General features: G+C 41.1%; 39 protein-coding genes and 1 pseudogene (1 of these 40 running past the window's edge). 16 read left to right on the top strand and 24 right to left on the bottom strand.

The window, feature by feature from the left end:
* The 4 genes and pseudogenes from M2273_RS16295 to M2273_RS16310 form a co-directional block, all read left to right on the top strand.
* Nucleotides 1-198 (top strand): annotated as a pseudogene (locus M2273_RS16295) (SDR family NAD-dependent epimerase/dehydratase); the annotation flags it as partial.
* Between the two features lie 15 nt (nucleotides 199-213).
* Entirely contained in the window at nucleotides 214-1,233 is a 1,020-nt protein-coding gene (gene galE, locus M2273_RS16300; protein WP_429398672.1) for a UDP-glucose 4-epimerase GalE, read from the top strand.
* A gap of 15 nt (nucleotides 1,234-1,248) precedes the next feature.
* Nucleotides 1,249-2,301 (top strand): dTDP-glucose 4,6-dehydratase, encoded by a 1,053-nt coding sequence (gene rfbB, locus M2273_RS16305; RefSeq protein WP_429398674.1) that lies wholly within the window; start codon nucleotides 1,249-1,251, stop codon nucleotides 2,299-2,301.
* Between the two features lie 2 nt (nucleotides 2,302-2,303).
* The gene (locus M2273_RS16310; RefSeq protein WP_429398676.1) at nucleotides 2,304-3,044 is read left to right on the top strand and encodes a tyrosine-protein phosphatase; all 741 of its coding nucleotides are present in this window, start codon (nucleotides 2,304-2,306) and stop codon (nucleotides 3,042-3,044) included.
* 174 nt (nucleotides 3,045-3,218) lie between these two features.
* Here the strand turns inward: M2273_RS16310 and M2273_RS16315 are convergent, their stop codons facing one another.
* From M2273_RS16315 to M2273_RS16325, 3 genes are all read right to left on the bottom strand, one after another.
* A complete protein-coding gene (locus tag M2273_RS16315) occupies nucleotides 3,219-4,457 on the bottom strand; it encodes an ABC transporter permease (protein ID WP_429398678.1) in 1,239 nt (412 codons plus the stop codon).
* Between the two features lie 157 nt (nucleotides 4,458-4,614).
* Nucleotides 4,615-5,391: a hypothetical protein gene (locus tag M2273_RS16320; protein ID WP_429398680.1), complete on the bottom strand. Its 777-nt coding sequence runs from the start codon at nucleotides 5,389-5,391 to the stop codon at nucleotides 4,615-4,617.
* 368 nt (nucleotides 5,392-5,759) lie between these two features.
* Entirely contained in the window at nucleotides 5,760-6,107 is a 348-nt protein-coding gene (locus tag M2273_RS16325) for a HesB/IscA family protein (protein WP_429398682.1), read from the bottom strand.
* 93 nt (nucleotides 6,108-6,200) lie between these two features.
* On the opposite strand from M2273_RS16325, the gene M2273_RS16330 reads away from it, so the two are divergent.
* From M2273_RS16330 to dnaA, 3 genes are all read left to right on the top strand, one after another.
* Nucleotides 6,201-6,731: a hypothetical protein gene (locus M2273_RS16330; RefSeq protein WP_429398684.1), complete on the top strand. Its 531-nt coding sequence runs from the start codon at nucleotides 6,201-6,203 to the stop codon at nucleotides 6,729-6,731.
* Between the two features lie 4 nt (nucleotides 6,732-6,735).
* Entirely contained in the window at nucleotides 6,736-8,283 is a 1,548-nt protein-coding gene (locus tag M2273_RS16335; protein ID WP_429398686.1) for an acyl-CoA mutase large subunit family protein, read from the top strand.
* Between the two features lie 435 nt (nucleotides 8,284-8,718).
* Nucleotides 8,719-10,143: a chromosomal replication initiator protein DnaA gene (gene dnaA / locus M2273_RS16340; RefSeq protein ID WP_429398688.1), complete on the top strand. Its 1,425-nt coding sequence runs from the start codon at nucleotides 8,719-8,721 to the stop codon at nucleotides 10,141-10,143.
* A gap of 332 nt (nucleotides 10,144-10,475) precedes the next feature.
* Here the strand turns inward: dnaA and M2273_RS16345 are convergent, their stop codons facing one another.
* The 4 genes from M2273_RS16345 to recJ all read right to left on the bottom strand — a co-directional run bounded on the left by M2273_RS16345 (nucleotide 10,476) and on the right by recJ (nucleotide 15,833).
* On the bottom strand, nucleotides 10,476-11,540 hold the full coding sequence (locus M2273_RS16345) for a type I restriction endonuclease (RefSeq protein WP_429398690.1): 1,065 nt from the start codon (nucleotides 11,538-11,540) through the stop codon (nucleotides 10,476-10,478).
* Between the two features lie 102 nt (nucleotides 11,541-11,642).
* Nucleotides 11,643-13,166, bottom strand: coding sequence for a GH3 auxin-responsive promoter family protein (locus tag M2273_RS16350; protein WP_429398692.1), 1,524 nt, complete (start codon nucleotides 13,164-13,166; stop codon nucleotides 11,643-11,645).
* 117 nt (nucleotides 13,167-13,283) lie between these two features.
* Nucleotides 13,284-14,024 (bottom strand): LPS export ABC transporter ATP-binding protein, encoded by a 741-nt coding sequence (gene lptB / locus M2273_RS16355; protein WP_429398694.1) that lies wholly within the window; start codon nucleotides 14,022-14,024, stop codon nucleotides 13,284-13,286.
* Nucleotides 14,025-14,129: 105 nt separating this feature from the next.
* Nucleotides 14,130-15,833, bottom strand: a complete 1,704-nt coding sequence (gene recJ, locus M2273_RS16360; RefSeq protein ID WP_429398696.1) for a single-stranded-DNA-specific exonuclease RecJ — start codon at nucleotides 15,831-15,833, stop codon at nucleotides 14,130-14,132.
* A 103-nt stretch (nucleotides 15,834-15,936) separates the two neighbouring features.
* Here recJ and M2273_RS16365 point away from each other — a divergent pair, with 103 nt between their 5' ends.
* A complete protein-coding gene (locus tag M2273_RS16365; protein WP_429398698.1) occupies nucleotides 15,937-16,743 on the top strand; it encodes an MBL fold metallo-hydrolase in 807 nt (268 codons plus the stop codon).
* Here the strand turns inward: M2273_RS16365 and M2273_RS16370 are convergent.
* Nucleotides 16,740-17,159, bottom strand: coding sequence for a response regulator (locus tag M2273_RS16370; protein WP_429398700.1), 420 nt, complete (start codon nucleotides 17,157-17,159; stop codon nucleotides 16,740-16,742). The two genes, M2273_RS16365 and M2273_RS16370, sit on opposite strands and share 4 nt — an antisense overlap.
* Before the next feature lie 500 nt (nucleotides 17,160-17,659).
* Nucleotides 17,660-20,551 (bottom strand): aminomethyl-transferring glycine dehydrogenase, encoded by a 2,892-nt coding sequence (gene gcvP, locus M2273_RS16375; protein ID WP_429398702.1) that lies wholly within the window; start codon nucleotides 20,549-20,551, stop codon nucleotides 17,660-17,662.
* A gap of 128 nt (nucleotides 20,552-20,679) precedes the next feature.
* Here gcvP and M2273_RS16380 point away from each other — a divergent pair, with 128 nt between their 5' ends.
* Nucleotides 20,680-24,147 carry a gliding motility-associated C-terminal domain-containing protein gene (locus M2273_RS16380; protein ID WP_429398704.1) on the top strand — a complete coding sequence of 1,156 codons (3,468 nt, stop codon included), beginning with the start codon at nucleotides 20,680-20,682 and terminating at the stop codon, nucleotides 24,145-24,147.
* On the opposite strand, the gene M2273_RS16385 is transcribed toward M2273_RS16380, so the two are convergent.
* Entirely contained in the window at nucleotides 24,130-24,861 is a 732-nt protein-coding gene (locus M2273_RS16385) for a pyridoxine 5'-phosphate synthase (protein WP_429398706.1), read from the bottom strand. The genes M2273_RS16380 and M2273_RS16385 overlap by 18 nt on opposite strands.
* A 69-nt stretch (nucleotides 24,862-24,930) precedes the next feature.
* On the opposite strand from M2273_RS16385, the gene M2273_RS16390 reads away from it, so the two are divergent.
* The 5 genes from M2273_RS16390 (at nucleotide 24,931) to M2273_RS16410 (ending at nucleotide 29,947) form a co-directional block, all read left to right on the top strand.
* Nucleotides 24,931-25,434, top strand: coding sequence for a hypothetical protein (locus tag M2273_RS16390; protein ID WP_429398708.1), 504 nt, complete (start codon nucleotides 24,931-24,933; stop codon nucleotides 25,432-25,434).
* Nucleotides 25,415-26,413 (top strand): polysaccharide deacetylase family protein, encoded by a 999-nt coding sequence (locus tag M2273_RS16395; protein ID WP_429398710.1) that lies wholly within the window; start codon nucleotides 25,415-25,417, stop codon nucleotides 26,411-26,413. The genes M2273_RS16390 and M2273_RS16395 overlap by 20 nt, the downstream gene beginning before the upstream one ends.
* A 210-nt stretch (nucleotides 26,414-26,623) precedes the next feature.
* Nucleotides 26,624-26,962, top strand: coding sequence for a hypothetical protein (locus M2273_RS16400; protein WP_429398712.1), 339 nt, complete (start codon nucleotides 26,624-26,626; stop codon nucleotides 26,960-26,962).
* A gap of 136 nt (nucleotides 26,963-27,098) precedes the next feature.
* Nucleotides 27,099-27,608, top strand: coding sequence for a hypothetical protein (locus M2273_RS16405; RefSeq protein WP_429398714.1), 510 nt, complete (start codon nucleotides 27,099-27,101; stop codon nucleotides 27,606-27,608).
* The gene (locus tag M2273_RS16410) at nucleotides 27,605-29,947 is read left to right on the top strand and encodes a hypothetical protein (protein ID WP_429398716.1); all 2,343 of its coding nucleotides are present in this window, start codon (nucleotides 27,605-27,607) and stop codon (nucleotides 29,945-29,947) included. Before M2273_RS16405 ends, M2273_RS16410 begins: the two co-directional genes overlap by 4 nt.
* Nucleotides 29,948-30,034: 87 nt before the next feature.
* Here the strand turns inward: M2273_RS16410 and ahcY are convergent, their stop codons facing one another.
* The 3 genes from ahcY to M2273_RS16425 form a co-directional block, all read right to left on the bottom strand.
* The gene (gene ahcY / locus M2273_RS16415) at nucleotides 30,035-31,351 is read right to left on the bottom strand and encodes an adenosylhomocysteinase (protein WP_429398718.1); all 1,317 of its coding nucleotides are present in this window, start codon (nucleotides 31,349-31,351) and stop codon (nucleotides 30,035-30,037) included.
* A gap of 124 nt (nucleotides 31,352-31,475) precedes the next feature.
* Nucleotides 31,476-31,841, bottom strand: a complete 366-nt coding sequence (locus M2273_RS16420) for a bactofilin family protein (RefSeq protein ID WP_429398720.1) — start codon at nucleotides 31,839-31,841, stop codon at nucleotides 31,476-31,478.
* Between the two features lie 115 nt (nucleotides 31,842-31,956).
* The gene (locus M2273_RS16425) at nucleotides 31,957-32,823 is read right to left on the bottom strand and encodes a peptidoglycan DD-metalloendopeptidase family protein (RefSeq protein ID WP_429398722.1); all 867 of its coding nucleotides are present in this window, start codon (nucleotides 32,821-32,823) and stop codon (nucleotides 31,957-31,959) included.
* Nucleotides 32,824-33,044: 221 nt separating this feature from the next.
* On the opposite strand from M2273_RS16425, the gene M2273_RS16430 reads away from it, so the two are divergent.
* Complete coding sequence (locus M2273_RS16430) at nucleotides 33,045-33,455, top strand: BrxA/BrxB family bacilliredoxin (RefSeq protein WP_429398724.1); 411 nt, start codon at nucleotides 33,045-33,047, stop codon at nucleotides 33,453-33,455.
* Between the two features lie 93 nt (nucleotides 33,456-33,548).
* Here the strand turns inward: M2273_RS16430 and M2273_RS16435 are convergent, their stop codons facing one another.
* From M2273_RS16435 to M2273_RS16465, 7 genes are all read right to left on the bottom strand, one after another.
* Nucleotides 33,549-35,948 carry an ABC transporter permease gene (locus M2273_RS16435; protein WP_429398726.1) on the bottom strand — a complete coding sequence of 800 codons (2,400 nt, stop codon included), beginning with the start codon at nucleotides 35,946-35,948 and terminating at the stop codon, nucleotides 33,549-33,551.
* 75 nt (nucleotides 35,949-36,023) lie between these two features.
* Nucleotides 36,024-38,384 (bottom strand): ABC transporter permease, encoded by a 2,361-nt coding sequence (locus M2273_RS16440; protein ID WP_429398728.1) that lies wholly within the window; start codon nucleotides 38,382-38,384, stop codon nucleotides 36,024-36,026.
* A gap of 102 nt (nucleotides 38,385-38,486) precedes the next feature.
* Nucleotides 38,487-40,853, bottom strand: coding sequence for an ABC transporter permease (locus M2273_RS16445; RefSeq protein WP_429398730.1), 2,367 nt, complete (start codon nucleotides 40,851-40,853; stop codon nucleotides 38,487-38,489).
* A 101-nt stretch (nucleotides 40,854-40,954) separates the two neighbouring features.
* Nucleotides 40,955-43,330, bottom strand: coding sequence for an ABC transporter permease (locus M2273_RS16450; protein ID WP_429398732.1), 2,376 nt, complete (start codon nucleotides 43,328-43,330; stop codon nucleotides 40,955-40,957).
* Nucleotides 43,331-43,405: 75 nt separating this feature from the next.
* Nucleotides 43,406-45,778, bottom strand: coding sequence for an ABC transporter permease (locus M2273_RS16455; RefSeq protein WP_429398734.1), 2,373 nt, complete (start codon nucleotides 45,776-45,778; stop codon nucleotides 43,406-43,408).
* Nucleotides 45,779-45,866: 88 nt separating this feature from the next.
* Nucleotides 45,867-48,296: an ABC transporter permease gene (locus tag M2273_RS16460; protein WP_429398736.1), complete on the bottom strand. Its 2,430-nt coding sequence runs from the start codon at nucleotides 48,294-48,296 to the stop codon at nucleotides 45,867-45,869.
* Nucleotides 48,297-48,389: 93 nt separating this feature from the next.
* Entirely contained in the window at nucleotides 48,390-51,149 is a 2,760-nt protein-coding gene (locus M2273_RS16465; protein WP_429398738.1) for an ABC transporter permease, read from the bottom strand.
* 270 nt (nucleotides 51,150-51,419) lie between these two features.
* Here M2273_RS16465 and M2273_RS16470 point away from each other — a divergent pair, with 270 nt between their 5' ends.
* A complete protein-coding gene (locus M2273_RS16470; RefSeq protein ID WP_429398740.1) occupies nucleotides 51,420-53,918 on the top strand; it encodes a M1 family aminopeptidase in 2,499 nt (832 codons plus the stop codon).
* Nucleotides 53,919-54,091: 173 nt separating this feature from the next.
* Here the strand turns inward: M2273_RS16470 and pyrH are convergent, their stop codons facing one another.
* The 4 genes from pyrH to rpsB form a co-directional block, all read right to left on the bottom strand.
* Nucleotides 54,092-54,796 (bottom strand): UMP kinase, encoded by a 705-nt coding sequence (gene pyrH / locus M2273_RS16475; RefSeq protein WP_429398742.1) that lies wholly within the window; start codon nucleotides 54,794-54,796, stop codon nucleotides 54,092-54,094.
* Between the two features lie 146 nt (nucleotides 54,797-54,942).
* Nucleotides 54,943-56,064: an N-acetylglucosamine-6-phosphate deacetylase gene (nagA, locus tag M2273_RS16480; RefSeq protein WP_429398744.1), complete on the bottom strand. Its 1,122-nt coding sequence runs from the start codon at nucleotides 56,062-56,064 to the stop codon at nucleotides 54,943-54,945.
* Between the two features lie 210 nt (nucleotides 56,065-56,274).
* Entirely contained in the window at nucleotides 56,275-57,126 is an 852-nt protein-coding gene (tsf, locus tag M2273_RS16485) for a translation elongation factor Ts (RefSeq protein ID WP_429398746.1), read from the bottom strand.
* A gap of 219 nt (nucleotides 57,127-57,345) precedes the next feature.
* On the bottom strand, nucleotides 57,346-57,671 hold the end of the coding sequence (rpsB, locus tag M2273_RS16490) for a 30S ribosomal protein S2 (protein WP_429398748.1). The gene runs 541 nt beyond the window's last position; the window shows 326 of its 867 coding nt (coding positions 542-867); the start codon falls outside the window, past its right edge; it ends in the stop codon at nucleotides 57,346-57,348.

The raw sequence follows: 57,671 nt of genomic DNA on the forward strand, positions 1-57,671 counted from the left end.
CAAAAGCTCATCAGCCTGCCGTTACCGGTAGATGACCCCAAACAGCGCCGCCCGGATATTACCAAGGCAAGGAGCATTTTAGGCTGGGAACCCAAAGTTGCCAGAAGCGAAGGGCTGAAGATCACCCTGGATTATTTTAAATCCCTGCCCCAAAAGGAAATAAACCACAAGGATTTTGCGTACTATAATAAACGATAACATACACTACTTAAAATGAAAATATTAGTTACCGGCGGCCTGGGTTTTATTGGCTCCCATACTGTTGTTGAATTAGTAAATGCAGGCTATGAACCTGTTATTGTTGATGATCTGTCAAATTCCGACCCTAAAATATTGGATCAGATAGCCAGAATTATAGGTTACAAACCCGTTTTTCATAAACTTGACCTAAGCGATGAGCATAGCGTAAAGGAGCTGGCTGTTAATGAGCCTGATATTGATGGCATTATTCATTTTGCCGCTTTTAAAGCAGTAGGCGAATCGGTACAAAAACCGCTTAAATATTATCGTAATAATTTTTACTCCTTAATTAATTTGTTGGAAACCTATTACGGTAAGCCATTGAATTTTGTTTTTTCGTCAAGCTGCACGGTTTATGGGCAGCCTGAGCATTTACCGGTTAATGAGTCTGCACCTGTACAACCCGCACAGTCACCTTATGGCAATACCAAGCAAATAGCCGAAGAGATATTACAGGATATGATCGCATCGGGCAGTAGCTATAAGGTAATATCGTTAAGATATTTTAATCCGGTAGGCGCGCATGAAACCGCGCTCATAGGCGAACTACCTATAGGTGTGCCGCAAAACCTGGTACCCTTCATTACCCAGACCGCCATAGGTAAGCGCCAAAAAATAACCGTGTTTGGCAATGATTATAATACGCCTGATGGTAGCTGTGTTCGTGATTATATACACGTGGTTGATTTAGCTAAAGCACACGTAGCAGCCCTTAAATTATTGGAAAAGGACGACTTTAAAGGATACGATGTGTTTAATATAGGTACTGGCCGTGGTAATACGGTATTAGATGTGATACATGCTTTTGAACGTGCCACCGGCGTAAAAGTAAACTACGAAATAGGTCCCCGCCGCAGCGGTGATGTGGAGCAGGTTTGGGGCGATGTAACTAAATCAACAAATAAATTAGGCTGGAAAGCTCAACTGGGTATTGATACCATGATGTCATCAGCCTGGGAATGGGAAAAATACATATCACAAAATCCTTTGTAAATTAATATTTGTCAAATGCAAAAGATCATTATTACGGGTGGTGCTGGTTTTATTGGGTCGCATGTAGTGCGCCGCTTTGTAAAAAACTACCCTGACTATACTATTATTAATTTAGATAAACTTACTTACGCGGGTAACCTGGCCAACTTACGCGATATTGAAGATGAGCCTAACTACAGGTTTATAAAAGGCGATATTGTTGATATACCGTTTGTTAATGAATTATTTGCTGACGAAAAGCCTGATGCGGTGATACACCTTGCGGCAGAATCACATGTTGACCGCTCAATTGTAAGTCCGTTGGAGTTTGTAATGACTAATGTGGTAGGTACAGTTAACCTGTTAAATGCAGCCCGCGAAAACTGGAAAGGCAGGTATGACCAAACGCGCTTTTACCACGTTTCAACTGACGAGGTATATGGAACCCTGGGCGATACAGGGATGTTTACCGAAGAAACCGCCTATGACCCCCATTCTCCATACTCGGCATCAAAAGCCAGCTCAGACCACTTTGTGAGGGCCTACCAGGATACTTATGGCTTAAACACTGTATTGTCTAACTGTTCAAATAATTATGGCTCTTATCACTTTCCTGAAAAGCTGATTCCGCTGGCCATTAATAATATTAAACAAGGCAAACCTGTGCCTGTGTATGGTAAAGGCGAAAACATACGCGACTGGCTTTGGGTTGAAGATCATGCACGCGCAATTGATCTTATTTTTCATAAAGCTAAAGCCGGATCAACTTATAACATAGGCGGCCATAATGAATGGAAGAACATTGACCTGATTAATTTGTTATGTAGTATACTTGACAAAAAACTGAACAGGGCGGCTGGCGAATCGGCCAAACTGATCACTTATGTAACAGACAGGGCAGGGCACGATCTGCGTTATGCAATTGATGCTTCTAAACTTAAAAATGATCTGGGATGGGTACCCGGTATAACCTTTGAAGAAGGACTTGAAAAAACTGTTGACTGGTACCTGGCTAATGAAGAGTGGCTTGAAAATGTTACATCGGGCCATTATCAGCAGTATTATAACGAACAGTATACTAATCGTTAACTATGTTTGGGTTATTTAAAAAGAAGCAGGAAAAAAAACATGTGAACTTTAACTATGAATCAATCATGGTTGATATGCACTCACATATATTGCCTGGGATTGATGACGGTGCAAAAACACCTCAGGACTCCATTATACTTATACGTAAGATGATGGAACTGGGGATAAAAAAGATTATTGCCACGCCACACGTTATGATCGACTTTTACAGAAACACCCCCGAAACCATAGCCGATTCTCTTGACTTATTAAGGGCCGAGCTGATAAAGGAAAACATTGACATACCTATTGAAACAGCTGCCGAACATTACTTTGACGAAACTTTTGAAGCAAGAGTTAATGAAGGCAGACTAATGACCATGGGCGACAATTATGCTTTGTTTGAGTTCTCGTTCATCAACCAACCGCCAAATGCAGTATCGGTTATACAAAAAATGAATGATAAAGGATATAAACCTATTTTGGCCCATCCGGAAAGATACCCATACATGGATCTGGAACAATTTAAAAACCTGCATCACTGGGGTTGCAACTTCCAGTTAAATACCATTTCGTTAACCGGTTATTATGGTAAGGATGCTAAAAGGCTGGCCGAAACTTTAATAGATAACGAACTGATAGATTTTATATCAAGCGATATGCACCACCCAAAACATGCAGCGGCATTTGGCGAAGCATTACGTACAACTTATATTGAAAAGCTGCTTTTTGATTATCCTTTAAAAAACAAACTATTGTTTTAAGAGAGAACGGACTTTTGGAGCAAGGAACAGGGGTTAAATCGCAAAATACAAGACTATAAGAATCAGGATACAAGAAAAACGTAATTGCGAGCGTAGCGCGGCAATCTCATCATGCAGATTAATTGCTCATTCCTGGTGTTTCATCTTTTGTCCAAAAATCTTTTATCCTAAGAATTACTCGTAACGTAAAGCTTCAACCGGGTCAAGTTTAGCCGCTTTTTTTGCTGGGTAATAGCCCGATATAAGGCCAATAAAGGTACATAGTAATACGGCAAAAATCAGCCATGCCCATGGCACAACAAATGCTCCGCTAATTTGAACAGCAATAAGGTTACCCGCTGCCATACCCAATATTATTCCCGCAACACCACCTATAAGGCATATTACAATAGCCTCAATTAAAAATTGTTTACGTATTACGGCAGGCGTTGCTCCAATAGCCTTACGCACACCAATTTCGCGGGTTCGTTCGGTAACTGATACCAGCATGATGTTCATAAGCCCTATGGCTGCTCCAATTAAGGTAATAATACCCACCGCAAACCCTGCAATGGTAATACCAAGCAACTGGCTTGAAAGCTCTTGTTGTATAGAGTCGCTCCGGGTTATCTCAAAATCATCAGCGTTGGCAATATTAAGGCCGCGAACATTTCTAAATAAGGAGGTAGCTTCGCCTATGGTGGCATCTAAAGCGCCCGGGCCGTTTACCTTAACCGTTAAGGTATATGATAGGTTACGTACCGTATCAATCTGTTTTGCCTTAAGTATCGGGATAACACAAAATTTATCGCCGCCAAAAGAGCTTGAACCCTTTGACGCAATTACTCCAACTATGCGGTATTTATTATCGCCTATAAAAAGTGATTTGTTAATTGGATCTTCGCTTTTAAAAAGTTTTGATTTTATTTCATCACCTATGATCACCACATTGGCCCCATGCTCTAACTCTGATGACGAAAAACTACGTCCAAAGGATAATTTTTTTCCACTGGTGATCAGGTAGTTTTCATTTGAGCCCGAAATAGAAATATTGGGATTTGTTTTTTGATTGCCGTATTTGGCTACCGCTGTACCGGTAACATCTAAATTAATAGCGGTTACTACTGGCAGTTTAAAGGTTTTTTTAAAGCGTTCGGCCTGGTCATAAGTAATTGACGGATAAGCCTTTCGGTGGCCTCCACTACCAAAGTTGAGCCCCTCTCCACGGTTTTGAATAGTGAATGAGTTTGCACCCAGATCTGCAAAGGCATCATTAGTAAACTGCCGTATACCCTCAATAGCGGTTAATATACCAACCAGGGCCATGATACCAATAGCAATAATTAACGATGTAAGTGACGTACGGAGCCTGTTGCCGGCTATGGATTGTAACGCTATCGAAATATTTTCTTTATAGGAGGTTTTAACCGGCATGGTATAAAAATAAAAAAACTTTGGGGTTTGACTGTGTACTATATCAATTTGTTACAGGAAAATATACAAATAAGTCATCACGAAACATAAGTGTAAAACACTTTCATGTCCTCACTCCAGCTTCACAAAGAATAATAAAAGAGTTTAATAACTCTCCCTATTTCAAACGCTTATATGTTTCTATTGATTTTTGTGTAGAATCGGTTATAACCTGTGAATATTCATCTCTACCATGAAAGGTGATCTTAATAGCAAATTTCCTGTTCAACAGTTGTGGATGATTCGATATTTCATCTTCTTCTCTAAGGGTGTCGTTTACTAAGCTGAAAACACCATAACCAAATCCGTTTTTAAATTTGCGGCCATCTTTATCAATTGGGTAACGGTGAACAAACATGAAATGCCCTCCCTTAAATATTTTGTATTGGGTTGGTGTTTGTTTTACGGTGTCTTTTCCCGTTACCGAATAAGTTGCATCCATTTTCCATAAACCATCCAAAGCCGAAGTATCCGGTGCCGGCACTTTAGCATAAACCTCGGTCATCTTATAGCTTACATTACGCAATCTTAATATATCAGGAATAACCTGCGTATAACCCGTATCGGTTCTGGTTACTTCCAGATTAAAATTAATGGTCGAATCAAGCCGGCGGCTGCTGTAGATGTTGCTCTCAACAATTTTATTAACAGAGTCCAGTTTATAGGAGCCTACGCCAAATCCAACAGAAGAATCGGGCGCTAAAGCCGCGTACATAAAATATTTGTCGGTATAAATCTTTACTTGTGTTCTTGCATAAATTGTATCCTTCCCACCACCACTAAGCATTTGTTTTTCCAATTTATATACACCCTCTTGAGTTGGTGCTTTTTTTGATGATTTGCAGCCCGCTATTACGGAGATAAGCAAAACTGCAACTATTATAAATTTTTTCATATTGTTTAAGTTTAATAGTGATTTTGATACCATTTATTGATGAGAGTCTTATTTTATTTATAGCTGCAATCATTATTACTGGCAAGTAAAAATGCTTATGAGAACGCTATAAAGGGCATGGGGTCTCCTTTCTCATAAATTTAGTTTTGAAGTTTATTGGTATAATAAATTTATGCATAATATATCTGAAAATCAACTAATCCATGAAATATATTATGGGCTGCTAAGGCGAAGATCAAGGCTACTTAACATATAATGATGAATACCAATCATTGATACTTCATTATTACATATAAATTTTGGAGAGTTAGGTATACAAAAAAAGGCAGCCTAAAGGCTGCCTTTCAATAATATCTTATGTTATAAATTTATACCGAGAACGAAGTTCCGCATCCGCAGGTGCTTGCAGCATTGGGGTTGTTAAAAGTAAACCCGCGTGCGTTTAAGCCATCCTGAAAATCTATCTGCATACCCATCAGGTACATACCATGGGCTTTGTGCATAAATACTTTTAATCCGTCAATGTAATGTTCCTGGTCGCCATCCTTTTTCTGGTCAAAACCCAAAATGTAGTTCATGCCTGAGCAGCCACCACCTTCAACACCAACACGCAAGCCAAAGTCGTCACCTATTTCTTGCTGGTCTCTTAATTTAAAAAGTTCTTTAACGGCTCCCTGTGTAAAGGATACCGGTGCAATTTCAACAGCAGTACTCATCTTATTTTTTATTTAACTATACAAATATAAGGTAAAATGTGGATTTTTGCTGCAACCGGTATTTTATGACCTCTGTTTAACATTTTATAAAACATGCAAACGTTACCCTATTTACTTGATATTTTAAAATATACCATTGCCGGCATTGGCGTTGTATGGGTAGCGTTATATTTATTTAAGCCATATCTTGACAGGGCCGAACACATACAACTGCTGGAGTTGAAAAGAACCATTAGCAACCAAACACTGCCTTTGCGTTTACAGGCTTATGAACGGGTTGTATTATTTATTGAACGGGTTAACCCGGCCAGCATGCTTGTACGCCTGAATGCAACATCCCTATTGGCTGCCGAATTGCAACTCCTGGTAATTACCGAGATCCGTAACGAATTTCAGCATAATATTACGCAACAAATTTATGTAAGCAACCGCGTTTGGAACGTGGTTAAACGGGTTAAGGACGATACCCTGAGCCTGGTAAACAACGCGGTTAAGGCTCTGCCGCAGGATGCATCGGCTATGGACCTGAGTAAAACCATCCTGTTGCATTTAAGCCAGTTGGAGCAGGACCCTTATGAAATAGCTACCGGCCTGGTTAGGCAGGATATGGAAGAATTATTTTAATCCCATGGCCGAAAAAAAATTCACCACAACATCGGGTATCGAAATTAAGGAGGTATACACCCAGCCATCATCAATGAATGAGCTGCCAGGTGAATTTCCTTTTACCCGCGGCATCCAGAAAGACATGTACCGGGGTAAAGCCTGGACCATGCGCCAGTATGCCGGGTTTTCAACAGCCGAGGAATCAAACAAGCGGTATCACTACCTCCTGGGCCAGGGCACAACAGGTTTATCGGTTGCTTTTGACCTGCCTACACAAATAGGCTATGACTCTGACCATGAACTTGCCGAGGGTGAAGTAGGCAAGGTAGGGGTAGCTATTGACTCCTTAAAAGATATCGAGATCCTGTTTGATGGTATTGCCCTTAAGGACATCACCACCTCCATGACCATAAATGCCACGGCGCCTATATTACTGGCCATGTATATAGCCCTGGCAAAAAAACAAGGTGCCGATCTGAAACAAATTTCGGGTACGGTACAGAATGATATATTAAAGGAGTATGCTGCGCGTGGCACCTATATATATCCGCCAGCACCATCCATGCGGCTCATAACAGATGTTTTTGAATATTGCAGCAAAGAAGTACCTAAATGGAACACCATATCCATTTCGGGCTATCACATACGCGAAGCTGGTTCAACCGCCGTACAGGAACTGGCGTTTACCCTGGCCAATGGCAAAGCCTATTTAAAAGCCGCCATTGATAAAGGCCTTGATATTAATGTATTTGCAAAAAGGCTCTCTTTCTTTTTTAACTGCCATAATAATTTTTTTGAGGAGATAGCCAAATTCAGGGCAGCCCGCCGTATGTGGGCGCATATTACCAAAGAGCTTGGCGCTACAGATGCCGGTGCGCAAAAACTGCGTTTCCATACCCAAACAGGGGGTTCAACCTTAACCGCACAGCAGCCGCTTAATAATATTATACGGGTAAGTAATCAGGCATTGGCTGCCGTATTGGGTGGTACGCAATCATTACATACCAACGGGTATGATGAAGCCTTGTCATTACCCACCGAGGCCGCGGCCAAAATAGCCCTGCGTACCCAGCAGATCATCGCTTTTGAAAGCGGTGTTACCGATACTGTTGATCCATTGGCAGGCTCCTATTTTATAGAGGCATTAACCGATGAGATAGAAGCGGCAGCGCAACTGTACCTGGATAAGATAGATGCTATGGGCGGCGCTGTTAAAGCCATTGAGCAGGATTACATTCAGCAGGAAATAGCGGCTTCGGCCTACCAGTACCAGAATGATATTGAAAGCGGAGAAAAAGTATTGGTTGGTGTAAACCGCTTTACACAACAGGAAGATGCCGCGATAAATGTGTTCAGGGTTGATGATGCTATCCGCAAAATGCAAACTGAAAAGATAACAGCACTGAAAAGCGGCAGGGATAACCAGGCGGTTACCATCAGTTTACAGCAATTACAAGAAGCCGCGAAAGGGAAACAAAACTTAATGCCTTATATACTTACCGCTGTAGAGTGCTATGCTACCTTAGGCGAAATTGCAGATACCCTCCGGAATGTTTTTGGCGAATATTAATACAGTGTGTAGTTTTTTTTGAAAACTGCCAAACTGGTTCACCAATAATCAAAAATCAATATTAAATTTATTTAGCACTAAACCAGAGCTTTATTTTTTAACAGTAGAGATACACATTTATTGGCTCAACAATTGCTGCAAAGCAACTCTATAATAAATAATTATAACCCAGATAGTTGTCCTTATTTTTTGTTAAATTGATCGGACAATATCAATTGGGAGCTAATGGAAATATAATTATGATTTTTATTGTGAAATATAACATTTTATATGGATTTCTCACTAAAGAACTGATTATTATATCATAAATTTATTTGTCAAAAAAGTGAAAATTTAATTTTTTTATAAGCTTTTTTTGGCAATATTCGATGTTCCGTAGCAGGCCCAAAAGATGTTTCGCTGGGGGTTGGAAATCAATATTTTACTAATATATATATGGAAAAAACTTGTACTAGCGTTTGGAATAGCTGCCTCCAGATCATAAAAGATAACATACCAGCACAAAGCTTTAAGACTTGGTTCGAGCCAATAAAAGCTTTGCGTATGGAAGGAAGCGTCTTGACGATACAAGTACCAAGTTTATTTTTTTACGAATGGCTTGAAGAACACTATGTAGGTTTACTACGCAAAACAATAAAAAAACAATTAGGCGACGAAGGGCGTTTAGAGTATAATATTGTTGTTGAGCAATCATCAAGTAAACCATACACAACTAACATGCCTTCGAACGGAAATGGCGCCGAGTCAAAACATCAGTCAATGCCGATACCCATCTCGATCAATAAGGACATAAAAAACCCTTTTGTGATACCCGGCTTGAAAAAATTAAATGTAGATCCGCAACTGAACAGGAACTATACCTTTGAAAATTTTGTTGAAGGTGACTGTAACCGTTTGGCACGTTCTGCAGGTTATGCTGTTGCTGCAAAACCTGGTGGCACTTCATTTAACCCTTTAATGATATATGGCGGCGTAGGTTTGGGTAAAACCCACCTGGCCCAGGCAATTGGTAACGAAATAAAACGCTCATTACCTGACAAACTTGTACTTTATGTATCGTGCGAGAAGTTTACCCAACAGTTTGTTGACGCACTTAAGCATAATAACATTAATGACTTTGTGAACTTTTACCAGGCTATTGATGTACTGATCATGGATGATGTACACAATTTTGCCGGTAAAGAAAAAACACAGGATTTCTTTTTCCATATTTTTAATCACCTGCACCAATCAGGCAAGCAACTGATCATTACATCAGACAAAGCGCCTAAGGATTTGGCTGGTTTGGAAGAACGCCTGCTTTCAAGGTTTAAATGGGGTCTTTCGGCTGATCTGCAGATCCCTGATCTGGAAACCCGCATGGCTATCCTGAAAAATAAAATATACCAGGACGGCATTGAACTTTCAAACGATGTAATTGAGTACGTTGCACATAACATTGATAACAATGTGCGTGAGCTTGAAGGCGCCATGGTATCCCTGCTGGCACAATCAACCCTTAACCGCAAGGAGATTGACCTGAACCTGGCTAAGCAGATGCTCAAAAATTTTGTAAAAAATTCATCCAAAGAAATTTCGATGGAATACATTCAAAGCCTGGTTTGCGAGTATTTTGAAGTACCCATTGAGATGGTAAAATCACAAACCCGTAAACGCGAAATTGTACAGGCAAGACAAATATCCATGTACCTGGCCAAGGCACATACCAAAAGCTCATTAAAATCTATTGGTCATTTCTTTGGCGGTCGTGATCACTCTACAGTAATATACGCCTGCCAAACCGTTGAGGACCTTATTGATACCGATAAGAAATTTAAAGGTTACGTTGCCGACATTCAAAAGAAACTTAAAATGTCTTAACAGACCTATTATCATATTACTATGGGGCCCTGCATATTTTATGCAGGGCTTTTTTGTTGCAAAGGGGCGTTTGATGTCGGCCGGAGGCCGGATAATAGTTGCCACTCGGCTGAAGCCCATAGATGTTCAGAAGAATTATTTTCTATGAAAATTTGTCATTTCGATTGAGCATGGGTCGGCATGAGCGCTGCGCGAAAGAGAAATCTTGTATATAATATACAAAGCGAATTTGCGGATCGTATAAGATTTCTCCTCGTACCTCGTTCGAAATGACAACGTTTTTATTTCTTCCGAACACCTGTGGGCTCAAGTCGAACGACTGCTGGGGCTGACTATTTTTTATTTAGATTTTCGGCTGTCTTAATTAATATGTCTGCATATTTATATATTTCATCAATTCCATTAATGTCATACTTGATCTCTTTTTTGCTTTCATCAAGTACAACAAGATACTTTTTGCTATTAAGATATAAGCGGCAGATTGTTTTCCTATTATTGTCGTCAAGCAAAATAGCGAAGTAAGATTGAGCATCCCGGTATGTTATTCTTGTTGATTCGATAATTTGCCTTAAAATTGATTTTACAATATAAAACCCTTCAAGTTCTTCTTCTGTAGTAATAATGTTTGACGCCGTTTTTTCTTGTGCCTCTTCAACCTTTGTAGCTTCTTCTGTATCCTTTTTCTTTTCTTGATTTAGTGCAGACTTTAACCTTTCATTAATCGTATCATTTATTAATTGATTAAATGATCGTTTAACTATGGGTATAAATTGTTCTTTAATTTTTGCCGTTAACACGCCAGGATAAATTTGTTTAGTAAAAAATGCAACAAAGTTTTCAGAAGGTGAATCAATCTCTTTATTAAGAATTAATTTTAACTCATTAAGGTATTTAAGCTCACTTGCTGTATTTGTTATGTTACCTTCATCAAAATAAGATTTATGGAACTTTTTTAATTCTGCAATTTCAACTTCCTTAATCTCAGTTAGTTTAAACTCAAAAAATGGGGTTGTATCCATTTTATTTTTCTCAACTAAATCGGTATAAAAACGATAGGTCATCCCATTTGACAATAAGCCAAATTTAGCCTTTGTGGTATGAAAGTATCTAAATAGCTGAGAATTATGTGGGTCAAGATTTTCAAGATGATGTTTGCATTCAATTAAGATAGCTGGCTCGCCGTCTTTCATTATAGCATAATCAACTTTCTCACCTTTTTTTATACCTATATCGGCGATAAATTCGGGATTTACTTCAACAGGATTAAATACATCATACCCCATTATTTGTATAAAGGGCATAATTAATGCATTCTTAGTAGCTTCTTCGGTTTGAATTTGTGGAAGCATTTTTTCAGCACGCGCTGCGAGCTGTAAGATTTGGTCTTTAAAATCCATTGGGTAAGATTTAGGTTTAAGGTATTAAAGGTAATGTAATTGTTAATAATAACAAATATCCTTTAATACGGCCTGCGAAACCACAATACCTTACCTTGATTCTTATCCCTCCACAGGCGCCATCATTTTCAAAATGGCGTCTACATATTGGCGGTCGTTGGCCAGGCGGGGGACTTTATGCTGGCCTCCTAATTTACCCTTCTCTTTCATCCAGTTAAAAAAGGTGCCTTCAGGGGCGCGCCGTACAATGGGACGACGCAGCGCCATATCTTTAAAACGCTTGGCATCATAGTCGGAGTTGATACGGCGCAGGGTTTCGTCGAGCAGGTCAACAAAGCGTTCAAACTCGGCGGGTTTCTTTTCAAATTCAATGATCCATTCATGCGCGCCGCATTGGTCGCCATTAAAGTAAACGGGGGCCGCGGTATACTCCCTGATAATGGCGCCGGTTTGGCGACAGGCTTCTTCCAGGGCACGCTCGGCATTATCAATGATCACTTCTTCGCCAAAAGCATTGATAAAGTGCTTGGTACGCCCTGTAACCTGTATACGGAAAGGAGATAAACATGAAAACTTAATGGTATCGCCTATCATATACCGCCAAAGCCCGGCATTGGTAGTAATGATGAGGGCATAGTTTTTATCCAGCTCCACTTCATCAAGCGTAAGTGTGGCTGGATTATCGTCATGCAGATGCTCTATGGGCAAAAATTCATAAAATATACCATAATCCAGCATGAGCAGCATATCACCGGGTTCTTTTGTATCCTGTATGCCAAAGAAGCCCTCAGATGCATTATAATTCTCCAGGTAATACATATCATCGCTGGGGATCAAATTTCTAAACTGCTCACGATAGGGGGTAAAATTAACTGCGCCATGAAAATACATCTCCAGGTTGGGCCATACTTCGAGCAGGTTTTTTTTGCCGGTAATTTCCAGTATACGTTTAAACAGCACCAGGTTCCATGTAGGCACACCACTGATGCTGGTAACATTCACATCTTTGGTAGCGTGGGCTATCTTCTCAATTTTTTCTTCAAAATTTTCGAGCAGCGCTATATCCAGATCGGGGGTACGGTGAAATTCGGCCCACAGCGGTAAGTTTTTCATGATCACCGCCGAAAGATCGCCAAAGGAAGTTTCGGCATTAAGCTGACTGATCTGGTGACTGCCCCCCAGGGTCAATATCTTCCCCGTGAACATACGGGCATTGGGCTGGTTATTAAAATAGATGGTTAACAGGTCCTTACCACCCTTAAAGTGGCACTCTTCCAACGCTTCCTCACTAACCGGTATAAACTTGCTCCTATCGTTCGTGGTGCCCGATGATTTGGCAAACCACCGGATCTCAGATGGCCATAACACATTTTTCTCCCCGGTGAGCATCCGCTCTATATAGGGCTTAAGTGTATCGTAATTTTGAATAGGCACACGCTCCTTAAACTGGTTAAGGTTCTCGATACTTTTGTACTGGTATTTTCGGCCCCATTCAGTACTTTCGGCACCTGATATTAATTGCTCAAACCACTCCTCCTGCACTTCATTAGGGTATTTCATAAAAAGCTCTATCTGATGGATACGCTTTTTCATGAACCAGGTAAATACAGAGTTAAAGATAGTCATAGGTTATATAATTGAATCAAGAGATTAGAATCAAGATATGAAAAAATTAAGTTAATCATAAAGACCCACTCAACCTATTATTATTTTCCCTGATTCCTTGCTCTAATCTCTTGATTCTTATTGAGGAAATACTTTTCTTTTCAAAACAAAATTAGCCCCCAGATATACCTTCCTCACCATTTCATTTTCGGCTAATATTTCGGGCACGCCCGATTCCAGTATCTTACCCTCAAAAAGCAGGTAAGCGCGGTCGGTAATGGATAATGTTTCCTGTACATTGTGGTCTGTGATCAGGATGCCTATATTACGGTGCCTTAGCTTGGCCACCATGGCCTGTATCTCTTCAACCGCGATAGGGTCAACCCCGGCAAAGGGTTCATCCAGTAAAATAAAGTTTGGTTCGGCAGCCAGGGCCCGGGCAATTTCGGTACGGCGGCGCTCACCACCCGATAACAGGTCGCCCCGGTTTTTACGTACTTTATGCAAACTGAATTCATCTATCAATTCTTCCAGTTTATCGCGCTGCCTGTCCTTGGGCATATTGCCCATTTCCAGCACAGCTTTGATATTATCCTCTACCGAAAGCTTACGAAACACCGAGGCCTCCTGTGCCAGATACCCAATACCTTTCTGAGCGCGACGGTACATTGGGTCGCCGGTTATATTCTTATCATCCAGAAAAATAGTACCCTCGTTGGGTTTAATCAGCCCTACTATCATATAAAACGAAGTTGTTTTACCGGCGCCATTAGGCCCCAGCAAGCCCACTATCTCGCCCTGCGCTACCTCGAACGATACATCGTTAACAACCGTTCGTTGTTTGTATTTCTTTACTAAATTTTCTGCTCTTAGTATCATGTTAAGTCTTGAGTTCTGAGTCTTGAGTTCTGAGTCTTGAGTTATCGTTTAGTATAAAGCAAGGCCAATACCTAACACTTTACCTTATGACTTAAGACTATTTACTTACGACTTAATCCTTATTCCTTTTATATTCAATTGTATTGTGCGTCTTTCGCGCCATACGTTTTCTTCAATGCTGTAGCAAATATCAAATGGCACCCCGCTTTTTAATTGTGGCAGATATTCGCCATGATTAAAGGCTATGCAATCAAACGCTGCCGAACCTTCCTGCATCACGGCCATTTTAATATGTGCCGCGCCAACCAGGCCGGCATTACCGCTAACATACACATTTTTAGTTATGAAAACCGGCGCCATATTTTCGGGACCAAACGGTGCAAACTGGTTTAGTATCCTGAAAAATTTTGGTTCTATCTGGCTTAAACGTAATTCGGCGTCAATTTGTATTTGCTGTATCAATTGTTCGGCTGTTATGGTTGCACTCACCACTTCTTCAAACCGAGTCTTAAACGCTTCTACATTCTCGGGGGCCATGGTTAACCCGGCGGCATATTTGTGCCCGCCAAATTGTATCAGCAGGTCCTTACATTCGCAAAGGGCCTCATAAAGGTCATAACCTAAAACCGAACGTGCCGAACCAGCCACATACCCGTTTGAACGCGTAAGTACAATGGTTGGCCGGTAATATTTTTCAGTAAGGCGCGATGCTACGATGCCGATAACCCCTTTATGCCAGTTTTCATTAAAAACCACGGTAGATTTACGCCCGATCAGTACCTCATCATTATCTATTATGCTCAAAGCCTCATCGGTAATGTTCAGGTCGTGGCCCTTGCGCTCCGTATTGCGGGTATTGATCATCAGGCCTTTTTCTTTGGCTATATTTTCGTCTGTAGCTATCAGCAGTTCTACCGCGTGTTTGGCATCATCAATTCGGCCGGCAGCGTTAATACGCGGCCCAAGCAAAAATACCACGTCTGATATCGTAAAGCTACCTGTGCGCCCGGCTACCTCCATTAATGTTTTTACGCCGATGCAGGGATCAGTATTGATTTTTTGCAGACCAAAGTACGCTAAAACTCTGTTTTCGCCGGTAATGTGTACAATATCACAGGATATGCTGATGGCTACCAGGTCAAGAAAGCAGCTCACCTCTTCAAAGGGGATATCATGTTTCTCGGCATAGGCCTGTATCAGTTTAAAACCAATACCACAACCTGATAGTTCTTTGTATGGATACTCACAATCGTTACGCTTTGGGTCAAGCACCGCTACAGCGGCAGGCAGTTCGGCACCAGGCAGGTGGTGGTCACAGATAATAAAATCAACACCTTTGGTATTGGCATAATCAATTTTATCAACCGATTTAATACCGCAATCAAGCGCAATAATCAGCGTAAAACCATTCTCAGCAGCGTAATCTATACCCTGGCTCGATATGCCGTAACCCTCCTTATAGCGATCAGGTATATAATACTCCAGGTTTTGATAACGTTGTTTAAAAAACCCGTAAACGGTAGCAACCGCGGTTGTACCGTCCACATCATAATCACCGTATATTAATATTTTTTCGCCAGCGACTATGGCATCTTCAATACGTACAATGGCCTTTTCCATATCCTTCATCAGGAAAGGGTCATGAAGGTGCCTTTGATCGGGCCTGAAGAAGTAGCGGGCTTCATCATAGTTACTTATACCTCTATGAACCAGCAGTGTACTCAAAACCGTATCAATATTAAGGTCGACGGCTAATTTTTTGACCACCTCATGATCAGCATTATCCCTTACCGTCCAACGTTTATTCATACATTTGTAGCTTAAAAACAGTAAAGATAGCTAAATCGGGTATCAAGTAGTTAGTATCAAGTATCAAGACAGTCGTGTTTTTTATAAAGACCTCAAAATCTTGATGCTTGATACTAACTACCTGATACTAAAAATATATACTATGGAAATTTTCGCGTTAGGTGAGGGCTCGTATTCGGTTGATGCAACCAAGAAATTTATTCCCTTTAACCCCCAAACTGACAATCCAAAAGATCGCCCGGCCTCATTATTTATCCACGTTAACCCTTTCCTTATTAAAACAAACCATGATCTCATTGTGCTGGATACAGGTCTTGGTTTTAAAGACACGCGCGATGAGCTACTGATACATCAAAACATACGCAATGCCGGTTTTGATCCCGAAGAGGTTACCCTGGTACTGATGTCGCACCTGCACTATGACCACTCAGGTGGTTTGGTGGTTGAGCGTAATGGCAAATTAGAGCCCAGTTTTCCGCATGCACAGCATGTGATACAACGCCAGGAATGGGAAACCGGTCTTGCCGGCAAGTCATCATCATACCATAAGGAAATATTTGAGGCGCTGCAAAACGCCAACATCATCTTTGTTGAAGGTAGTGGTGAGTTACAACCAGGCATCAGGTATGAGCATTCCGGCGGTCATTGTCCTTATCACCAGGTGTTTTGGATAGAAATGGAAGGGGAAAAAGTACTTTTTGGAGGTGACGAGCTGCCAGAGCCAGAACAGTTGATCAGAAAATTTATAGCTAAATATGATATGGACGGGCGGAAAGCAATGCAACTACGTGAGGAGTATGGGAAAAAGGCAGCAGAGGAGGGATGGACCTGCCTGTTTTATCATTCTAAATCGTATGCTATAGGTAACGTATTGCGAGATGGTGACCACTTTAAAGTTACACCCGCTTAATTTTGGGGTTCTACTTCAAAAAGCTCTTTTATTTTTTCTACATTAAGCGGTTTGGATATAAAATCCTTTACCAACGGATATGATTTTGCCTTATTAATATCGTTGCTGAACACAGATGACGAAATGATATATATTTTACTTTTACCCAAAGGATCAATATTAAGGCGTTTAAATTCTTCTAAAAACTCCCATCCGTTCATGATAGGCATATTTATATCCAGCAAAATATAGTCAGGCATCTTATTAGGATCTTTCCGCTGTATATCAGCCAGCTGATCAATGGCAAATTTTCCGTTTAAACAGGCCATGATCTCTGTATTTAATAATGCTTTTTTTATTAATTTAATTGAAATGAAATTGTTTATTTCATCATCATCAATCAATAATACACTAACAGGCTTGGTATTAATTGTCATAACGTATTTTAAATATGTGTACTTTATTAATAGATTATACTTATACGCTGCGCGAAATTAAAAAGTTATATTCCTATAAGTTGTAAATCCAAATATTGTTTTAATTGCGTGGATTAATAACTGAAAAAGCAAGGTATTTATTTTAATCTGCCTTATATAATTTTCAAAACCATACCACCAAAGTGTATTGAACTATATGTAATTAAAAACACCAATTACAAGTCCCAAAGTAAAAACACTCAATCAAAGCCAAAAAGAACGTTTTTTTAACATTAATTTTACTTTACACAAGCAAAAAAAGCAATTGTGTACCGGAAGTTGCGGCATTGTAAAATCGGAAATTTTAAAAAAACAGGTGAATAAAATGATTACCGAGCGATCAAATGACTAAAAAGAGGCGAATGGTTAGAAGATGTGCAGACATGCAAATTTCAAATGTGCAGATAATGGATCATCTGACCTGAAATAATTTGCACATCTGCACATTTGAAATCGCACACTTACTCTATCACGCTTTCCTCGAAGGCATAATCTTCCAGCGGCGGACATGAGCAGATCAGTGTACGGTCGCCATAAGTATCATTAACACGCCCTACCGATGGCCAAAATTTATACGCTGCTACGTAAGGGAGCGGGAATGCCGCTTTTTGACGGGTATATGGGTGCTCCCATTCGTTACCAGTAATTACAGCAACAGTATGTGGCGCATTTTTTAACGGATTATCTGTTTTGTCTGATATACCATCGGCTACATCGGCAATTTCATGACGTATGGCTATCATGGCATCGCAAAAACGGTCAAGCTCATGCTTAGGTTCTGATTCCGTAGGCTCCACCATTACCGTACCCGCAACCGGAAACGATACAGTTGGCGCATGGAAACCATAGTCCATCAGTCGCTTGGCAATATCTGTAACCTCAATACCAAAAGCTTTAAATGAGCGGCAATCCAGTATCATTTCGTGAGCACAACGACCATTGGCACCGGTATATAATACCGGGAAGTGATCCTGTAGCCTTGCTTTAATATAGTTGGCATTCAGTATAGCATAACGGGTGGCATTGGTTAAACCATCGGCCCCCATCATAGCGATATAAGCATGTGATATGATCAGGATGGAAGCAGAACCCCATGGCGCTGCTGATACCGCGTGAATAGATTTACCCCTGTCAATATCAACCACGGCATGGCCCGGTAAATAAGGTACAAGGTGTTTGGCTACGCCTATAGGGCCCATACCCGGACCACCACCACCATGCGGAATACAGAAGGTTTTATGTAGGTTCAGGTGGCAAACATCGGCACCAATATTGGCCGGACTGGTTAAGCCTACCTGCGCGTTCATGTTAGCGCCATCCATATAAACCTGGCCACCATTCTGGTGTATAATATCACAGATCTCAATGATCGACTCCTCAAATACCCCGTGAGTAGATGGGTAGGTAACCATTAAGCAGGAAAGTTCATTTTTATATTGCTCGGCTTTGGCTTTCATATCAGCAACATCAATGTTACCGTTATCGTCGCATTTTACTACTACGATCTTCATGCCAGCCATAGCTGCTGATGCGGGGTTAGTGCCGTGTGCCGATGATGGGATCAAGGCAATATTACGGTGACTGTCGCCCCTGTCCAAATGATATGCACGGATAACCATCAGGCCGGCGTATTCGCCCTGGGCACCCGCGTTTGGCTGCAAGCTCATGGCAGCAAAACCCGTGATCTCGCTCAGCCAGTTATTGATCTCATCAAACAGTTGCATGTAACCTCCTACCTGATCGGCAGGGGCAAAGGGATGTATCTTGCTAAACTCGGCCCAGGTAACAGGCACCATTTCGGTAGTAGCGTTCAGTTTCATAGTACATGAACCCAAGGCTATCATGGAATGGCAAAGCGAAAGATCTTTTGTCTCCAGCGATTTGATGTAACGCAGCATTTCATGCTCTGAATGGTGCGAGTTAAACAGACTATGTGTTAAATAGGCCGATTTACGCTGCAGTTCGGCAGGGATAGCCGTTTGCAGGTTTGCTTTTAGTTCATCAAAATTTACATCGTTAATGGTTTTGCCCTTTACTTTGGCAAAAAACCTAACCAGTGTTTTAATATCCTCTGACGATGTAGTTTCGTCAACAGCAATAGTAACAACCGAACCATTGTAACTTAGGTTCATTTCGTTATTCAATGCTTCTGAATGCAAGGGGCCGGCCAATACACCAACATCAAATTTCAGGGTATCAAAAAACGACTCGTTCAGCTGTTCGTAACCTAATTCGTTAAGTGAATTAGCCAGCAGAACCGCTAAGCCATGAATCCTTTCGGCAATTAATTTAACGCCCTGCGGACCATGATATACGGCATACATACCAGCCATAATGGCCAGCAATGCCTGCGCGGTACAAATATTTGAAGTAGCTTTATCGCGGCGGATATGTTGCTCACGGGTTTGCAGTGCCATGCGCAGGGCATAGTTACCGGCGCTATCAATAGTAACACCAATAATGCGGCCGGGGATAGAGCGCTTATATTCTTCTTTTGTAGCAAAAAACGCGGCATGTGGGCCACCAAAACCCATTGGTACGCCAAAACGCTGGGTTGAGCCAACAACAATATCGGCACCCCACTCGCCCGGAGGGGTTAGCAGCACCAGGCTCATGATATCAGCAACAACGGTTAGTTTAATGCCTTTTTCGTGTGCTTTGGCTGCATAATCAGTATAATTATACACAGCGCCATTACCGGCAGGGTATTGAACTATGGCACCAAACATATTGTCGGTTAGCGCAACTGTGCGGTGATCGCCTATTTGCAGTTCAATGCCGTAAGGCTCTGAACGGGTTTTTAAAATATCAATGGTTTGCGGAAACAACTCTTCCGAAACAAAAAAAACATTAGCATTTTGATTTTTACGCAGACTGTATTGCATAAACATTGCCTCGGCAGCGGCAGTACCTTCGTCCAGTAATGACGCGTTGGCAATTTCCATCCCGGTCAAATCAATCACCATGGTTTGGAAGTTGAGCAGTGCTTGTAAACGGCCTTGAGCAATTTCGGCCTGGTATGGGGTATATTGGGTGTACCAGCCCGGGTTTTCCAGTATATTACGCTGTATAACCCCCGGAACGATCACATCATAATATCCCTTGCCAATGAACGATTTGAATACTTTATTTTTTGAAGCGGTTTGCTTTAAAGTGTTCAGATAATCAAATTCGCTTTTGGCGGCAGGTAAATTAAGCGGATTTTTTAACCTGATCCTATCAGGTACAGTTTGCGCTATTAATTCGTCAAGTGAATTTACACCGATAGTTTTTAACATTTTTGCCGTATCGGCCTCATTTGGAGCAATATGTCTCGACTGAAACTTCTCCTGGTAGTCTGCGTTCAACATCATGAATCAAGTGTCCCTCTAAATTTAGCGCAAAGGTACTATTTTACTAACTGAGTAACAATTACCTAATATATTATTGACAAAGTGTTTACAGATAAAAAATGTATTTTGGCTACCGAATTGCCTAAACCATGGTTTGCAAGCGAATACTTATCCTTTTTTTACTACTGTTTAGCTGTGCAAACCTCTTTGCCGCGGTATTTGTGGTAACCAATAATGCCGACTCTGGCCCCGGCACTTTACGGGAGGCTTTAACGCTGGCTGTGGCTAATGGTAGCGCGGTTAAGGATTATATCAATTTTAATTTGCCGGATTTGAGTGAGGCGGGCAGAACGATAACATTGTTAGCAAATCTACCAACATCATCAAACTTAATTATAGATGGCACAACCCAGCCGGGGATTAAATTTGGAATTAGTGATACTAAAGTAAAAATATTGGCACTCATTAATTCAACCTATCCTATTACATACTGTTTTGACATTACAGGACAACATGACGTAGAGTTATATGGTTTATTTATAGATGTGCCTCCTAATTTAGCAACCAATAGCGTACTTAATTCGAGTGCCATTTTTAGCGATTATGATTCTAAAAATATTATTATAGGAGCTCCTGGTAAGGGTAACCTTATTAAAAATATAACAGGCATTTTTTTTCAGTCAAACTTTGAAAACGCCCCAAAAGAGGTTTTATCTGAAAATGTAAAGATATCCAGCAATATTTTTGGATTAGAAGAAGATGGTGAAACATTGGCTGACGTTATTACAACGGCTATAGCTGCGTTTGGGCTAAAAAATTTAACAATAGGTGGTAGTACACCTGAGGAAGGCAACATATTAGGAGGATCTGTAAACTATGATGAACAATTTTCCTATACTACAAATACTGGCAGGCTATACATTTCCAATAATTTTTTTGGCTCTGATTATACGGGGACAAATGCAATAGACAATGGGAGGCCTTTCCTTGATGGTGGAACTACATTACTCATAACCGGCGGTTCTCTTCAACAACTTGAAGTAAGTAAGAATATATTTGTTGCCAGAAGTGATTTAGGATTAACTGGAATAAACTGCTTTTTTAAGATAACGGGCAATAAATTTGGCACGGATATTACAGGAACAAAAACCTTAGGAACAATTATGTTTCCCCTGGTTCTGGGATACTGCAATGGCGGAGGGATAATAGGCGGAAATGATCCGAATGATCAGAATATATTTTGCGGCGCTTATAAAGATAACCCAGACCCTGATCAGGCAAAAAGCGGGGTAATAATCAATATTGGCTCACCTAATGTAGAACTTACAGGGAATTCTTTTAAATGCAACTACAGCACCTATCCCTATCAGCTTCAGGGAGCCGATTTTTCCAAATTTTTTGTTAATATAAAAAACAGAAATACGAATAGCATATCAGGAAATGCCACTGCAAATTCAAGAGTTGATCTTTATTATAGTTTAAGCTGTAACAATTGTGAGCCCGAGAAACTATTCAAATCAGTAAATGCTGATAATAATGGAAACTGGAATTATAATGGCACTTTATCAAATAATAATATAATTGCTTCTTCCACATCTGATGGCACCACTTCAGAATTTACAGGATTAAAATTCACTAATCAACCTACCGATATAAAAATCAAAATGGCTTGTAATAATCAAAGTAATGGCTCTATAACAGGCATTACGGCCACCACGCCTGCCACCTATACCTGGCTAAATGAAAGCAATACAATTGTTGGGCATAATAGCAATCTACTTAATATCCCTCCTGGAAAATACCATTTAATAGTGAGTGATGGTTGGTGCTCTATATCATCCCCTGTATATGAGATTCAAGACGGGGCAAACCTGATAAATACTACCGGCCTTAACATTAAACCTGCGTCCTGCGGCTCATCTACAGGATATATTTGGGGTATAAAAGCCAATGTTCCTGTAATTCTTACCTGGAATGGTGGAAATTTGAGCGGTACAGTATATGGTACCGAGGTTTCCAATATACCTGCGGGAAGTTACACATTTACCTTTACAGCGTTAGATGGTAGTTGCCCACAAACGATTTCTCCTATAATTGTTAAAAATATCGATGGCCCTAATATCGATGAATCCACAAAAATAATCCAAACAACCCCATGCGGGCAGTCAATCGGCTCTATAAAAAACATAACCGTTACCGGAACCAATCCCAAATACAGCTGGAAAAATGAATTGAGCCAGGAAGTTGCTACTACTAAAGACCTTACTGGTCGACCCGCCGGTAAATACACGCTGCAGGTCACTGATGATACTGAGTGCGGCCCGGTTTACAGCAGTCAAATTGAGATCCCCGAAACCAACGGCATCACGCTTAATATTCCACCAAACCCTAAAACTGATGCCAGCTGTAATAAAGCTAATGGCTCCATTATTGGTATTACTGCACCTGGCGCTACTAAATTTGAATGGCGCGATGCTAATAACAACTTAGCAGGCTCTGATCTTGATCTGAAAAATATACCAGCAGGAGCTTACCAGCTAACCGCAAGTAACAATTTTGGCTGTAGTAAAACAACCCAGCTATTTCAAATCCTTGAATTGCCAGGCACTACCTATCCGGCTTATACAATTACACGTAAAAATACTTGTTTTGGTGAAACCAATGGTTCTATTTTGGTTACAGCTGATGCCACGGTAAAATCATTAAGGTGGGTTAATGGACAGGATCAAACAATTACCGGCAATCAGCAGATCAGCGGCCTGGCAGCAGGTACTTATAAACTTTATTTTACCGATCAAAATGATTGCGAAAGCTTGTACAACAGCTATACTATTAATGAAATACCTCAGCTACAAATAATACCCAATACCGAACAAAAAACCGACGATGAATGTGATCTTAAAACAGGTAGCATTAAAAACATACAGATCACCGGAGGGTTACAACCATATACTTACGAATGGCATAATGCCAATAATGAGCAGATATCAACAGGCATTTCACCCACTGGTTTAAGCGCTGGCAATTATAAATTAATAGTAAATGATGCCAGTGGTTGCGGACAAGCAATTGCCAATTATGATATAGCAGCTCATAGCAGTATCATTGCTGCACCTGCCGCTAATAATGTGCAATTGTGCACTCCTGGCAATGCCTTACTTACAGTTAATAGCACAGTTGCAGGTTATACTTACCGTTTGTATGAATCGGTTAACAGTATTACGCCGCTTGCCGAGCAAGCCAACGGACGGTTTACCATAAACACCAAAACCAGCACGGTTTTTTATATAAGCAAGGTATCGGGCAGCTGCGAAAGCAGCCGTACAGAAGTACAGGTAGCTATCAGTCTTTCGGCCATTAATATTGCCAATACCATTACCCCCAATGGCGATGGCATTAATGATTACTGGAAAATTGATGGTATTGAAAATTACCCAAACGGCCAGATACAGATATTTAATCGTTATGGGCAAAAAATATTTGAATCAAAGGGATATCAGCAACCTTTTAATGGCACGTTTAATGGCAAACTGCTTCCAAATGGTGCTTATTATTACATTATTAACCTCAACAAAAATTGCACGCTGCTATCGGGTAGTTTAACCATTATCAGGTAAAGCCAGTTGTCGCAGATATAGCTGTATGGTGTTTTCAAGTCCGTAATATAAAGCATCACTGATGAGGGCGTGGCCTATGCTTACTTCCTGCAAACCGGGAACATTTTCGGCAAAATATTTCAGGTTATGTAAATCAAGATCATGGCCCGCATTAATACCCAGGCCTGCGCTTTGGGCCACTTTTGCAGCTTCAATATAAGGAGCAATGGCCAGTTCCCTTCCCTGGTGAAAGTGGGTGGCGTAGGCTTCCGTATACAGTTCAATGCGGTCGGTGCCGGTTTTTGCGGCCCCTTCAACCATATCAACAATGGGGTCAACAAAAATAGAAACACGTATACCCGCATTTTTAAAAACCGCTATCATATCTTTTAAATAATGATAGTTGGTGATGGTATCCCAGCCATGGTTGGAGGTAATTTGCCCTAGCACATCGGGCACTAAAGTAACCTGTTCGGGTTTGTTGGCCAGCGCCAGGTCAATAAACTTTTGTTCCTGGCAGTTGCCTTCAATATTAAACTCGGTGGTAACAATTTTTTTTAGTTCAAAAACATCATTGTACCTGATATGTCTTTCGTCGGGCCGGGGATGCACGGTGATGCCCTGTGCACCAAAACGTTCACAATCTTTGGCTACTTGTATCAGATCTGGGTTATTGCCGCCGCGCGAGTTGCGCAGGGTAGCTATTTTGTTGATATTGACAGATAAACGGGTCATGGTTCAAAGTTAATATTTCATCTATACAATTATAAACCTATTATGAATTGATACGTTTATATTTAGATCATGAAACCTAAAAGCTTTATCGTTGAACTATTTATTCTGATCATACTTTTCATTATTATAATGATATCTGTCATGTTTGTACCCGGTGTTTATGGGGACGAGAAAAGGTTTGACATCAATTTAAATGATACCTATTTTGTAATTCAGTTTTCATGGCAAAACTTAATATTTGCACCATTTTTATTACTTACTTTATTAGTTTACGCTATACGTGCAGCTATCAATCGTTTTAAAAACCAGTTACAAAATCTTATATTGATCGCCAGTGATTTTTTATTTGTTATCATACTCATCAAGACATACGCATTTTTAAGCCGTATTGATTCAAATTCTGCGCTAACGATACTAAAAGGAAGATCGCAGCCCGCAAATACACACCCGGTTAACTGGCTTGAACAAACCTTATTAGTTAGCGTAATCATTTTTTTGTCGATATTAGTAATAACCGCCATGCTTACCGGCAAAAACTGGAATCTTAACAAAAATGAAAATCAGAGCTCTTAAATATATACTCACCTTATTCCTTTTAACGGGCCTTCACCAATTGGCCAAAGCCCAGGCCAATTATCGTAAAATTGAAAACTACAAACCCTTTTACGGCTGGGCGCACCACTTTCCGCAGGACTGGATGATACTGCGCCAGTTTGAAAACGAGGGCAAGGATTATTATTTGTTAGTGAACCCGCAAACGCTGGAAACTAAAATTGATGAGCGCAGTTTTTACCAGGTTAAACCGATGAGCATTACCCAGGCCCGCATTTTTTTTAAAAGTACGCCTTATCAAAAAGCCTTGCGTAAAGCCGAAAAACAATCGGTAGCCCTGCAGGATGCAGGCATTGAAAGCGGCATCCCCAAAGAAACAGGCATTAGCTTAACAGCAGATCTTTGTCCATCGCACCGCCCGTTGGACAAACGGATCTTCACCGATATTTTCACAGAGTTTCAAAAGGTAGAACGCCCGGTACCTGTTGCACTTTCTGTTACTGGTGTGTGGATGCGCCAGCATCCGCAGGACCTGGAGTGGCTTAAACAAATGCAGGCCAGGCGCGAAATCTACATTACCTGGATCAATCATTCCTTTAACCACCGGGTAAGCCTTAAAGCGCCGCTAAAGGAAAACTTTTTGCTGGAGCCCGGTACCGATATGAATTATGAAATACTGGAAACCGAGAAAGCCATGCTCAAAAATGGTTTACTGCCATCGGTATTTTTCAGGTTCCCGGGCCTGGTATCAGACCAGCAACTGATTTATAAACTAACCAACTATGGCCTTATCCCTATTGGCACCGATGCCTGGCTGGCCAAAGGTCAGCAACCGCAGGCCGGCAGTATTGTACTGATACACGGCAACGGCAACGAACCAACCGGCGTAAATGATTTTATTAAATTGCTGCAATCAAAAGCCGGCTCCATTGCCCAAAAACAATGGTTATTGTATGATTTGAGAGAAAGCGTGGAGGAAGAGTTTGAGGGTAGTAATTGATCTGGATTGAAAACCCCGGAAGCGAGACTCTTACAAAAGCTAAGTGCTAATCCTTTCTGTAAAATTTCACCATTCGGGTATACAAAATGTTAATTCCGGTTTACAATTTGCAATAAATAATTGACTTATGTTAAATTAAAGGTCATATTTAATCAGCTTTTCATTAAGGGGATAGGCGAGAGCTGATTCCCCTCTACAAATCTTTTCGATATGACTGAATATGTAAATCTCCTTAACGAGTTAAATGAGCTGTTAAATGATTCAGCTGAATATTCTCATTCAAATGGCTGTATGCTTCAATCTTTGTTGAAACGGTACGATGCTGTAGTTGAACACCTGTATTGCATAAATAATGATAAGTTTCAAGCCTCTGTTGAAACTATAGGAATGCTGGAATATTATATTAGTCAAATTTTTTCGCCCAAAGTTTCAGGCATAAAAAAGAAAAGCATTTACCTCACAGCTAAGTACGTTCTAAAAACCTCTATCAATTTAGATTTAAGAAATTATAAAAAGCATCTTTTACTGGATACGATAATTTATAATTAAGCTTTAGAAAAATATAAAAACTTACGAAGTTTTTGTCTGAGCGGTGTTCCTGTTAAAGACCCTGCAATGCTATTGGATTGCATAGCCCTCAGGGGATTGAAATATTTTTGTTATATTTATATCAACCTTATTACTGATGTTAAAAACCAACCTCTTTGTTACCCGCATAGCAAGGCTATGCCGTAACTTTTTTTTTAAAGAAAATTTTCCGTGTTCATTTCTTCCAAGATGCTTTTTTTACGCCATCCCTATAATAATATTATCAGGCTTAACCAGTAGCACATTTGCACAGGAAAAGGCGAAAAAAGTGGCCGGGACATTTGTTTACCAAAGCAAGGCCTACAATTATGAATTTAATAAGCTTGCGAGTAATAATTATTCATTTGTAATCAATAGTTTAACTGATAGTAACACTGCCTCTACAGGTGCCTCTTCAAGCACTGAAACAGATCCCACTCCAAGCGCTGATACTATTGCCAACGCTGAAAATAATTCTCCGCTTCCTGATACAACTTCTAATACACCAGACGCTGCACCCTCATCCATTGGCACTACCACAACCAAACTGCTGAAAAATCTACCAGCAACGAAATATTTGACGAGTTCTCGAAAGAAGCATTCGGAGTGGTATTTCAGCATCAAATGATAACAAAATATGGCATTAATGAGGACAATGAATCTAAAAACTTATTGAATAAAAAAAGCCTGGAGTTGTTTTTTATTATCCAGTCGAAACTTGAGTTTTTAGACGATGAACCGGTAACCGCGCATATGATACTGAAAAAAGACAGAGTTAATAGTATCCTCATCTCAAATTCGTCAAGCTTCTACAATGCCAGTTTAAGTTATCCTGTAATAAAACATAATATTAAAAGCGTAGACATTGAAACTGAAGACGGTACCATAAAAAACATTATCGTTTTGTTGGAAGCTAAAAATTCAAGGGGATCTTTAGAATTTAAAAACACATACCCCATCAGTATATCAGGTAAACACGATGCTGAACGACTTTCAAAAATAAGGCTTTATAGCTTTAATTGTAACGGTATTGAAGGCTTGAACAGGTATATTCTATTTTCTGATATATTAGAGCTCGACATAACTTTAGAAAACGACAAAGAAGACTATAGCCCGGCAAATAAAACATTCAAACTTACCCCTCAGTCCTCGGTTGTTGAATTAAAGAAAGAGAAAAGATCCCAGATATTGTCAGTTGCCGCATTTTCTGACTTTGTGGGTCTTGACCAGGAACAACCAAACGGACTTTTACAAATTGAAGCAAAGCGTAAAATTAATATAAATACCAACTATCTTGCCGTGTCTTCGTTTTGGGGCGGCCAAAAAAAGCGCGACTTAGACGAACAAATATCAAACTATGATCTCGGAAAATATAGCTTTAGAAGAATTGATACAATTCAAAGCAAAAAAAGCGATTATTCAACATACCAGGTTCTTTTAAAAAAAGCGTGGCTTGCAGAAACCTATAAAAATACAATTTCGTTTCCCGATTCACTGACAGCTAATAAATATGTTAAAGAACACCCCGGCAACTCTAAAAAAAAAATCAATAACGTTTGGGTTGTAAAAAGCAGGCAAAAATTTAAGGATACGATTTCATTTTCAGACTTTCTTGGTGCCTACAAACATGTTAGAGAACATCCTGGCGATCAGGTAAAAAAAGAAAACGATAAATGGATTCTAAAAACCAATCAACGGATAGCTTTTCCAGACTCGGCGAGTGCCGACAAATATGTTCAGGATACATCTGGCAACCAAATAACTAAAGTAAGCGGGAAATGGATAGTTACCGATCAAAAATATAACATATCAATCCCATTCTCAGACTCAACAGGTGCCGATAAGTATGTAAAAAAATATTCCGGCAATCAGCTAATCAAAAAAGGGGTATGGCTTATAAAAACCAATAAAAATTTTAATAACGTCATCTCTTTTACTGACTCTTTACGTGCGATTAAATATGTGAAAGAACATCCCGACAATCAGCTAATTAAGCGAGGGCAGTGGGCTGTTGAAATCAAACAAAAACCTCTCAAACCCACTTATTTTACCGATTCTATAGCTGCGACCAAATATCAGAAAGAAAATCCTAAAAGTAAGTTAAGCAAGATCAAGCCGGGCTGGGTTATAAAAATCAATAAAAAGCCCAATGATATCCTTTTTACAGATTCTACCATTGCAATTAAATATGTAAAAGACAACCCCAGCAGTCAATTGAAAAACAATAATGTTGTGTGGTTTGTAAAAACAAATAAAACGGTTGCTTTTCCAGATTCAGTCAGCGCAGCCGTATATGTTATCCGTAATCCCCAACACCTGATAATCGAGGCCCAGAATGTGCCTTATGAGGTGATAAAAGTGGCAAACAGAAATTACAAATTCGGATATTATGCATGGATCCCCTCCATCGAACCCAAATTATTATTCTCAAAACTCGACGGAAACAATAAATTCCTTAACCTTGACAGTGCATATTCATCAACAAAGAGCATCAACCCGCTTAAACAATTTCAATATCAACTGGCTTCATTTGGTTTAACTACAAGTATTTTAAAAATAGCATATCCACAAAGCAAACTAACCTGGAATGTTTTAGACGTAGGCACATTTTGGTACCGCACAAGGGTGCAAAACATACAAGATACTGCCACTAATAATTCGGTTGCAGTTAATAACGGTTACATTTCTTTCGGGAGCCAGTTGGCATTTAAGCCCGACAGCAGATGGGGTGCAAATGTTGGCGCCACCTTTATTATGCAAAAAGCATTCAATAACGAATATCAATTTGAAAAGAACCACGGCTTAACGCAATTTAATTTTGACGCTTTTATAAAAACTAATGAAGATTCGAAGATGTTTTTCCGTTTTCGCTGGCTGTTTGATGGTCACACATTCCAAAATAACTTTACTCAGATACAGTTAGGTTACTCCGTTAATATATTTGCAAACTCCGGGGCATCAAAATAATATCATAACAAAAAAGGCATGGTCATAAAACCATGCCTTTTTAAATTTAATAAGTCTTAAAACTCAAGACTCAGCACTCACAACTTCTTAGTACCTGTAATACTCCGGTTTAAACGGACCTTCAACAGTCACACCTATGTATTCCGCCTGATCCTGATCAAGTACTTCCAGTTCAACACCAATTTTGGCAAGGTGTAAACGGGCAACTTTTTCGTCCAGATGTTTTGGCAGGGTATAAACTTCGTTTTTGTAAGCGGCGCCGTTTGTCCAAAGTTCCAGCTGGGCTAAAGTTTGGTTGGTGAACGAGTTACTCATTACAAAGCTTGGGTGACCGGTTGCACAACCTAAGTTAACCAAACGACCTTCGGCCAGTACAATAACATCACTGCCATCAATGGTGTATTTATCAACCTGTGGTTTAATTTCAATTTTGGTATTGCCATAAGAGCCGTTTAACCAGGCCATGTCAATTTCGTTATCAAAGTGACCAATGTTACATACAATGGCTTTGTCTTTTAAAGCGCGGAAATGCTCTTCGCGAACAATGTTCTTGTTACCGGTAGCAGTTACCACAATATCAGCTTCTTTAATAGCAGTACCTAATTTTTTAACTTCAAAGCCTTCCATTGCTGCCTGTAATGCGCAGATAGGGTCAATTTCGGTAACAATAACACGTACACCTGAGTTACGTAAGCTATCGGCCGAACCTTTACCTACGTCGCCATAACCGCAAACAACAGCCACTTTACCAGCCATCATTACATCGGTAGCACGACGGATAGCGTCAACCAGTGATTCACGGCAGCCATATTTATTATCAAATTTTGATTTGGTAACCGAATCATTAACGTTGATAGCAGGCATTGGTAAAGTACCGGCTTTCATACGCTCATATAAACGGTGAACACCGGTAGTAGTTTCTTCTGATAAACCTTTAATGTCGGCAATCAGTTCAGGATATTTATCCAGTACCATGTTGGTTAAATCGCCACCATCATCCAATATCATGTTCAATGGTTTGCGGTCTTCGCCAAAATAAAGGGTTTGCTCAATGCACCAGTCAAATTCTTCGGCGTTCATACCTTTCCAGGCATAAACAGAAGTACCAGCAGCAGCAATAGCTGCAGCAGCATGATCCTGGGTTGAAAATATATTACATGACGACCAGGTAACTTCGGCGCCAAGCTCAATTAAGGTTTCAATTAAAACAGCGGTTTGAATGGTCATGTGCAAACAGCCCGCAATACGCGCGCCCTTTAAAGGCTGCGTTGGACCATACTCTTTGCGTAAAGCCATTAAGCCCGGCATTTCAGCTTCGGCCAGTTCAATCTCCTTGCGGCCCCATTCGGCCAGGGAAAGGTCTTTTACTTTGTATTTAACAAATGCAGTTTCTACTGATGACATAACATTTCAATTTTTTGAATTGCAAAGTTAACTTATAAAAATATCAAAATGAAATACTACCTTCCTGGGGGAGGATAACAGGATATATATTAGGTATTTTATAATGGCGAATAACCTAAAAGGGCTATTTCTCGGCCTGCAGCATATTAAGGTTTCCGTTATAAACGCCGCCATTTTCAACTACCAGGTTTTGCGTTCTAATATTACCGGTTATTTTGCCGGTTGCCTTTATCTCCAGTGAGTTGGTTTCTATATCACCGGTAACGGTTCCATACACAACAATTTCCTTCGTGTTAATATTCCCTTTTACCAGGCCTTTTTCGCCCAGTATCAAGCCCTCGTCAATAGCTACTTCACCGTTCACCTGCCCGTCTATACGTGCAAAAGCCGGGGCTTTAAGGTTACCATCTAAAATACTACCATCGCTTATCAGTGTTGATATAGCCTGCAGATCAAGCGCAACTTTATCTTTTTTACCAAAAATAGCCATTTCGAATTCAGGGTTATAAGTATGGGGTTTGAGTTATTTGAGCCCTTTTACGTAATTTGAGGCTAAAATGTTTGTAAGAAAGACGATACATTTAATCATCACTCACAAACAGCACTTACTTATTAAGCGTTAAAAAATTAACCGGATTTATAGGTCTGCCGTTTTTACGCACTTCATAATGTAGATGCGCCCCGGTTGAGTGTCCGGTTGAGCCTACCAAACCTATTTCATCGCCAACGTTTACTTCCTGGCCAACTTTTACCTTGATGCGCGAAAGGTGGCCATACACGGTTTCGAAATTATTAATATGAGCTATACGTATACAATTGCCATAACCACCGGCCCAGCCGGCAAAAACAACCTTACCACTTGCGGTACATTTTACTTCATCGCCCCTTTTACCCTTAAAATCAATACCCGGATGAAACTCGGCACGCCCATCATCAAACGGATCATTACGATAGCCGAAGAATGAGGTAAAAGAACTGACCCTGGGGTAACCCATTGGGGTAAACGCAATAGCGCCCATTAAATGATTTAAGTAATCGTTATAAAGGGAGTAAACTTCCTTGTCAGATAGTTTAGCACCTTCGGCATTGTTATCGCCACCAATATTTTTAGTTGAAAAGCCCTTTAAGCCGCGCCTTTTTAAGTAACCGTTAATGGTTTTTAACTTACCCTCAATAGCCTGTATATAAGATTGGGCGCTCCCTTCTTTGTTTACCGTTGGCGAAACCACCGGAATCTCACCCTTCAATTTCACTATTTGTGCCAACAATTGCTGTTTTTCCTGCTCCTGTTTTGAGTTTTGTGATCTTAAATAAATAATAAAACCAATTAACGCAAATAAAACACACAAGGTACTAAATGCATAGTGCCTTAATCTGTTAATATGTTTTGTTTTTATTTGTAATGACTTGGTGGGCTGATGGTTTTTGTTAATAATAACAACCGTGCTAATATCAGAGGGCTTGTTGTTCATCAAATTCATTGTAATTAGGGAATGCAATATACTTATTACTATTTATAAAGCAATACCGGTTCTAAATAAAACCATTTGGAATAAATAATTAACGGTTGAGCTTATTTAGCACCTTTGATAACACATCGTCAGCAAAGTGTTATTATTGTGTTTTTTAGGTACAAACTGTTAATCATTTCTTATTTTTGTATCAGGTAAATTTTAGTGTAAAGAAAAAAATCATGTATCCAGAATATTTAGTTGCCCCGATGCGGGAAGATTTGACAAGAGTTGGCTTTGAGGAATTGAAAGATGCCGAAGCTGTAAAGCAAGCCATTGAAAGCGAAGGCACTGTATTTGTAATGGTAAATTCGGTTTGCGGATGCGCTGCGGCTAATGCACGCCCTGCAGCAAGAATTGCTGCAGCAAACGAAAAACACCCTACTAAATTGGTAACTGTTTTTGCAGGCATGGAAAAAGAAGCGGTTGATACAGCACGTAATTATATGCTGCCTTACCCTCCATCATCACCGGCAATGGCATTATTTAAAGATGGTAAATTGGTACACATGATAGAGCGCCATCAAATTGAAGGTCGCCCTGCCCAAATGATAGCCGATAATCTAATTGGCGCATTTGAACAATATTGCTAAGCAAGCCGAAGGCTAAAAGCAAAAGCTGAAAGAATATTGGATTCCTTTCAGCTTTTTTTATGAATTTGTTTTTGCTTTAAGCCTTTAGCTTATCTATTCGCTTCTTAAACTCTTTACCGGGTTGGCCAGCGCTGCTTTAATGGCCTGGAAACTTACTGTAACCAATGTTATTACGATGGCGCCCGCTGCTGACACACCAAATATCCACCAGGATATTTCTGACCGGTAAGTGTAACCCTGCAGCCAGCCATGCATAAAATAGTATGACACTGGCGATGCTATAACAAAGGAGATGATAACCAATACAACAAAGTCTGTTGATAACAGGCGCCACAGGTTAAATACCGATGCGCCCAAAACTTTGCGCACACCTATTTCCTTAACCCTTTGCTCGGCCATAAAGGCTGCCATACCAAATAAACCCAAACAGCTAATAAATACGGCCAGCATGGCAAAAAAGCTCGCCAGCTTACCTATACGTGTTTCCCCATCAAATTTTTTGGCATATTCTTCGTCGGCGAATTTATAATCAAATGGCGAGGCCGGCGAATATTTCTGGTGTATGACGGCAATTTTTTCCAACGCCTCGTGGGTACTCATCCGCGGATTGATCTTTATGTTTACAACACCCTGCGGGTCTTTATCCAGAAAAAAGAAAGTTTGCTTAACTGGTTCATAAGGCGAAGACATGAGCATATCTTTAATAACCCCAATTATGTGGTGTGGCTGCTTGCCGTCGGTTGTTATAACCTCGCCTACCGGGTTTTTAAAACCCATGAACTTTGCAGCCGCTTCATTGATCACCAGGGCATTTGAATCGGTTTTGAATGCGCTCGAAAAATCGCGTCCGTCCTTAAACTTCCACCCAACGGTTTTGCCAAAATCGGGGCTTATACCTACGGTTGCAAAATCATCCAGCATGCCAGCGGGCTTTCCTCTCCAGTCGAAACCGCTGTTATTGCTCCACACACCGGTTACCGGACTACCCGATTCAGCGGTTTCCACAACAGCTCCTGACTTTATCAGTTCATCTTTAAAAGCGACGTAGTGATTATGTATATCGCTTGTTTTCTGTACCAGATACACCAATCCTTCGCGGCTATAGCCTATAGGCCTGTTCTTGGCAAATTGTATCTGCCTAAAAACAATGATTGTTCCTATAATAAGCGTTACCGAAACGCTAAACTGTAAAATCACCAGTACCTTACGCGGTATAGCAGCCAACCGCCCTACTTTAAATGTTCCTTTTAAAACTTTTATGGGCTTAAAAGATGACAGGTAAAGTGCCGGGTAACTACCCGCTATGAGCCCGGATATGAGGCTGAAAACCAGGCCCAATATCCAGAACCACGGATTGTTCCATAAAACAGTCATCTTTTTATCGGCAACACCATTAAACCAGGGCAGGGTGAGCATTACCAGTATTATTGAAAAAACAAAAGCAAAGGCAACTATCAGCAGCGATTCCATAAAAAACTGCCCGATAAGTTGTATCCGCTGCGAACCTATGGCTTTACGGATACCTACTTCTTTAGCCCGTTTCTCGGATCTTGCAGTGCTCAGGTTCATGAAATTGATACAGGCCAGCAATAACACAAACACACCTATAATACCAAACATCCAAACAAACTGTATAGCCCCGCCGGTATTTACACCGTTTTTAAATTCGGAATATAAATGCCATTTGTTCATGGGATGTAAAAACACGGCCGGCTTAAAATCGGCCCCTAATTTGTCGCCCTGCGCAGCTATATTTTTGAGCTTTATATCTTTGATCTTAGCCGATACCTTATCAACATCGGCATTGGGAGCCAGCTGCGCAAATATTTGCCATGAATTGTTACCCCAGCGGGTGGCAGCCCGTTTAAGCCATGGCATGGTGGTCATGTACAGGTCCCAGGGTGCAAAAAAAGTAACTTCTTTAAATTCGGTATTGTTAGGCATATCCTCATAAACACCTGTTACCTTAACCACCCATTGGTTATCAATTTTCAGTGTTTTGTTGATAGGGTCGGCATTGCCGAAAAGCGTTTTTGCCAGCGACTCGGAAAGCATGATAGATGAAAGATCCTTTAGCCCGGCACGCGTTCCTTTAATCATTTTCAGCGTAAGCATATCGGGCATTTCCGGCTGCACATAGTTACCCAGTTTGGTGAACTTTTTGTCGCCATTGGTAATAATGTGTTCCATTGTCCATGTAGAAAGCACCACATATTTAAAATCGTTCATATATGATTCCCGGAGCTTTAACCCCAGCGGAATAGGCATGGCGGTTTGACTGCCTACTTCACCATTAAATGTTTGGTGTTGCCATACCTGCACAATACGGTCATAGTTTTTAAAATACCTGTTGAACGATAGCTCGTCCCAGATCCAGAGCCCGATAAGCATAGCTACCGCCATACCAACCGACAAGCCTGCTACATTGATAAAACTGTGCACCTTATTTTTAACAAGGTTCCGCCACGCGATTTTTAAATAGTTTCTGATCATAACAATTTGTTCATTGGTTCAATTGGTCATTAGTTCATTGGTATTTTTGCCTTTCGCCTTTACCCTTTCACCTCATTATTCACTCCGTAAACTTTTTACCGGATTAGCCAGTGCTGCTTTTATAGCCTGAAAGCTTACCGTTATTAAGGTAATAGTTATGGCCCCTATACCCGCCAAAGCAAATATCCACCAGGAAATTGCTGCTTTATACTGGTAGGTCATTAGCCAGCGCTGCATAAAATAATACGCCAGCGGAACTGCTATAAGCAAGGATATAAAGACCAGCATTACAAATTCTGTTGATAATAAGCGCCACAGGTTAGCTACTGATGCGCCCAGCACCTTGCGTACCCCAATCTCTTTTGTGCGCTGCTCGGCCACAAACGATGCCAGCCCAAACAGGCCGAGGCACGAAATAAAAATGGCAAGCGCAGCAAATATGGAAGCCAGGTTACCGATCCGTTCTTCATCCGAGAACTTTTGGGCATAATCATCATCATTGAATTTATATTCAAACGGGCTTCCCGGATTATATTTTTTAAAAACAGGCTCAATTTTGCTCAAAGCATCACGTATAGGCATAGTTGGTTTTATGCGCACGGTCATCCAGTTAACCCAACCGGGGCTCATGAAAAACACAGTACCTACGGTTTTTTCATAGGGCGATTCCATCACCATATCCTTGCTTATACCCACGATTACGTGGTTGCCGCCGTTCCAGTGCATGATTTTGCCTACAGGATTTTTAATGCCACTCATTTTAAGTGCCGATTCATTAAGGATGATGGCACCTGTATCGGTAGGGAAATTACGTGAAAAATCGCGACCCTGTAATATTTTCCATCCCACGGTGTGACCATAATCATACGTTACACCTATGGTGCCGAATGTAGGGTCATAACCCGGAGCTTTTCCCTCCCAGGTAAAACCACCATTGCGTGACCATATTTGCGTTGTTGTACTGTTTGACTCTGCCATGTCTTCAACCGCGCCGGTTTGTAACAGATCGTTGCGCATCACCTCATAATGCCCGTAAATTTCGGGGGTATTCATTTCTATGCTGATCAATCCCGCCCGGGTGTAGCCAACAGGCCGGTTTTTTGCAAACTGGATCTGCCTTAAAACAACTACGGTACCTATAATTAAAACGATGGACACTGTGAACTGTACCACGACCAATACTTTGCGCGGAACCGAAGCAAAACGCCCCACCCTGAATGTGCCTTTTAAAACTTTTACCGGGTTAAATCCGGATAAATAAAAAGCCGGATAACTGCCCGATACCAATCCGGTGAAAATTGAAAAACTTAAGGTGATCAACCAAAATGATGGGTTAGCCCAGGGCACGGTTACATCTTTATCGGCAATGCGATTAAAATAAGGAATAGCTAAAACTGTAAGGATGATGGTTAATATCAATGCTAAAAACACCACCAGCAATGACTCGCTCAGAAACTGACCGATCAGTTGCCCTCTAACCGAACCTATAGCTTTACGTATACCTACCTCTTTAGCTCTTTTCTCGCTTTTCGCGGTGCTTAGGTTCATGAAATTGATACAAGCCAGCAACAGTATAAATAAACCAATAATGCCAAATAACCACACAAACTGAATGCGTCCCCCAATAGATACACTATTCTGAAAATCGCTGTACAAATGCCACTTACTCATGGGGTGTACCTGCATTACCTCATCGTTCATTTTAAAATGAGGTTTGGTGATATTCCTTATTTTGGCTGATACTTTATCAAAATCAGCTTGATCATTCATCAGTGCAAATAAATGGCAACCATGATTATCCCAGGCTGCTGTTTGGGTGTTCCACCAGTTTGCCGGGTTATTGAACGGCAACATAAATTTTGCAGCATAAAAGGTGGTATTATGTGGCAGGTCCTCATATACACCGGCCACTTTCATATTGGTTTTATTATCAATACGTACTACTTTATTTATAGGATCGGCGTTACCGAACAGGGCTTTTGCTACCGATTGTGATAGTATAAATGATGATGGATCTTTAAAATTGGCATAGCTGCCCTTTACCATGTTTAGTGAAAGAATCGCGGGCATATCAGGTTCGGCCCACATACCATTTTGCGATATCTTTTTATCGCCTACAGCCAGTATATGTGCCCCTTCCCAAATAAGCGCAGTAAGCTTAAAGTCTGCAGCATATTTGGTACGCAGCTCTGCGCTCAATGGCACAACCGTTGATTCAAATGTACCGGTTTCGCCATTGGCTGTTTGGGTCACCATCAGTTGACCTATATGGCTATAATTACGATGGTACTTATCAAACGACAGCTCATCCCAGATCCAAAGACCGATAAGCATAGCGATAGCCATACCAACTGACAAACCCACAATATTAATAGCCGAGTGCACCTTGTTCTTAACCAGGTTTCTCCAGGCGATTTTTAAATAGTTCTTGATCATGGTTTCTTAAATTTTAAAATCTAATTTCTAAACTCTAAAGAGGCTGTCATGCTGAACTTTTTTATTTTACTCACCACTCCAAACTCATAACCCGCAACTCCCTTACTCGCTCCTTAAACTTTTTACCGGGTTTATCAGCGCTGATTTTGCTGCCTGGAAACTTACTGTTGCCAGGGCTATCAATATGATCAAGCCTCCCGAAAAGGCAAACACCCACCATTGTACCGGCGTATGATAGGCAAAGCCCTGCAGCCATTTATCCATGGCATACCAGGCTATAGGCGATGCTATAACCAGGGCAATAACTACCAGCACCAAAAACTCTGATGATAACAAAGCGAATAGTGAGCCTATGCTGGCACCTAATATTTTACGAATACCTATTTCCTTTACACGTTGTTCTGCGGTAAACATCACCAAACCCAGCAAACCCATGCAAGAAATAAAAATTGCTAAAAATGCAAAGTAACCTGAAAGTTGACTGACCACTTGCTCACTATTGTATAATTTGGAATACTCCTGATCAGAAAACTGATACGTAAATGAAAAGTTGGGGTTCAGATCTTTGCAGATCTTTTCCAGTGCGGCAATGGCCTGTTTGGTTTTACCGGCTTCAACACGGACTAATATCGTTCCCCAGGCTTGATTTTCTGACAGACGGATAACCAAAGGTACAATAGCCTCGTGCATTGAATTAAAATGAAAATCTTTTAGCACACCAATAATCTTTCCCTGGCGGCTACCCATTGATAATGGCTGGCCAACAGGGTTTTGATACCCCATTTTCTTAACAGCCGCTTCATTGATCATATAACCTACAGAATCGGTACCGAAATCCCTGGAGAAATCTCGCCCGTCTTTTAATTTCAGCTTCATGGTTTTCACAAAATCATACCCCACTGTAGCATCTGCAAACGAGGTAATCAGATTGGGGTCTTTCCCTGCCCATTCGATATCGCCTTTAGTATGACCAATTACAGTAGGCGACTCCTTCATTTTTGAAACAGACTGGATGCCTGGTATTTTACCCGCCTCTTCTTTGAATAGATCATATTTTTTAATCAAATCACCCTCTATGGGAATATATAAAAGATTGTCGCGGTTATAACCAAGGTTTTTGGTCTGCATGTATTCCATTTGGCGATAAATCACAATCATCCCTACTATAAGTATAATGGAGAGTGTAAATTGAAAAACGACCAAACCTTTACGGAAAAAAGTTGCTCCCCGGCCAAAGGTAAGACTGCCTTTTAAAACCCGGACAGGGTTTAACGAAGACAGGAAAAACGCGGGATAACTCCCTGCTACAATGGCCGTAAATAGTAACATGCCCAATATAGTTACCCAAAAAACAGGTTGCTCAGCAGGTATAAACAGGTGTTTGCCGGTAAGATTATTAAATGCGGGTAGCAGGGCAATCACCAGGATAACCGCGAGTATCATAGAAACAAATGTGAGCAGCACGGCCTCGCTCAAAAACTGCCCTATTAAGCTTGACCGTGCCGCTCCAATAACTTTCCGGACGCCAACTTCTTTAGATCGTTTGATAGAACGTGCAGTTGCCAGGTTCATAAAATTGGCGCAGGCAATTAGCAAAATAAAGATAGCCACAAGACTAAAAAGATGTACATATGCTATACGCCCTCCATCAATTTGGCCATTTTTAAACGTAGAGTTAAGATATTTTTCGGCATATGGCTGCAAGTATAGTTCCGTATGATTGTTATTTGTTGCCGACTCATATAGGTTGATAAAGTTTTTGATCTTAGCAGTTACTTTAGCAGGATCAGCGTCGGCACGTAATTGCAAAAAGGTAGCAGGGCTGGCATTAGTCCAGTTATTTACCCAGGTGTTTTCCTTTACATATGCTTTCCAGCTTCTCAAAAAATCAAATTGTTGGGAAGAATTGACCGGCAGGTTTTCAAAAACCGCTGTAACCTGAACATTGTCCTTGTTCTCATAACGAAGGCTCTTCCCAATGGCTTTCTCTGCAGACCCAAAAAAAAGTTCAGCCATTTTCCGCGAGATGGCAATACCAGCAGGCGTATTCAAGGCTGATTCGGGAGTACCCTGCAATAGTGGATAACTAAACATGCGGAAAAAGTCGGCCCCGGCAAATGTCCCTTCCATTTTAACGATCTTATCGCCTGATTGAAACGTCAACGGATGTCCTTGTTCCAGGCCGCTTGCATATTGTACTTCCGGTATTCTTCTTTTTAATTCCTCGGCTAGTAAACCTTGCGTAAGATAATTGGCCTCAATTTTACCATCATAAGACTGGCGTTCATAAACCTGATACAACTGTTTGCCGTTGGCATGAAAACCATCTACGCTTTGTTCATCCTGCACCCAAAGCATGATCAGCAGGCTGCAAGCCAGGCCAACCGAAAGACCCGAAACATTTATAAATGAATGCGATTTACTTCTAATGAAATTTCGCCAGGCGATTTTTAAATAGTTCTTGATCATGGTTATATGTTTTAAGCTTAAAGCTAAAGGCACAAAGCCTAAGGCTTTTTATATAATCTGGTTTATTGCTTTCGGCTTTTAGCCTTGTGCTTTCAGCTTACCTACTCGCTCCTTAAACTTTTTATAGGGTTAATTAATGCTGCTTTTGCCGCCTGGAAACTTACGGTAGCCAGGGCTATCATGATAATTACACCACCCGAAAGGGCAAATACCCACCATTGCACCGGCGTACGATAAGCAAAACCCTGTAGCCATTTACCGGTAGCATACCATGCTATTGGCGATGCTATGAGCAAGGCAATTACCACCAGCACCAAAAACTCAGATGATAACAAAGTAAACAGCGAGCTTACACTTGCACCCAATACCTTGCGGATGCCTATTTCCTTAAACCGCTGCTCGGCCGTGAACATGGCCAGGCCTAATAATCCCAGGCATGAAATGAAAATAGCCAGGAACGCGAACCCGTTTGACAGTCTGCCCACTATCTGCTCGTTTTGATATAGTTTCTGGTATTCGTCATCAGAAAAAGTATAGGTAAACGGATAGGCTGGGTTAATCTGCTTGCACAGCTTTTCCATGCTGGCCAGCGCCGCACGGGTTTTGCCGGGCTGTGTCCTGATCAGGATGTTGCCATAAATTTCATCTGCCCTTGATCTGATAATTAAAGGCATTATTTCTTCGTGCATGGAGCTAAAGTGAAAGTCCTTTATCACGCCAATTATTTTGCTTTTGCGCCCCCAGAAGGTGAGTGGCTGTCCAATAGGGTTTTTATATCCTATCCGTTTTAAGGCCGCCTCGTTCAGTATAAGGCCAACGGTATCGGTAGGGAAATTTTTAGAGAAATCGCGCCCCTGAAGCATCGTTAGCTTCATAGTTTTCACAAAATCATAACCTACGGAGGTTTGTGTGAACTGGATATTTACGGTCTGGTCCTTGCCAATCCAGTCAACACCACCGGTGCTATTCTGGATGTTTGTTGGCGCATTGGTCATGCGCGTAACCGATTGTATGCCAGGCAGGGTCAAAGCCTGCTCCTTAAACAGATCGTATTTGTGGGCAAGATCTCCTTCCAGCGGTACATAGATCAGGTTTTCGCGGTCGAATCCCAGGTTTTTGGATTGGATATAGTTTATTTGCCGGGAAACAACTATAGTACCTGTAATTAATATAATTGATAGTACAAACTGGAATATAACCAATCCCTTACGGAACAAGGTAGTGCCCGAATCTAACTTCAGGGTGCCCTTTAATACTTTAACCGGGTTAAACGACGATAAGAACAAAGCCGGATAGCTGCCCGATACCAAACCGGTAACCAGGGTAATACAAACTACCTTTATCCAAAAGCCGGCTTGATTAAACGGCAGCTCAATTTGCTTTTGGGTTACCTGGTTAAATACCGGCAATAATACAACCAAAAGCAGCAGGGATATCATTACCGAAAGCGAAGTGATCAATAATGATTCACTGATGAATTGCTTTACCAAAGTCGACCGCACAGCACCAACTACCTTGCGTACGCCAATTTCTTTAGCCCGCTTAACCGAGCGTGCCGTAGTAAGGTTCATAAAGTTAATGCAGGCTATCAGCAAAATAAATACGGCCACAATGCTAAAAATGCGCACATATTCAATGCGCCCGCCGCTAATTTTTCCATTATCAAAACTGCCATGCAAGTATTGTTCCCTAATGGGCTGCATACCCAGATCAATAATAAAGGTTGCTGTTTTACGGTTGGTGTTGTTATAGGTATCTAAAAAATGGATGATCTTTTTTTCGAACTGGGCCGGATTGGTGCCTTGTTTTAGCATGACAATGGTCGACGGTCCCTGGTTGCCCCAGTCAAGGGCCCAGCTGTTTTCCTGTAAAAAAGTATACCAGTTAACCAGGTAGTCGAATTTTTGCGAGGAGTTTTTGGGCAGGTTTTCAAATACAGCGGTTACCTTAAAGTTTTTACTGTTTTCATAACGGATGGTTTTGCCTATGGCCGCCTGCGGGCTGCCAAAAAAGTCTTCGGCCATTTTGCGCGATATGGCCAAACTTACCGGTGAGTTTAACGCGGTTTGTGCATTGCCCTGCAGCAGCTTAAAACTAAATATGTTAAAATACTCGGCACTTGCCGATGAGCCCTTCTGCTTCAATATCTTGTTACCTACCTGAAATGTATTGTTTTGACCAAACCCTAAACTAACGGCATGTTCAACCTCGGGCATTACCTTTTTCATTTGATCGGCGGTAGGGCCGGGAGTATTATACGAACCGTTAATTTTATGATCAAAGTACTGTCGCTCATATACGGAGTATAAACGATCGCTGTTTTTATAAAAACTATCAACACTCAGCTCATTTTGCACCCAAAGCAAAATAAGCAGGCTACACACCAAACCAACCGAAAGACCGGCAATGTTGATAAAGGTATGCACCTTATTCCTGACAAGGTTGCGCCACGCGATTTTTAAATAATTCCTGATCATAACAATTAGTTCATTGGTTCAATTGTTCATTAGTTCATTGGTGTTTTTGCCTTTGACCTTTATCCTTTCACCTCATTATTCGCTTCTCAAACTTTTAATCGGGTTTATCAGCGCCGCCTTTATTGCCTGGAAGCTTACCGTTAGTACAGCGATAAGTATAATAGTAGCTCCTGACAAAGCAAACATCCACCATTGTATGGGCGTACGGTAGGCAAACCGCTGCAGCCAGTGGTTCATAGCATACCAGGATACAGGCAGGGCAATAAACAGCGCAATAACCACCAGTACCAAAAACTCCGATGACAGCAGCGCGAACAGTGAACTTACACTCGCACCTAATACTTTACGGATACCTATTTCCTTAATACGCTGTTCGGCCGTGAACATGGCCAAACCCAATAAGCCCAGGCATGAAATAAATATGGCCAGGAAAGCAAACGCGTCTGAAAGTTTGGTTACTATCTGCTCGTTTTGATACAGCTTCTCATATTCCTGATCTGAGAAATTATAAGCGAACGGGAACGATGGGTTAATTTGTTTACACAAGGTTTCCAGGCTGGCCAACGCCTGTTTGGTTTTACCTGGCTGGGTTTTTACCATTACCGTTCCCCAACTTTCCTGCTCTCTTGACCTCACCACCAAAGGCTGGATCTCCTCGTGCAGGGAGTTAAAATGAAAATCTTTAACCAGCCCTACAATTGTACCCTTCTTACCCCAAAAAGTTAGTGGTTTGCCAATAGGATCTGCATATTTAATCCTTTTAAGCGCGGCCTCATTAATGATATAACCTACAGAATCTGTCGGGTAATCCTTAGAAAAATCGCGTCCGGCCAGCATTTGCAGCTTTAGTGTTTTTACAAAATCGTATCCTACCGATGCCTGGGTAAACTCAATGTTAATATTAGGATCTTTACCTTCCCACTGTACATTACCTGTAGTGTTTGACATGTTAGTTGGCACGCTGCTTATGCGGCTTACCAATTGTATACCCGGCATACGCAATGCCTCTTGTTTAAAAGTGCTGTATTTAGATATCAGATCGCCGTTCATGGGTACGTATATCAGGTTTTCACGGTCATAACCCAGGTTTTTTGATTGTACATAGGCCATTTGCCGGGATACAACAATAGTAGCGGTTATCAGTATAACCGATAAAGTAAACTGGAATATAACCAGCCCTTTACGAAACATAGTGGTACCCGAATCTAACTTAATGGTACCTTTCAGCACCTTAACCGGGTTAAACGACGATAAAAATAAAGCAGGATAACTGCCCGATATTAAACCGGTTATGATAGTTAAAGCTGCCAGTTTTACCCAGAATAAAGGCTGATTAAAGGGCAAATCAATCTCTTTTAGGGTGATCTGGTTAAACACCGGCAATAAAAGCACCAGTAAAACCAGCGAAACTGCTACAGCCAGCGAGGTGATGAGTAATGATTCGCCGATAAATTGTTTGATCAAAACCGACCGTACCGCGCCTACTACTTTACGCACCCCAATTTCGCGGGCACGTTTAACCGAGCGCGCGGTGGTAAGGTTCATAAAGTTAATGCAGGCTATGAGTAAAATAAAAATGGCCACAATGGTAAACAGATGTACGTATTCAATACGGCCACCTTCAATTTTACCATTATCAAAATTGCCATGCAGGTAACCTTCGTCTAAACGCTGCATGCCCAGTTCTTCGGTAAAAGTGCCTTTCTTTTGATCTTTATTTAAATTGTCTAAAAAGTGGGTGATCTTTTTTTCAACCAATGCGGGTTTGGCATCGGCCCGTAACATGATCATGGTGGCCGGTCCATTATTGCCCCAGTCTTTCGCCCAATCATTCTCTTCCAGGAAACTATACCAGTTTCTTACAAAATCGTATTTTTGTGATGAGGCTTTGGGTACATCTTCAAACACTCCCGTTACCTTAAAATCCTTTTTGTTTTCGTAACGGATGGTTTTACCTATAGCGGCCTGCGGGCTGCCGAAAAAAGCCACCGCCACTTTGCGGGAGATAGCCAAACTTACAGGCGAATTTAACGCGGTTTGCGCGTTGCCCTGTAATAACGGCACGCTCAGCATTTTAAAATAATCGTCGCCGGCATCGGCACCATTCATTTTCAGTATTTTATCGCCAACCTGAAAAGTATACTCGTCTCCGTATATCAAATTTGAAGCTGCTTCAATTTCCGGGATCTGCTTTTTTAGCTCATCCGCAAGCACACCCGGTGTACCATACTGCCCATGAACTTTATTATCATAATATTGCCGCTCATAAACCGAATACAGGCGGTCGCCATTTTTATGATAAGCATCTACGCTCAGCTCATTTTGTACCCATAATAAAATAAGCAGGCTGCAAGCCAGCCCAACCGAGAGGCCTGCGATATTTATAAAAGTGTGCGCCTTGTTTTTGATCAGGTTGCGCCAGGCGATTTTCAAATAGTTTTTTAACATAACAATTAGTTCATTGGTTCAACTGTTCATTAGTTCATTGGTCTTTGGCTTTCTGCCTTTCGCCTTTGACCTTTATCCTTTCACCTCACTACTCCGTCTTCAAACTTTTAACAGGATTCATTAATGCGGCTTTAATGGCCTGGAAACTTACCGTTGCCAAAGCAATAATAATGGCCAGCAACCCGGCCAGGGCAAACATCCACCAGCTTATATTTATACGGTATACAAAGGCTTGTAACCATTTGCTCATGCCCCACCAGGCTATTGGTGTTGCAATTACTATAGCTACCATAACCAGTTTTAAAAAGTCTTTTGATAATAACCCCACTATACCCGATACACTTGCCCCCAATACCTTACGGATGCCAATTTCCTTGCTCCGCTGTTCGGCGCTAAAGGCGGCCAAACCAAACAAGCCCAGGCATGAAATAACAATGGCTATGAGCGTAAATGTGTTAATGATCTGCGACAGCGTAATCTCGTTGTCATACTGCTTTTGCACTTCGCTATCCAGGAATGAATATTCAAAAGGCGCGTCGGGAATGTCTTTATGCCATATTGTTTCCATTTTTGCCAGCAGGTTTTTAAAATTTTTACTATCGGCAGATACAACAATGGTGTTCAGATCACTCTGCTGACCATCATAAACCAACATAAAGGGCTTTACCTCGCTATGCAGGGAGTTATAATTAAAATCTTTCATTACCCCGGCTACCTCAACAAAGGTTACGGGATTGGGCTCATATTTGGTATACAACCGGGTACCGGGAGCGGTTTGCGGGTTTAAGCCTAAGCGTTTGGCCAGTGTTTCGTTAATTAACACCCTTGAGGAATCACGTTGTCTGAAATCGCGACCGCTGATCATTTTTATACCATTTGCTTTTACAAAGTTTTCATCGGTATTTATATTTTGCGCGTCGATAGCGGTTGCCATATTGCCGCCGGCCAGGTAAACACCATGATCATGCGGTACAAACTGGCCTAAATAATTATCGGAGTTGCTAACTGCTTTTACCTCGGCCAGTTGTTTCAGGTCGTTGGTAAAATCAGGCATTTTGCGCTGGGTAGTATTGGTGTAAAAATTAAAGATCAGTTTTTGGCTTTTATCAAAACCCAGGTCCTTATTTTTAATATAGTTAAGCTGACTGTAAATCACAATGATACCGGTTACCAGTACAATTGATAAAACAAACTGAAACACCACCAATGATTTGCGAATGCCTGCTGCCGAAATATGACTGGTAAAATTGCCTTTTATCACCTTTACTGCCTTAAAGGCCGATAGGTAAAAAGCAGGGTAACTACCCGCAACCAGGCCTGTAACCGCTACCAGGCTCAGCAGCATAAGCCAAAGCTTGTAATTTGTAAAAAACGATAAATGTATATCTGTACGGGTTACCTGGTTTAAATAAGGGAGCAGTACCATTAACAGCGGCAGCGCTATGGCTACTCCAATAAGGGCCAGCAAAAACGACTCACCCAAAAATTGTTTTATCAGGTCGCCCTGGCCTGCGCCAATTACTTTTCGCACGCCTACTTCCTTGGCACGTTGGGATGCGCGGGCGGTGGATAGGTTCATGAAATTGATGCAGGCAATTACCTGTATCAATACCGCTATCAGTATCAATATGTACAGAAACGAAGGATCGAGTGTTTTGGTCAATTCATGCTCAAATCCTGGCGTTGTATGTATGGTTGTAATTTGTTGCAGGTGCAGCACTTTTTTCATGCCTATCTCCTTCATTTGCGCCGCACCATACTTATTTAAAAAGTCGGGCAGCTTTTTTTCAAGCGCTGCGGCGCTGGCATCGGGCCTGAGCTTTACGTAGGCGTACAGAAAGTTATTGCCGCCCCAGGTATTGTTCTGTCGAACGTATTGGCCTAATCCGCCGCTATTCATGGCCATAAACATACTGGCATGAATATGTGTTTTACCCAGGCTTTCGTCAATTACCCCGGTTACTTTAAAATCATGTTTGCCAAATGAATTATCAATAGATATCATTTTACCTACCGGGTCTTCATTTCCAAAAAGTTTGTCGGCAACAGGTTTAAGAAGTACAAGTGAATAAGGTTCGGCCATTACTTTTGATGCATTCCCGCCAACAAAGTGATAGCTGAACATATCAAAAAAGGTTGAGTCGACATAAGCTGCATCCTGTTGATAAAATGATTTTTCCTTATAGCGCAACAAGTGTTGTTTAGCGCCAAAGCCTTCGGTGGTTACAACGCGTGTAAATTGCTGCACTTCGGCAAAATCATTTTTCATGGCCGGTGCAATGGGTGGCGAGCTTGCTGCCCCGTGATGCTTATCGCCGCTTAACTCCAAATCAGTTGTAACGCGGTATATATTTTGCACATCTTTATGATGCTTATCATAACTATATTGATCCTGCACATACAGTAAAATATACAGGCAACATAAGGTACCGGTTGCCAACCCAATAATGTTGATGAGGCTAAACGTTTTGTTCTTTAACAAAAACCGCCAGGCTGTTTTTAAATAACTTTTTATCATTGTTGTGTATTTTAGCTTAAAGCAAAAGGCTCAAAGCCTAAAGCTTTTTATATATTTTATTGCTTTCAGCTTTACGCCTTCGGCTTTTAGCTCTTATTCGGCCTTCAAACTATTAACCGGGTTCATTAACGCAGCTTTTATGCTTTGATAACTAACTGTAAGCAGCGCTATTATTACAGCAACTGCTCCGGCCAGGGCAAACATCCACCAGCTTATGGCTATGCGGTAAGTAAAATCCTGCAGCCATTTGGTCATGGCCCACCAGGAAATTGGCGATGCTATAACTATGGCTATAAATACCAGCTTTATAAAATTCATAGATAATAGGGTAGTTATATTGCTGATGCTTGCACCCAATACCTTACGGATACCAATTTCCTTGCTCCGTTGCTCGGCCATGAACGCTGCTAAAGCAAACAGACCCAAACATGCAATAATGATAGCTAATACGGCAAATGTGGTGAATATGCGGCCCATGCGTTGCACATCGGCATACATGCCGGCAAAACGTTCATCCATAAATGTATAGCGGATAGGCTGGTTGGACGCAAAGTTTTTCCAGGTTGAGCTGATCTGCGCCAGCGTATTCTTTACATCACCGGTTTTTATTTTTACCGATACTATAGAGTTACTGTTACCCAGGTGCATCGCCAACGGGTCTATCCCGTCTCTCAACGACTCGAAATTAAAATCCTGCACCACGCCAATGATCAACATTGGCTTACCATAATTGGTGATCCGTTTACCCACCGGGTTTTTGAGATTGAGCTTTTTTGCTAAAGTTTGATTAATAACATATGCTTCCGAATCGGTTTTCAGCGCGGGGTCGAAATTGCGGCCTGCCACTATTTTCATCCCGAATGTTTTAATGTAATCGGCATCTACATCCCAAAACTGGCCACCAACACCGGCCTCAATTTTTTCCTTACCTGCATTATGAAATTCGTTACCATTTCGCTTGGTGCCTGATACCGGAAGAAAATCGCTTATGGACACACTTTGCACTGAGGATAATTTCAGCAGTTCATTTTTAAAGTTCTTTACTTCATTATTTAAAGTGTTGGTACCCTGTATCATCACTACCTGATCTTTTTCATACCCTACTTTTTTATTGAGGATAAACTGCATCTGGTTATAAATAACAACCGTGCTGATGATCAGAATAATAGATGTAGTAAACTGAAAAACAACCAGACCATTACGGAGCATCGAACTTTTACTGCCTATACTTAGCTTACCTTTCAGTACTTCTACAGGTTTAAAACCCGAAAGATAAAACGCCGGGTAAATACCAGCAATCACGCCGATTAAAACTGCTGATATGAGTATAGCTGGTATAAACCACCACTGCAGCCAAGGCATGGTAAGTGTTTTGGATGCCAGGACATTGAAATAAGGAAGCAATACAGTAGCCAATATTAGCCCCAATACAAAGGAGAAAAAACTATAAATTAACGATTCGGTTAGGAACTGGGTGATCAGCCCGCTGCGCTGTGAACCTACCACCTTGCGCAAACCCACTTCTTTTGCCCGGTTGGCAGATTTTGCTGTTGACAGGTTAATGAAATTGATACAGGCAATAAATAAAATAAAGATGGCTACCGCGCCAAACAACCATATAAACCGGATATCGCCATGCTGCATGCCATCATGTATATCATACGAGTGCAGGTTGATATCCTTAACATTCTGCAGGTACATTTTTAGCACGTCTGCAATTTTTGCTGCGTTTTTATCCCCGTTTTTTAACATACTCGGGATAAAATAATTATTGATTATATCATCGTTGATCTTTTTTCCAAGTACAGCAACATTAACTCCTGGCTTCACCAACAGATAAACGCTGTAGTTACTGGCGTTCCAGGTTGTTTGCTCTTCATCCCAAAATTTAACTCCTGTAAGTGTTAATAAAAAATCATAATTGAGGTGGGTGGTTTTCGATAAATCCTGCATTACGCCGCCAATTTTGTATGGCTTGGTTTTATCATTATTAAGGTACATTACTTTGCCAACAGGGTTTTGGCCAGGGAAATATTTTTCGGCTTTGCTTTTTGATATCACCATGGTAAGCGGCTCAGCAAGCGCGCGTGCCCTGTCGCCATAAACCATGCGTAGCTTCAATATGTCAAGCAACGACTGATCGGCATATGCAAAGCCCTCTTCATGGGTATTTTCCACGTTTTCGGCACGCCTTAATTCATTGCTGCCTGCACCCGAGAACAATGAATTGGGCATGAGCCTGCCAAATTTCTCAACTTCCGGGAAATCAGCTTTAACCGTGCGGCCCATTACAGCAGGCCAATCAACTCCTTTTCCGTCAAACCCATCAGCATGATATGCCCCAACAACTCTGTATATGCGATTGCCATCCGGATAGCTCTTATCAAATTTCAGTTCATTACGAATGTATAACCCAATAAGTAAACAAGCTGCTATACTAAGGGCAAAGCCTCCAATTTTAATGGCAGCGTACATTTTCTGTTTGCGCAGTTGTCTTAGCGCTATTTTTAAATAATTTTTGATCATCGTGGGTTTATTCAAAAAGTTAAAGCCCTGTATAATTTTTTTATCTGCCTTATTGGGTTTAACAGGAGGTTTATCCTGTTGCTCTGGCGCATTGCTCCTGACCTCTGCCGTTTTTATATGTTCCTGTATCTTTTTAAAGAGGAAATGGCTGTTATTTTCAACCTTTTGCTTCTCATCGTTATCCCACCAATCAAACATGAGCTTCACGGTATTATTTAAGGCAGGGTTTTCCTGCAGCAGGGCATTTAGCTCGCTCAACTCTTCCTCCGAAGCCTCGTTAGCTAATTTTTTTGTCGCCAGGTTCCAAACATGATCCTCTGTGTTCATAATTTATCAATAGGCTTGCCTTGTTTTAAATGGATATACTCTACTAAGTATATAGAATAAAATATGTGCCATTCATTTAACTATCTAATTATCAATTAATTAAATATTTAACACATTCACTACTGTACGAAACCGAACAGCGGGTGTTCGCTTTTATACCGTTCTGTTATCAAATAAATCATACACATAGTAACATAAAATATTTCTGTGCGTCATAGGTACTTTAAAGTCAAACTTTTTAGTTTGACAGCAAAATATTAATATTGCTATATGACTGATCTCAAACCATTTTCAACGTTACTGTTATCATGTATGTTAACGGTAGCTTTTACTTCATCCCATGCGCAGGAGGCGCCCAAACCGGAGGATCCGGCATTAAAAATTTTCCGTGCAACACCAACCAAGGTGAACGATCTGGTGCACACCAAACTCGATGTGCGCTTTGATTATAAAAAACGTTACCTGTACGGTAAAGAATGGGTTACGTTAAAACCTCACTTTTATCCAACCGATAGCTTAAGACTTGATGCCAAGGGTATGGACCTTAAAAACATATCGGTGGTAAAAAACGGCAAAAATATACCGCTAAAATTCACTTACCAGGATAGCCTTTCGGTTGCAATTAAACTGGATAAAGTTTATCGCAACAGCGAAAGCTATACCATATACATTGACTATACCGCTAAACCAAACGAGTTAAAGCAAAAAGGCAGCGCGGCCATTAATGATGCTAAAGGTTTATACTTCATAAACCCAGATGGTACTGAAAAGGATAAACCAACCCAGGTATGGACACAGGGCGAAACCGAAAGCTCATCGGCCTGGTTCCCTACTATTGATAAGCCAAGCCAAAAAACTACCGAAGAGATCAGCATGACCGTACCTGCTAAATATGTTACGTTATCAAACGGCAGGCTGGCCTCACAAAAAACAAATACCGATGGCACCCGTACCGATACCTGGAAAATGGAGTTGCCACACTCGCCATATCTGTTTATGATGGCCGTTGGCGATTTTAAAATTTATAAAGATAAATGGCGCAACAAGGAGGTAAACTATTACCTGGAGCCTAAATATGCACCTTACGCGAAAGAAATATTCGGCTTTACTCCCGAGGTGATGGAGTTTTACTCCAAAACTTTAGGTGTTGATTACCCGTGGAACAAATACGCTCAAATTGTAGTACGCGATTATGTGAGCGGTGCTATGGAAAACACCACAGCCACTTTACATGGTGAATATGTACAGGGTACGCACCGCGAGTTGATAGATGCTTATTTCAACAATGGCCGCAGCACTATTGTGCATGAGCTGTTTCACCAGTGGTTTGGCGATTATGTAACCGCCGAAAATTGGAGCAACCTTACCGTGAATGAATCGTTCGCCAATTTTAGTGAAACCCTGTGGGCCGAGCACAAATACGGTAAAGATGCCGGTGATGAGCATAACCATGATGATATGCTGACCTATTTAAGATCGGCAGATGGTAAGACTAAAGATCTGGTGCGTTTTCATTACGCTGATAAAGAAGACGTTTTTGATGCGGTTACCTACCAAAAGGGCGGCCGTATTTTAAACATGCTGCGCAATTATTTAGGTGATGCGGCATTTTTTAAAGGTTTGAATATTTACCTGAAAACAAATGCCTTTAAAAATGGCGAAGCCCAGCAGTTGCGTTTAGCTCTTGAAGATGCCAGCGGGCTTGATCTGAACTGGTACTTTAACCAATGGTATTACGGTGCAGGTAACCCGGTGTTAAACATCAGCTATAAATGGGACGATGCCACTAAAACACAAACCGTTTACCTGCAACAAAGCCAGGACGGACAAACCTTCAAATTGCCAATAGCTATTGATATTTATACAGGCGGTAAAAAAGAGCGCCATAAAGTATGGATGAATGATAAAGCCGATACTTTAACTTTTCATGTGGCAGCCAAACCCGACCTGGTAAATGTTGATGGTGAAAAAATACTGCTTGCCAAAAAAACTGATAACAAAACAATTGAAGGGTTCTCGTTCCAGTATTTTAATGCACCATTATATATGGACAGGTATGAGGCCATTGAGGCGGCAGCAGCCAATCAGAAAGAAAAACCCAATCAAAAAATAATAATTGCAGCTTTAAAAGATAAATATTACGGATTGCGCATTAAGGCTATCAAAGCGTTAAACCTTACCAATGATGATGTACGTAACACTGCCCAGCCTATCCTAACCTCGCTGGCCAAAACCGATGATAATACACTGGCAAGGGCAGCAGCAATTACTGCTTTGGGCAAATTAAAAATGGCGGGCAATTTAACACTGTTCAAGGAATCATTAAAAAGCGAATCATATGCTGTACAGGGAGCTGCTTTAACCGGCATCGGTTTGTTAGATCCTGCACAAGCTTTGCCTTTGGCTAAAGGTTTTGAAAAAGACAATAAAGGAGCGTTAACTACGGCAATATTTGGTTTGTATGCCGCCAACGGTGGTAACGATCAGTGGCCTTATGTTTATGACACCTTTACCAATGCCACCCTACAAAATAAATTTAACAGCGTAAGGGCTTTGGCCGAAATGACCGGCCGGGTTGAAAAACCTGAATATGCTCAGCAAGGTATTGCAGAGCTAAAGGCATTCGGCATTAAATATAAAATGTATGGAGCCGATCAGTTTGTAAGTCAGGCGATGCTTGATATTAAAAACAAACGTACCCAAATGAATGATACCACATCGGCAAATGTTGCTGATGGTGTTATTAAAGCTATGGCACCAGCCAAGTAATTGATTCTCTTTATAACAAAAGAGGCCGCTATTTAAATGGCGACCTCTTTTTGTTTAAAGCATTAACTGTCATGCTGAACTTGTTTCAGCACCCCATCGGCCAATTAATCATCATGCAGAATACTTTGCGTGTGGGATCCCGAAATAAATTCGGGATGACGAGAATATTAGGATTAGTGCACCAGCGTTCCAATAGGTTCGCCTTGTGCAATCTTCATAAAATTGCCTGATTCATTCATATCAAACACAATGATAGGCAGTTTATTTTCTCGGCAAAGGGTTATGGCAGTCATATCCATCACGTTTAATCCTTTGTCATATACTTCCTGGAACGATATTTCATCATAACGGGTAGCGGATGGATCCTTTTCAGGATCGGCAGTATAAATGCCATCAACACGTGTGCCTTTTAATACAACATCGGCTTTAATTTCAATAGCACGCAGTGACGCGGCAGTATCTGTTGTGAAATATGGGTTACCGGTACCAGCTCCGAAGATCACAATTTTGCCAACTTCAAGGTGGTGCATAGCACGGCGGCGAATATAAGGTTCGCAGATCTGCTCCATTTTTATAGCCGATTGCAGACGTGTTTCAACACCAATGCTCTCAAGCGCGTTTTGCAGGGCCATACAGTTAATTACGGTAGCCAGCATACCCATGTAATCGGCCTGAGCACGTTCCATACCTGACTTCTCGGCACTTAATCCTCTGAAAATATTACCGCCACCTACAACAACCGCAATTTCAATACCCGCATCATATACGTTTTTAATATCATGGGCATATTGCAAAACCTGATTATTATCAATACCGTATTGCCTGGTGCCCATCAGCGATTCGCCCGAAAGTTTTAGTAAGATTCTTTTGTACTTCATTTGGTGTGATTTGTTAATAATAGAAATAGATGGAATTTGAATAGAAATAGAAGGAGCTTGCTTTTGTGTATATCATGAATTGATAAAGCTCTGTTCATATGGGAGTAGTTCGCCAAAAATAAAGAATAAAACCCAGTGTTAAAATTTTATGTTGTCTTTGTTAAAAAATCACCATTTAAAATAGTGCTTTTAACCTCAAACTCAGTGTTAAAAATAACGAGGTCGGCATCAAATCCTTTTTCAATTTTGCCCTTGCTTGTTTGTTTTGCCAACTCGGCCGGGTATAATGAAGCCATGTTCACCGCTTCGGCCAAGTCAATACCAACCAGTTTTACACAATTTTCAACAGCCTTAAGCATGGTTAAACAGGAGCCGGATAAGGTACCATCAGGCATGGTATACCTGTCGCCCCTTAACTCATGCTGATACGCACCTTCGGTTGCCGAAGTAACGGCATCGGTAATTAAAAAAAGCTTATCGCCCAGTTCGCGTTTGGCCAGGCGCACCATGGCAAAATCAACATGAATGCCATCGGCAACAATACTGGTATATGGCCTTTCCTCAAAAATTGCAGGAATGTAGCCCGGTTCGCGGTGGTGCATTTGCGGCATGGCATTAAATAAATGCGTTACGGCCTGCACCGGTTTATTTAAAAATGCTTTTCCCTGGGCATAAGTAGCGTTGCTATGGCCCGATGATATGATGATACCCTGGCTGTACAGATAATCTATTACTTCCTGATCCTGCAGCTCGGGTGCTATGGTGATCATTTTAATAACACCATCAGCACGCTCAACCCAGCTCTTAACTTCGGCAAGGGTGGCTTTCTTTATAAATTTTTCTGGATGTGCCCCACGTTTTGCCGGGTTTAAATATGGCCCTTCCAGGTGCAGGCCCCAAAAGGCGCCTTTACTTTTTGTACGGTATATTTTTGCTGCTTCGATACCTTTTTCAACAATATCATTGGTGTTGGTACCTAAAGTGGCAAACACACCGGTGGTTCCCTGGCTTAACAGGTCGTTCTCCAATTGTTCAAGGGCTTCAACGGTAGGGATACCGGCAAACAGCTGGCCACCGCTGCCATAAATTTGCAGATCGATAAGTCCAGGGGCAAGATATGCACCCTCCAGGCTTATCTTTTCGGCATCCTGAGGAATGGCATTGTCTGCAATTACATCAATGATTTGGCTACCGGATATTAAAACGGCTTTACCATCGGTGATCTGGCCACCTGAAATAAGTTTGAGATTGTGAAGCGCTGTTATCATAGTAATAATTCTTTGTAACGTCGTTCTTAAAAGACCCGATTAAAGGGCGGTTGTCATGCTGAGCTTGTCGAAGCATGGTGGGCAGGCCTTTACGCGCGATCCTTCGACAAGCTCAGGATGACAGGCCATTTTTAATGCTTATTATTAAATGTTCAGTAATAATACCGCAAAAAAAATCCCCCTCGTTTTAAAACGAGGGGGATAATATATTTAAGCTCCTAAAGCTACTCGCTTAAAGGCGGTTACTGTTAAACCTTTTTCAACAGTGCTCAAAAACTGAGCAACGCTTTTTGAAGGATCTTTTACAAACTCCTGATTTAACAGGGTTGAGTCCTTGTAGAATTTGTTCAGCTTACCTAAAGAGATCTTTTCAACCATTTCTTCTGGTTTGCCTTCGGCACGGATCTGCTCTTTTGCAATTTCAAGCTCACGCTCAATTGTAGTAGCATCAACACCGTCTTTATCAATAGCAACAGGGTTCATGGCAGCAATTTGCATGGCTACGTCTTTACCTGCTTCATCAGCACCGGCTGCATTAGCGCTTAAAGCAACTAATACACCTAAACGGAAGTTACCGTGTACATAAGCGATAACTTTTTCGCCTTCAACAACTTCATATTTAGATACACCAATTTTTTCGCCGATCTTACCTGTTTTGTCAATGATAGCATCACCAATAGTAGTACGGGTGGTATCAATGTCAATTGAAAGGGCGTAAAGCTCTTCAATAGTAGCAGGTTTGTTTTCAACAGCTTCGTTTGCAATAGCGTTAGCAAAAGCAATAAACTCAGCATTTTTGGCAACAAAGTCAGTTTCGCAGTTTAACTCGATAACTACACCGATCTTTCCGTCTTGTGAAGTGCGTGAAATAACAACACCTTCGTTTGACTCTCTGTCCTGACGGCTTGCCGCAACTTTAGCACCTTTTTTTCTTAAAAAATCGATAGCTGCTTCAAAATCACCGTTAGTTTCGGTCAAAGCTTTTTTGCAATCCATCATACCGGCACCAGTTTGCTGGCGCAGTTTGTTTACGTCGGCTGCAGATATTTGTACTGTAGACATGTTTTTTGAATTTTAAGTTTTGTGTTGTGAGTTTTAAGTTTTGAGTAAAATTAATGTGCTGTTATAACTTAAAACTATTTTTAATATTAAAACTATGAGCTGTAAACTGCTATTACAAGAAACCTTATAACCCGCAACTTACAAAATTAAAAGTCGTAAGTGCTAAGCCTGAAGTCTAAATAACTTAAGACTTATAACTTAGCACTTACGACTAAAAAATTACTCTTCTGTTTCGGCAGCAGGAGTTTCAGCATCAGTGTCGGCTGCAACATCTGCTACTTCGGCAGTTTTGCGGGTTCTTTTACCACCTTCGTTAGGGGTTCTGTCTGCCACTTCAGGAGCATCTGCTTTAGCTTTCGCTACAGCTGCTTCTTTTTCTGCTTCGTCTTCTTTTTCGCGTTTGCGCTCATCCAAACCTTCTTCAATGGCTTTGATGATAATGCTGGTGATCAATGAAATTGATTTGGTAGCATCGTCATTTGCCGGAATCGGGAAATCGATGTTTGAAGGATCAGAGTTGGTATCAACCATAGCAAATGTAGGGA

This window comes from Mucilaginibacter lappiensis (assembly GCF_050433765.1).
GTDB classification, from domain to species: Bacteria; Bacteroidota; Bacteroidia; order Sphingobacteriales; family Sphingobacteriaceae; genus Mucilaginibacter; species Mucilaginibacter lappiensis_A.

Coding starts and splice junctions, on each gene's coding strand:
- galE (WP_429398672.1), top strand. CDS start 214: ATGAAAATATTAGTTACCGGCGGCCTGGGTTTTATTGGCTCCCATACT.
- rfbB (WP_429398674.1), top strand. CDS start 1,249: ATGCAAAAGATCATTATTACGGGTGGTGCTGGTTTTATTGGGTCGCAT.
- M2273_RS16310 (WP_429398676.1), top strand. CDS start 2,304: ATGTTTGGGTTATTTAAAAAGAAGCAGGAAAAAAAACATGTGAACTTT.
- M2273_RS16315 (WP_429398678.1), bottom strand. CDS start 4,457: ATGCCGGTTAAAACCTCCTATAAAGAAAATATTTCGATAGCGTTACAA.
- M2273_RS16320 (WP_429398680.1), bottom strand. CDS start 5,391: ATGAAAAAATTTATAATAGTTGCAGTTTTGCTTATCTCCGTAATAGCG.
- M2273_RS16325 (WP_429398682.1), bottom strand. CDS start 6,107: ATGAGTACTGCTGTTGAAATTGCACCGGTATCCTTTACACAGGGAGCC.
- M2273_RS16330 (WP_429398684.1), top strand. CDS start 6,201: ATGCAAACGTTACCCTATTTACTTGATATTTTAAAATATACCATTGCC.
- M2273_RS16335 (WP_429398686.1), top strand. CDS start 6,736: ATGGCCGAAAAAAAATTCACCACAACATCGGGTATCGAAATTAAGGAG.
- dnaA (WP_429398688.1), top strand. CDS start 8,719: ATGGAAAAAACTTGTACTAGCGTTTGGAATAGCTGCCTCCAGATCATA.
- M2273_RS16345 (WP_429398690.1), bottom strand. CDS start 11,540: ATGGATTTTAAAGACCAAATCTTACAGCTCGCAGCGCGTGCTGAAAAA.
- M2273_RS16350 (WP_429398692.1), bottom strand. CDS start 13,166: ATGACTATCTTTAACTCTGTATTTACCTGGTTCATGAAAAAGCGTATC.
- lptB (WP_429398694.1), bottom strand. CDS start 14,024: ATGATACTAAGAGCAGAAAATTTAGTAAAGAAATACAAACAACGAACG.
- recJ (WP_429398696.1), bottom strand. CDS start 15,833: ATGAATAAACGTTGGACGGTAAGGGATAATGCTGATCATGAGGTGGTC.
- M2273_RS16365 (WP_429398698.1), top strand. CDS start 15,937: ATGCTTGATACTAACTACCTGATACTAAAAATATATACTATGGAAATT.
- M2273_RS16370 (WP_429398700.1), bottom strand. CDS start 17,159: ATGACAATTAATACCAAGCCTGTTAGTGTATTATTGATTGATGATGAT.
- gcvP (WP_429398702.1), bottom strand. CDS start 20,551: ATGATGTTGAACGCAGACTACCAGGAGAAGTTTCAGTCGAGACATATT.
- M2273_RS16380 (WP_429398704.1), top strand. CDS start 20,680: ATGGTTTGCAAGCGAATACTTATCCTTTTTTTACTACTGTTTAGCTGT.
- M2273_RS16385 (WP_429398706.1), bottom strand. CDS start 24,861: ATGACCCGTTTATCTGTCAATATCAACAAAATAGCTACCCTGCGCAAC.
- M2273_RS16390 (WP_429398708.1), top strand. CDS start 24,931: ATGAAACCTAAAAGCTTTATCGTTGAACTATTTATTCTGATCATACTT.
- M2273_RS16395 (WP_429398710.1), top strand. CDS start 25,415: ATGAAAATCAGAGCTCTTAAATATATACTCACCTTATTCCTTTTAACG.
- M2273_RS16400 (WP_429398712.1), top strand. CDS start 26,624: ATGACTGAATATGTAAATCTCCTTAACGAGTTAAATGAGCTGTTAAAT.
- M2273_RS16405 (WP_429398714.1), top strand. CDS start 27,099: ATGTTAAAAACCAACCTCTTTGTTACCCGCATAGCAAGGCTATGCCGT.
- M2273_RS16410 (WP_429398716.1), top strand. CDS start 27,605: ATGATAACAAAATATGGCATTAATGAGGACAATGAATCTAAAAACTTA.
- ahcY (WP_429398718.1), bottom strand. CDS start 31,351: ATGTCATCAGTAGAAACTGCATTTGTTAAATACAAAGTAAAAGACCTT.
- M2273_RS16420 (WP_429398720.1), bottom strand. CDS start 31,841: ATGGCTATTTTTGGTAAAAAAGATAAAGTTGCGCTTGATCTGCAGGCT.
- M2273_RS16425 (WP_429398722.1), bottom strand. CDS start 32,823: ATGAACAACAAGCCCTCTGATATTAGCACGGTTGTTATTATTAACAAA.
- M2273_RS16430 (WP_429398724.1), top strand. CDS start 33,045: ATGTATCCAGAATATTTAGTTGCCCCGATGCGGGAAGATTTGACAAGA.
- M2273_RS16435 (WP_429398726.1), bottom strand. CDS start 35,948: ATGATCAGAAACTATTTAAAAATCGCGTGGCGGAACCTTGTTAAAAAT.
- M2273_RS16440 (WP_429398728.1), bottom strand. CDS start 38,384: ATGATCAAGAACTATTTAAAAATCGCCTGGAGAAACCTGGTTAAGAAC.
- M2273_RS16445 (WP_429398730.1), bottom strand. CDS start 40,853: ATGATCAAGAACTATTTAAAAATCGCCTGGCGAAATTTCATTAGAAGT.
- M2273_RS16450 (WP_429398732.1), bottom strand. CDS start 43,330: ATGATCAGGAATTATTTAAAAATCGCGTGGCGCAACCTTGTCAGGAAT.
- M2273_RS16455 (WP_429398734.1), bottom strand. CDS start 45,778: ATGTTAAAAAACTATTTGAAAATCGCCTGGCGCAACCTGATCAAAAAC.
- M2273_RS16460 (WP_429398736.1), bottom strand. CDS start 48,296: ATGATAAAAAGTTATTTAAAAACAGCCTGGCGGTTTTTGTTAAAGAAC.
- M2273_RS16465 (WP_429398738.1), bottom strand. CDS start 51,149: ATGAACACAGAGGATCATGTTTGGAACCTGGCGACAAAAAAATTAGCT.
- M2273_RS16470 (WP_429398740.1), top strand. CDS start 51,420: ATGACTGATCTCAAACCATTTTCAACGTTACTGTTATCATGTATGTTA.
- pyrH (WP_429398742.1), bottom strand. CDS start 54,796: ATGAAGTACAAAAGAATCTTACTAAAACTTTCGGGCGAATCGCTGATG.
- nagA (WP_429398744.1), bottom strand. CDS start 56,064: ATGATAACAGCGCTTCACAATCTCAAACTTATTTCAGGTGGCCAGATC.
- tsf (WP_429398746.1), bottom strand. CDS start 57,126: ATGTCTACAGTACAAATATCTGCAGCCGACGTAAACAAACTGCGCCAG.